General features: G+C 67.5%; 36 protein-coding genes. 18 read left to right on the top strand and 18 right to left on the bottom strand.

Translation table 11 applies throughout. The annotated features are described in order from the left end of the window. The 3 genes from ENSA7_RS36935 to ENSA7_RS36925 all read right to left on the bottom strand — a co-directional run. The coding region (locus tag ENSA7_RS36935; protein ID WP_181234476.1) for a WD40 domain-containing protein at window positions 1–4,993 on the bottom strand (4,993 nt) is incomplete at its 3' end. Between the two features lie 449 nt (window positions 4,994–5,442). Next, on the bottom strand, window positions 5,443–6,312 hold the full coding sequence (locus ENSA7_RS36930) for a hypothetical protein (RefSeq protein ID WP_106094135.1): 870 nt from the start codon (window positions 6,310–6,312) through the stop codon (window positions 5,443–5,445). Beyond that, window positions 6,309–6,641 (bottom strand): hypothetical protein, encoded by a 333-nt coding sequence (locus ENSA7_RS36925; RefSeq protein WP_181234475.1) that lies wholly within the window; start codon window positions 6,639–6,641, stop codon window positions 6,309–6,311. Before ENSA7_RS36925 ends, ENSA7_RS36930 begins: the two co-directional genes overlap by 4 nt. Before the next feature lie 828 nt (window positions 6,642–7,469). On the opposite strand from ENSA7_RS36925, the gene ENSA7_RS36920 reads away from it, so the two are divergent. The 3 genes from ENSA7_RS36920 (at window position 7,470) to ENSA7_RS45935 (ending at window position 8,975) form a co-directional block, all read left to right on the top strand. Further along, entirely contained in the window at window positions 7,470–8,576 is a 1,107-nt protein-coding gene (locus ENSA7_RS36920; RefSeq protein ID WP_146158572.1) for a hypothetical protein, read from the top strand. A gap of 106 nt (window positions 8,577–8,682) precedes the next feature. After that, a complete protein-coding gene (locus tag ENSA7_RS45940; RefSeq protein WP_342352855.1) occupies window positions 8,683–8,850 on the top strand; it encodes a hypothetical protein in 168 nt (55 codons plus the stop codon). Between the two features lie 2 nt (window positions 8,851–8,852). Next, window positions 8,853–8,975, top strand: a complete 123-nt coding sequence (locus ENSA7_RS45935; RefSeq protein WP_280524062.1) for a hypothetical protein — start codon at window positions 8,853–8,855, stop codon at window positions 8,973–8,975. A 7-nt stretch (window positions 8,976–8,982) separates the two neighbouring features. Here ENSA7_RS45935 and ENSA7_RS36910 read toward each other — a convergent pair whose 3' ends face one another. After that, the gene (locus ENSA7_RS36910) at window positions 8,983–9,300 is read right to left on the bottom strand and encodes a hypothetical protein (RefSeq protein WP_106094131.1); all 318 of its coding nucleotides are present in this window, start codon (window positions 9,298–9,300) and stop codon (window positions 8,983–8,985) included. 1,018 nt (window positions 9,301–10,318) lie between these two features. On the opposite strand from ENSA7_RS36910, the gene ENSA7_RS36905 reads away from it, so the two are divergent. Continuing rightward, window positions 10,319–11,158, top strand: a complete 840-nt coding sequence (locus tag ENSA7_RS36905; RefSeq protein ID WP_146158571.1) for a patatin-like phospholipase family protein — start codon at window positions 10,319–10,321, stop codon at window positions 11,156–11,158. A 217-nt stretch (window positions 11,159–11,375) separates the two neighbouring features. Further along, window positions 11,376–13,340 (top strand): hypothetical protein, encoded by a 1,965-nt coding sequence (locus ENSA7_RS36900; RefSeq protein WP_181234474.1) that lies wholly within the window; start codon window positions 11,376–11,378, stop codon window positions 13,338–13,340. A 146-nt stretch (window positions 13,341–13,486) separates the two neighbouring features. Here ENSA7_RS36900 and folB read toward each other — a convergent pair whose 3' ends face one another. From folB to ENSA7_RS36880, 4 genes are all read right to left on the bottom strand, one after another. Continuing rightward, window positions 13,487–14,170, bottom strand: coding sequence for a dihydroneopterin aldolase (folB, locus tag ENSA7_RS36895; protein WP_106094128.1), 684 nt, complete (start codon window positions 14,168–14,170; stop codon window positions 13,487–13,489). A 31-nt stretch (window positions 14,171–14,201) separates the two neighbouring features. Further along, a complete protein-coding gene (locus ENSA7_RS36890; protein ID WP_181234473.1) occupies window positions 14,202–15,743 on the bottom strand; it encodes a leucyl aminopeptidase family protein in 1,542 nt (513 codons plus the stop codon). A 19-nt stretch (window positions 15,744–15,762) separates the two neighbouring features. Continuing rightward, on the bottom strand, window positions 15,763–16,071 hold the full coding sequence (locus ENSA7_RS36885) for a hypothetical protein (RefSeq protein WP_106094126.1): 309 nt from the start codon (window positions 16,069–16,071) through the stop codon (window positions 15,763–15,765). A 92-nt stretch (window positions 16,072–16,163) separates the two neighbouring features. Continuing rightward, window positions 16,164–16,958: a hypothetical protein gene (locus ENSA7_RS36880; protein WP_106094125.1), complete on the bottom strand. Its 795-nt coding sequence runs from the start codon at window positions 16,956–16,958 to the stop codon at window positions 16,164–16,166. A 325-nt stretch (window positions 16,959–17,283) separates the two neighbouring features. On the opposite strand from ENSA7_RS36880, the gene ENSA7_RS36875 reads away from it, so the two are divergent. Continuing rightward, a complete protein-coding gene (locus tag ENSA7_RS36875) occupies window positions 17,284–18,354 on the top strand; it encodes a hypothetical protein (protein WP_106094124.1) in 1,071 nt (356 codons plus the stop codon). 136 nt (window positions 18,355–18,490) lie between these two features. On the opposite strand, the gene ENSA7_RS44600 is transcribed toward ENSA7_RS36875, so the two are convergent. Next, on the bottom strand, window positions 18,491–19,039 hold the full coding sequence (locus ENSA7_RS44600; RefSeq protein WP_181234472.1) for a hypothetical protein: 549 nt from the start codon (window positions 19,037–19,039) through the stop codon (window positions 18,491–18,493). Between ENSA7_RS44600 and ENSA7_RS36870 the strand changes: the two genes are divergently transcribed. Continuing rightward, complete coding sequence (locus tag ENSA7_RS36870) at window positions 19,022–20,146, top strand: NAD(P)/FAD-dependent oxidoreductase (protein WP_181234471.1); 1,125 nt, start codon at window positions 19,022–19,024, stop codon at window positions 20,144–20,146. The two genes, ENSA7_RS44600 and ENSA7_RS36870, sit on opposite strands and share 18 nt — an antisense overlap. A 9-nt stretch (window positions 20,147–20,155) precedes the next feature. Next, window positions 20,156–21,178 (top strand): hypothetical protein, encoded by a 1,023-nt coding sequence (locus ENSA7_RS44595; protein ID WP_181234470.1) that lies wholly within the window; start codon window positions 20,156–20,158, stop codon window positions 21,176–21,178. 1 nt (window position 21,179) lies between these two features. On the opposite strand, the gene ENSA7_RS36860 is transcribed toward ENSA7_RS44595, so the two are convergent. The 6 genes from ENSA7_RS36860 to rpmH all read right to left on the bottom strand — a co-directional run bounded on the left by ENSA7_RS36860 (window position 21,180) and on the right by rpmH (window position 25,986). Beyond that, window positions 21,180–22,514, bottom strand: coding sequence for a tRNA modification GTPase (locus ENSA7_RS36860; protein ID WP_106094122.1), 1,335 nt, complete (start codon window positions 22,512–22,514; stop codon window positions 21,180–21,182). A 6-nt stretch (window positions 22,515–22,520) separates the two neighbouring features. Then, window positions 22,521–23,024 carry a Jag family protein gene (locus ENSA7_RS36855; protein WP_181234469.1) on the bottom strand — a complete coding sequence of 168 codons (504 nt, stop codon included), beginning with the start codon at window positions 23,022–23,024 and terminating at the stop codon, window positions 22,521–22,523. A gap of 165 nt (window positions 23,025–23,189) precedes the next feature. Beyond that, window positions 23,190–24,980 (bottom strand): membrane protein insertase YidC, encoded by a 1,791-nt coding sequence (yidC, locus tag ENSA7_RS36850; protein WP_106094120.1) that lies wholly within the window; start codon window positions 24,978–24,980, stop codon window positions 23,190–23,192. A 12-nt stretch (window positions 24,981–24,992) separates the two neighbouring features. After that, a complete protein-coding gene (gene yidD / locus ENSA7_RS36845) occupies window positions 24,993–25,328 on the bottom strand; it encodes a membrane protein insertion efficiency factor YidD (protein WP_106094136.1) in 336 nt (111 codons plus the stop codon). A gap of 7 nt (window positions 25,329–25,335) precedes the next feature. Then, entirely contained in the window at window positions 25,336–25,770 is a 435-nt protein-coding gene (gene rnpA, locus ENSA7_RS36840; protein ID WP_181234468.1) for a ribonuclease P protein component, read from the bottom strand. 63 nt (window positions 25,771–25,833) lie between these two features. Beyond that, on the bottom strand, window positions 25,834–25,986 hold the full coding sequence (rpmH, locus tag ENSA7_RS36835) for a 50S ribosomal protein L34 (RefSeq protein WP_106094118.1): 153 nt from the start codon (window positions 25,984–25,986) through the stop codon (window positions 25,834–25,836). Window positions 25,987–26,824: 838 nt separating this feature from the next. Between rpmH and dnaA the strand changes: the two genes are divergently transcribed. The 3 genes from dnaA (at window position 26,825) to ENSA7_RS36820 (ending at window position 31,314) form a co-directional block, all read left to right on the top strand. Then, window positions 26,825–28,204 (top strand): chromosomal replication initiator protein DnaA, encoded by a 1,380-nt coding sequence (gene dnaA, locus ENSA7_RS36830; RefSeq protein ID WP_106094117.1) that lies wholly within the window; start codon window positions 26,825–26,827, stop codon window positions 28,202–28,204. 87 nt (window positions 28,205–28,291) lie between these two features. Beyond that, entirely contained in the window at window positions 28,292–29,545 is a 1,254-nt protein-coding gene (locus ENSA7_RS36825; protein ID WP_106094116.1) for a GAK system CofD-like protein, read from the top strand. Window positions 29,546–29,622: 77 nt separating this feature from the next. Continuing rightward, window positions 29,623–31,314 carry an ATP-binding cassette domain-containing protein gene (locus ENSA7_RS36820; protein ID WP_106094115.1) on the top strand — a complete coding sequence of 564 codons (1,692 nt, stop codon included), beginning with the start codon at window positions 29,623–29,625 and terminating at the stop codon, window positions 31,312–31,314. Here ENSA7_RS36820 and ENSA7_RS36815 read toward each other — a convergent pair. From ENSA7_RS36815 to ENSA7_RS36805, 3 genes are all read right to left on the bottom strand, one after another. Then, window positions 31,299–32,696, bottom strand: coding sequence for a class I SAM-dependent RNA methyltransferase (locus ENSA7_RS36815; RefSeq protein ID WP_106094114.1), 1,398 nt, complete (start codon window positions 32,694–32,696; stop codon window positions 31,299–31,301). The genes ENSA7_RS36820 and ENSA7_RS36815 overlap by 16 nt on opposite strands. A 2-nt stretch (window positions 32,697–32,698) precedes the next feature. After that, on the bottom strand, window positions 32,699–34,033 hold the full coding sequence (gene aroA / locus ENSA7_RS36810) for a 3-phosphoshikimate 1-carboxyvinyltransferase (RefSeq protein WP_181234467.1): 1,335 nt from the start codon (window positions 34,031–34,033) through the stop codon (window positions 32,699–32,701). 65 nt (window positions 34,034–34,098) lie between these two features. Next, window positions 34,099–34,935 (bottom strand): OST-HTH/LOTUS domain-containing protein, encoded by an 837-nt coding sequence (locus tag ENSA7_RS36805; RefSeq protein WP_106094112.1) that lies wholly within the window; start codon window positions 34,933–34,935, stop codon window positions 34,099–34,101. A 310-nt stretch (window positions 34,936–35,245) separates the two neighbouring features. On the opposite strand from ENSA7_RS36805, the gene ENSA7_RS36800 reads away from it, so the two are divergent. From ENSA7_RS36800 to ENSA7_RS36770, 7 genes are all read left to right on the top strand, one after another. After that, on the top strand, window positions 35,246–36,346 hold the full coding sequence (locus ENSA7_RS36800) for an STAS-like domain-containing protein (RefSeq protein WP_106094111.1): 1,101 nt from the start codon (window positions 35,246–35,248) through the stop codon (window positions 36,344–36,346). 98 nt (window positions 36,347–36,444) lie between these two features. Further along, window positions 36,445–37,812, top strand: a complete 1,368-nt coding sequence (locus ENSA7_RS36795; protein ID WP_146158569.1) for a DUF4215 domain-containing protein — start codon at window positions 36,445–36,447, stop codon at window positions 37,810–37,812. 392 nt (window positions 37,813–38,204) lie between these two features. Next, on the top strand, window positions 38,205–39,935 hold the full coding sequence (gene boxC, locus ENSA7_RS36790; protein ID WP_106094109.1) for a 2,3-epoxybenzoyl-CoA dihydrolase: 1,731 nt from the start codon (window positions 38,205–38,207) through the stop codon (window positions 39,933–39,935). 24 nt (window positions 39,936–39,959) lie between these two features. Next, window positions 39,960–41,387 (top strand): benzoyl-CoA 2,3-epoxidase subunit BoxB, encoded by a 1,428-nt coding sequence (gene boxB / locus ENSA7_RS36785; protein ID WP_106094108.1) that lies wholly within the window; start codon window positions 39,960–39,962, stop codon window positions 41,385–41,387. A 131-nt stretch (window positions 41,388–41,518) separates the two neighbouring features. Then, window positions 41,519–43,321 (top strand): DUF885 domain-containing protein, encoded by a 1,803-nt coding sequence (locus ENSA7_RS36780; protein WP_106094107.1) that lies wholly within the window; start codon window positions 41,519–41,521, stop codon window positions 43,319–43,321. Between the two features lie 308 nt (window positions 43,322–43,629). Beyond that, window positions 43,630–44,754: a DNA polymerase III subunit beta gene (gene dnaN / locus ENSA7_RS36775; RefSeq protein ID WP_106094106.1), complete on the top strand. Its 1,125-nt coding sequence runs from the start codon at window positions 43,630–43,632 to the stop codon at window positions 44,752–44,754. Window positions 44,755–45,050: 296 nt separating this feature from the next. Next, window positions 45,051–45,717: DNA replication/repair protein RecF (locus ENSA7_RS36770; protein WP_372237582.1), on the top strand; the 667-nt coding region annotated here is incomplete at its 3' end.

Raw genomic sequence — 45,717 nt, 5'->3', positions numbered from 1 at the left:
GGGACCAGGCCACGGAGGTGACCGAGTGCGAGTGCCCGTTGAGGGTGGAGAGGTTGCGGCCGTCGTCGGCGTCCCAGATGCGGATGGTGTCGTCGTGGGAAGCGGAAGCGATGCGGCGGCCATCGGGGGACCAGGCCACGGAGGTGACCCCGCTCGAGTGCCCGTTGAGGGTGGAGAGGTTGCGGCCGTCGTCGGCGTCCCAGATGCGGATGGTGTCGTCGTGAGAAGCGGAAGCGATGCGGCGGCCATCGGGGGACCAGGCCACGGAGGTGACCCCGCTCGAGTGCCCGTTGAGGGTGGAGAGGTTGCGCCCGTCCTCGGCGTCCCAGATGCGGATGGTGTCGTCGTCGGAGGCGGAAGCGATGCGGCGGCCATCGGGGGACCAGGCCACGGAGGTGACCCAGTTCGAGTGCCCGTTGAGGGTGGAGAGGTTGCGGCCGTCGTCGGCATCCCAGATGCGGATGGTGTGGTCGTCGGAAGCGGAAGCGATGCGGCGGCCATCGGGGGACCAGGCCACGGAGGTGACCGGGCGTGAGTGCCCGTTGAGGGTGGAGAGGTTGCGCCCGTCGTCGGCGTCCCAGATATGGATGGTGTGGTCGATGGAAGCGGAAGCGATGCGGCGGCCATCGGGGGACCAGGCCACGGAGGTGACCCAGTCCGAGTGCCCGTTGAGGGTGGAGAGGCTGCGGCCGTCGTCGGCGTCCCAGATATGAATGGTGTGGTCGATGGAAGCGGAAGCGATGCGGCGGCCATCGGGGGACCAGGCCACGGAGGTGACCGAGTTCGAGTGCCCGTTGAGGGTGGAGAGGCTGCGGCCGTCGTCGGCGTCCCAGATGCGGATGGTGTTGTCGTGGGAAGCGGAAGCGATGCGGCGGCCATCGGGGGACCAGGCCACGGAGGTGACCGCGTCCGAGTGCCCGTTGAGGGTGGAGAGGTTGCGGCCGTCGTCGGCGTCCCAGATGCGGATGGTGTTGTCGTGGGAAGCGGAAGCGATGCGGCGGCCATCGGGGGACCAGGCCACGGAGGTGACCGAGTGCGAGTGCCCGTTGAGGGTGGAGAGGTTGCGGCCGTCGTCGGCGTCCCAGATGCGGATGGTGTCGTCGTGGGAAGCGGAAGCGATGCGGCGGCCATCGGGGGACCAGGCCACGGAGGTGACCCAGCTCGAGTGCCCGTTGAGGGTGGAGAGGTTGCGGCCGTCGTCGGCGTCCCAGATGCGGATGGTGTTGTCGTGAGAAGCGGAAGCGATGCGGCGGCCATCGGGGGACCAGGCCACGGAGGTGACCCAGTCCGAGTGCCCCAAGCCGAGCGCCAAGCTCGAACCACGCATGGGCGGCCGCAGGCCGCTCGCGATTGGATCCCGTTCATCGACGATCGTCGGCCCAACCTCTACCCCCTCGATCACCGCTCCCGCCCAATCACACGCCGTCCAGGTCGCCAGCCGCATCTGTACCTTGCGAAAGCTCGCGCCACGGAGCGAGCACGCGTGCCCCTCGACCCCGGAGAGGTCAGCCCGCTCGAAGTCCACGTCATCGAGCTGCGCCCCCCTGAACCGTGAATCCCGCACGATCGCGTCTCGCATCGCCACCCCCCGCAGATCCGCGTCACCAAAATCAACCCCGATCAGGCGCGCGCGTCCAAGCCGAGCGCCATGCAAGCGCACCCCGACCAGCTCTTCTCCATCGAACTTCACGCGCCGCAGATCCGCCCGCTCCGGCACCCAACCCGCGCGCTGCTCGAACTCCCGGGCGACATCACGAAGCAAGCGCAGCGCGTTGCCAGCCGCGCGCACGCTCTCCCCTAGACGAGCCTCGCGCCCCCCGACCAACCACCGCTGCAACGCGGTGATCGCCGGGTCATCCACCACAGTCCCGCGCGCGCGCAGCAGCTCGGCCACGAACGCCGCGACCTCTGGCGTCAGCCGAGCCGTGTCCAGCACCTGCTCGGGGCTGCGCTCGAGCCCGGCGAGCAGGCCCTTGGCCATGAAGAATTCGAGGAACGACTTGTGCGCAAAGCGGAATCGGTCGTCGCCTTCTCGCACCAGGAACGAGCCGCCCTGGATCTCCAAAAACGCTGCTTCTTGCGGCACGTTGGTCGGCAGCGCCTCGTTGAGTCCAGCCGCCACCGACTCGTGCAGCTGCGCATAGCTCAGCGACGGCTCGCCGCTGCGCCACAGCTCGGCGGCGAGCACCTCGGCGAACGCCCGCTTGCTCGCGCGTGAAAACAGCTCCTTGTCGCCGACCTCCGCGTGGTCCAAGAAGCGCTCGAGATAGCGCTCGTAGATGGCGGCCGAGCCGACCCGAGCCCCGGGCGCGAGCTGGTCGATCGTCTGCAACACCATGCTCAGTAGCATCGGCGTCTGCACGAGATCCTCGAGGTCGTAGGTCGAGCGGATCTTCTCGAGTACCCGCTGCTGGTGCTCGACGTCGGTGATGAATTGGCTGACGACCTCCGCGACCTGCTCGGCGCCAAACGGCTGCAGGCGCACGCGCGTGAGCCCCTGTGTGCCCGCCCGCGCGAGCGCTTTGTGCATGTCCTGCTCGGCGACGGCGTTGCTCGAGAAGTAGTGGTCCCGCGAGCCCACCAGCACCTTGCCGCGATCCCCCGCGACCTCGAGCAACTTCGCCATGTGTTGGGGCACGTCGTCGAACACGAGTCGCGTCACCACCTCGTCGAAGCCGTCGAAGCACGCGATCAGCTTGCGCTCGAGCAACAGCAGCGCGAGCGCGGCGCGGTCGGGCTCGGACGCCCCGTCGCGGCCAGCGGCCACGACCAGGGCTCCGATAGGTTCGCTGTGTCCACCCGTCGCCAGGTTGGCGAGGATCGGTCGCGGGCCTGGCTGCTGCCATCGGCGCTGACACCACTGCGCGAGCAAGGTCGACTTGCCAGTCCCAAACGCGCCCACGACCAACGCTGCTTGATCGGAAGCTTGCAGCCACGTGTCGAGCGCCTCGAGGCCGACGGTTTGTGCTTCGCTGTCATCCACGCGCACCAGCACCTGCGCAGACGCCTGATTGAGCGTGCGAAGCTGAAACTCGACGGCGGCGTCGATCACCGAGCGGGCCCCCGTGAAGCGCTCGAGCAGCCCATCGATCGCGGTGTCCTGTTCGCTCGCGTCGATCCAGCGCAGCTCGTCGCAGCACGACTCCGCGACCCGCACGATCTTCGTGGCGTGATCCCGCAGCCAAGCGGCGTCTTCACCCTTGGTGTTGGCCAGCAAGATCCGTCGATCATCCTCGCGGACACACACGAGCACAGCCGCGCCGTCGAGCCCGTGGACGCCGAGCACCGAGGCGTCGAGCCGGCCCTGGGCACGCTGGAGTAGCCACGAGCGGCGGGCAGACGCGAGCTGCCTCAACGACCAATACTCGTGAAACGCGACGCTCCTGCCCTCGTGCACGAGCGCTGCCGGGAGTATCTGAAGCGCCCCTGGCACCGCCCGAAACACCAAGCTCAAGCCTTCGCCCACGAGTTCGTGCTGGTGCAGCGACATCGAGCTGGGCACTCGCTCGCGCACCTGCACCTGCACCTGCGCCGCGCGTTGCTCGACCGTCTCGACCTCGTCACCAGCACGAATCGCCTGGCTCGTCACACCCAGCGCCTCGATCCCAGCCTCGGTCCAGTGCTCGGCCTCGACCTCCAACTTCCCGCCCGCCCGCAGCCGCCGCTCGACCTCCTCCAACCCCTCGCCCCGATGCGCTCGCATCCAGTCGAACACGATGTCCGCACACTCGCGTGCCCAGACCTGCCGCAGCACACCGAGCGGCAGCGCGGCGCCAGGGAGCACGACCTCGCGGGTGAACTGCCGAAATTCCTCGACGACGGTGATGCCGTCGATCTCGGCGAGCAGCCGCCGAATCCTTCGGTGCCGAGCTTGTCCGGCTGGCAGCGACGCGGCCTCGCTCAGATGTGCTCGCGCGGCCACGACCAGATCGGCCGCCTCGTCCGCGTTGATCGTCTCCAAGCGACGCTCGAACTCTCCTACCCACCCGGCGTAGCGATCGCCGATCGGATGATGCCGATACACCAACGACGCGACCGCTATCGGCTTGACTATTCTGTCGCCAGCGTAGCGCGTGGAGTCACCGACCCGGCGATAGCCAAGATCGACGTCGGCCACGATCACCCCCTCATCGCCAGCCTCCAGCAGCCCGACCCGGCGGGGATAGTCACGCAGATCGCTGGCTCGCCCCTCATCCACGAAGATCGAGCTGCCGCCCTGCGACGCGACGTTTGCCCACAGCACCGGCCGACCGTAGCGGCGCGCCTCTTGCCAGGCCTCGGCCGCGAACTCGCCCGCGCTGTGCCAGGGCGTGTAGCTGGGCACCGCGAGGAACCGAACCTCGTCGAGGCCGGGCCCAACCTGCTCGCGGTGCTTGGGCCGCTCGCGGAACAAGAAGTCCAGACAGATCATCACGCCGAGCGGCCCGGGGACCGCAGGACCACCGCCAAGCTCGAACGCGATCGGATCCCAGCGATCCCCACAGACCAAGTTGCCGCGCTCCGGCTCCGTGGCGCTGAGCTTGGGCTGTAGCGCGATCAAGCGGCCGCGATGTAGCACCGGTGCGACGGCCATGCCCGATCGCGGCGACTCGGGCCAGCCGAGCTGGGCGTAGATCCCCGCGCGCCGTTGCGCTCGCTCGACCGCGTGGGTGCCCGCGACCACCACCAGCTCCGGCGCGAGCGCGGCGAGGTCTGGCAGTAGCTCCGCACTCACCGAGTACTCGGGCAACACGACCAACTTCACACCCCACGCCTGGCAGCGCTCGAGCACCGCGCGGAGCTTGAGCAGCAGCATGCGGTTGTGTTCGCGTCGGACCCGAGCACGAAGCTGGGTAAACGGCTCGACCAACTGTTCCGGGACCAGGCCACTCGCCGGGAGCAGGTGACTGAGGGCGTGCAGCTCGAACAGGGGATCTTCGAGAGTCGAGCGTCGATCGACGAGCGCAGCTGGATGGAAGTCGATCTGTACGACCGCGACACGAGTGTGACTCACTGGTCCAGACTACCGAGTTTGCCCAGGTTTGGGGCGCGGAATGACCCGGTGCGTATGAGCGGGCGCCTCTCGTCAGCTCAGCATCCAGTCCTGCCCGACGGACCAGCCAGAAACCGGATCCCCGCCGCGCCATCACCTCCCACGCAGCGCCCGCGCGTATCGAAGCGCGCTCCGTCGAGAACCGCATGCAGCCCGCAACACGCAGGCATGAACCGCTCGACCCACTGACCCTCCCTCGCGCTGACCAGCTGACCAAGCCCGTCGACCAATGCGCGCTGCTGCACAGCGAGAGCAAGAAGATGGCCTGACGCCAGGCGTAGGCGGTGTTATCGATCGTGTGCAGGCGCGCGAAGATGAAGTCGATCTTCTGCCCCTGACGCCTGGCGATCTCAGGTGGTCGCGTGGTCTTGCAAGCGCCGCGGACTTTGCCCGTCGTGCATCGGCCTTCCTCAGGGCGAAAAGCCGCTCGCTGCAGTGCGCAGCGCCGCGAGCAATGTGGCGTTCGTCGTGTCGATTTCGCCGAGATTCGGATCCAGCCGAGTCGACGCATTCACGCTCCCGAGCGCCCAGATCTGGCAGCCGCGCGGCTCTCCGGTACGCGACGAGAACAACGGGATGAACAGACCGGGCCCCTCCGGGCAGCTCGGTGCGTGTTTGGCCGCGGTGGTGTCGCGCGCCAGCATTCGCAGACGACGACTGACCTCGTTGTCGATCTCGCAGCGCCCCGCTTGGGCGCCGCTCCAGACGAGCTCCGCCGTGCGCTCGAGCGGGCGTGGCTGCAGCTCGAAGCGCTCTTGTTCACGACCGCGAGCAACGACGATCAAGGGAGCAGGGACGCCGAGCCCGGCGGCCCGCTTGGCGACGTCGTCGAGCTCGACGAACAGCAACCGCCACTTGTCGGTCCGGCTGATCCAGTGCGCCTCTGCGCCGTCTGTGAAGCGGACCTGAACCTGGACGTGGACGCCCCCGATGCTCTTGCGTTGGTCGTCGAGCGCCGCTTCCAAGTCCCGGGCCCACCGGGGTCCGAGCCGTCCGTGCCAGCTCAGGTCCCCGTGCCCGAGGCGCGAGTCGAGCTGCGGGGCCTCATCTGGATCGCACTCGTCGATGTCGTAGGTGTAGTTCAGCTCGACATCGTCGTCGACGAAGCAAGCTTCGATGTGAGTCCAGGCGAAGAAATCGCAGGCCTCGGGACCGCGCGGCTCCCTGACCTCGAAGCACTGAATCGAGGGTGTAGTCGCCGCCGGTTCTGGACTCGTCGGCTGCGAGGCGTGGCAGGCCCCGAGGATGAGGACCAGCGAGCAATGTAGCGAGTGTCTCACTTACTGGCGAGCCTACCGACCACGAAGCTGCGGAACAAGTGGACCTCAGGCTGCTGCGGGTCGCCTATCAAGAGGTCCTTCAAGGAGAACTCGAACAGGTGACGCGACCCCAGCGGATTGCGCAGCGAGATCCACTCGCTGCCGGGGTTCTCCGCGTCGAGGTAAGCCCCGACTACCGCGTACGAATGGTTGAGGGACACCTTGCGTTCATCGACCACTGGGTCGGCGGCGTCGGCCGGCCTGCCCTCGCGCGATCGGGTCATCAGGATCACCGGCGTCGCCATCTCCCGCGCTGCGCCGCCCTTCGTGCCGGTGATGGGATGGGTCACGGACTCGAGAAACGCACGCAGCTCCGACTGGGTCGCGGGCACGGTCATTATCACCGGCACCGAGCTCCTCGTGCTTCGCCAGCGCCCGGCTCGCCTCCGCCAGGCGTTGCTTGGCCAGGGCGAGGTCGCGCGGATAGACCTCTTCGACTTCGGCGAGGATCGCCAGGGCCTCCACCAAGAGCTCGCGGGCGCGGCTCGGGGCGACGCGGCCGAGGGCGACGCCAGCGAGGCCCGAAAGCACGTCGGGCAGATCCAGACGGGAGCGTTCGCCAGCGTCGATGATCGTCCTCGCCTCAAGATACAGCTCGACGGATGGCCAGCCGCGCGGAGAAGCGTACAGACGAAGGGTGGGTGCGGGTGTGGCTACCCCGTTGAGCGCGTGGACTGCTGCGGGTCCCCGTCATATTATGCTCGCCCATGCCCGCTGACTTCGACCTCCAAACCCTCCGCGGTCCAATGTTCGTCGGACCGCCACGATGGCAACCGACTGAGGAGCTTTCGTCCCCCGCCTTCGTCGGTCCACGAGAATGGTCATTTCGAGAGTTCCTGTTCGTTCTTGACTATCTCGGCCGCCTCAGCTGCACTCAGCCGACATCGCTACGGGACTTCCGTAGTCGGGCCCAGAACTCGGGCAACCACGCTTGGCTACCTGCAAACCGGGACGAGATCTGGGCGTGCTCACGAGTCCACCTCTGCCTGACTATTGTCCACGCATGCTTACATGAAGCACGAATGTTTCATCGCCCCGCAGGGACCGAGCCTGGCTCGAGTCCGCGGCGGATTCCGATCGAGGCCTTTTCCCCCGGCACACAAGAGTATCTTGAGTTCTTGGATGGGAGCGCTGACCGAGACCGCAAGTACCTCTTGCTCGAGTCCGTCCTCAACGCCCTTGTCGACGTCAACACCCATAACGAGGTTGCTCGCATCCTCGAACTCGCGGATACGCTCGAGCCTCGGCTCGCACCCAATGCCGTTTGCATGATCGCCGGCTCGCTCGTCGGAATTGTCGACACGCACCCACGAATTCGAGGCGAGGAGAAGCACAAGATTCTCCGCTTAGTACGCCTCGCGTGTCAAGACCACACAGTCATACAAGGTGTTGTCGCGCCCGTATCCGACCGGGAGAGGCCATGCATCCTGGAGCCTGCTCGGGTCATCTACACCCACGCAGCTCAGACCCTCGCACATCTGCTGTCACTCTCCCCGTCTTCGGACGCGCGCGACCTGAAAGCCTATCATGATGCGAGGGCGATGATGCGGAGGATCTTCGAAAGTCCGACCGATCCCCACTTCCACGACGGCATGGCCATCGCCGACTTCATCCCCGGGCAGTTCGGTCACGGCTGGCCTTTCTCCGTGTCGGACATTCAAGTGTTGCTCGAGCAGATTTTGGCCCACAACGGCAAGATCGAGACCACCCCGGCGACACCGCGCCTCGGAGAAGTTGTCCACTTGCCCCGTGCGATCTTTGGAACACCGCCAATGAGGCTACCGTCGGTTTATGTGCGCGTTCCCGGCGATGACATGGCCCCTGGCGATCTCCGCGGGGTCGAATTAGTTCAATACCACCAACGTTTCCTCGCCAATCCGCTCGATATGTGGGCCAGGGATCCCAAGTATCTAACGACCTCGAAGTACGCACTGTTTGCTCAAGCGCTTCCGACAGGCGAGCAAGCTAGGCATCGGGCCTCCCCGCTCAAAGTCGCGCACGATACGGGGGCGGCTGCCATAGTTGCTACCGCGTTCAACAGTTTGGTGACAGAAGCACTCCCCACTATCGCCGGTCCCCTTGGCCGACTCGGGGTAGCATACGCAGCCAGGCTCATCGGCAAGATGTCCTGGGACTTCTTGTCCGACGGTGACGGTGACGGTGACGGTGACGACGACGACGACTTGGTCGACGGTGCCGATGACGACGATCACGACGCGCCCTAATTTCACCCGCTGCTCGAAGGTATCATGGTCTCCCCTCAGTCGTCGTTGCAACCGTGTTGTTCTGACAGCCGGGCTTGGGCGCCTAAGCGCAGACCAGGCGTCGGGGATGGCCGCGGACATTCTGATTTACAAGAGCTCGATCGTGCCCGTCGGCAAAGATCAGGTCCAACACATCGAGATGACCCAGGATATGGCCGCGTACTTCAACGCGGCCTATCCCCAGAGTGAATCAATCCTGCGCCGGCCCGAGTTTCGCCTGTCGAAGTCGTACTAGAAATGTTCCCCGAGAAGTCGTCGAAAATGTGGAAGAAGCTCTCGTCCGAGACGCAGGCGTCGATCATGAAGCACCTTGGCTCGGAGGGGTACATCCAAGACACGCTCGGTGCCTTCGACGGCTGAGAGCGCGTCAGTTCCAACCCCAAGACGCCAGGTAGAAGATCCCCCCTGCTGCCCCCCACAGCACTGCGACCACGACGAGCGCGACGAACTGCGCATGTCGGCGCCGCGTCGCGGCGAACACACAGGCGGCGAGGGTCGCCAGTCCGCAAAGGACGATGGAGTAGTTCGTCAGGCCGCTGTTCCAGACCCACTTGGAGATGCGATTGCTCGTGTGGATGTTGAGGATCCAGAGCGCGGCCATCCACGCGAGGTTGACCACGATGAAGGCGCTGAGAGCAGAATCCCAACGCGCGTTGTCGTCGTTATTCTCGCTTTTCTGTTCCACCTGACCTCGGTGACGGTTACGCCGTATCGAAGTAGCACAACGAGAGAGCCGGTGGCGACATAGATGTGGTGTAGAAGGGGCGCCTCGAGTGATTGCGTTGAACGCGTCAGGCGCGGTACGGCCTGGACCCGTTCGTACCCCGGCGTCGGCGAGGTCGAGTCCGAGCTGGCCGGGCAGCGCCGGCAGCCGGCGTGATGGAGGCTCCACGCGTGGCCGAGTTCGGCGAGCACCTCCGCGACCCCGTCGGAGATGTTGGCGATCTCCACAAAGCCCCCGCGACCGCGATAGCGCGACCAGGTCAGGACGTGGAAGGCGAACACGCGCGGCAACATCCACGCCCAGGGATGCTTCGACTTGGGCCGGATCTCGAGCTCGTCCGGGCGCGGGTCCCCCTCAAGGGCCCTGCTGGTGTGAGCGCCGACCCAAGTTTGGATGGACGCTCCGCTCCGTTCACCTGCCGTGGGGGCCGTGTGGCACGACAGACGGCGGTTGGGTTTCGTCTCACGCCCACCTCGCTGGCTCACGCCTGAGTCCTGCAACACGAGACCGCGACGGCCGAGCACCACGTCGTGGGGTCGGTCACCGCGACATCTGCGCGGACGTGGCCACGCAAGGGTCATCGGCCCGCGAGCTGTGGTTTTGCAGGGTTTTTGCTCTGCTCGTGGCCGGTCGGGTCATCGTCGATGACCTCGGGGCAGGTGATCCGAGGATCAAAACGGTGACTCGGAGTCCGGTTTGTGCGGGTTTGTGCGGTTTCGGAGTCCGGTTTGTGCGTGGTTTTTATACTGCGAGAGTGACTCGGACTCCTGCATCCGCGAAACGCTCGACTCGTACAAGCTCGGCTGTACACTCGGACGGTGCCGCGAAAGAGCGCAGCTTGGCGACAAGTGTCGATGGGTCACGCTCGGTGATGGTCTCAGGCCGTTCCGCTCGGTCTTGGACGCGTCGACGTCTCATCCGCGCGGCTTCCGGCTTGTCATTGAGCTGCGCGCTCGGCTGCGCGCACCAACGAGCTATCTTGTCCGATTCCCCGCGTGAGACCTGTGTCGCGCTGTCCGTGGGCAAGGCCGATGCGCTCGCTCAGCTCGGCGCTCTACGTGCTCTGCAGGATCATGGCGTCGAGGCCGACTGCGTGGTTGGAGCCGGGATGGGGGCGGTCGTTGGAGCCCTCCATGCAGCTGAGCCCGACCGAGATCCGGTGGAGCACTATCGCGAGTTCGCGGCCGCCCTGGACCGCGAACTCGGCATCTCGGCCCTCGTCGTCATGCTGCTCCTCGACGGATGGCGGATTGACAACGAACCTATCGACTTCGAACACCTGTCTCGACGCCCCGGGGACTACGCACAGACCCAAAACTCCATTGCCTGGTCGCTGACGACCCAGAACGTCGCCGAGGCGCTCGGGCGCCACGCTGATGCTGCGGCGCTCGGCGATCTCGAGCTTCCCTTCGCTACCGCGTATCTCCTGCTGTGGGCCGAACCGCTCGAGCCGCTCGTCATGCGCGAGGGCGACCTGCCGATGGCCATTCGGCGAGCTGTCGTGAGCGCGAGCGCCCGTGAGGTCGTCGACACCGGCGCGGTCGAGCGGAGTGAGGTGCTTGCCCTGGCTCGAATCGTCGCAGTCCCTGTTCGAGCTGCGTGCTCTCAATTTCCCCGGCGCCGGATCGTCGCGTTAAATACCAGCGGCGAGCCGGCAATGAGGGCAGGCGCACCTTGCCCCGTCTTCGAGGTCGAACTCGAGGTCAGCGCCCCTGCTTCGGGTCCGAGCTTGCACGAGTACCTGCTCGGTCGAGGCTCGTCCTTCGAGCAAGCCGTCGAGGCGGGATACGACCAGACTCGCTCGGCGCTGCGTCGCTAGACCATATGGAGTGACCGGCCTACAGCGTGACGCCTGTGGGTCGGTCTCTCCGTATGGTCTAGTGTTGGCTCTCAGATTGGGAACTCACCCAACCGTGGGCCCAGTTGTTGCGATTGGTGTAAGTTGCTAAGTTCTTGCGATGGCCTCTTCGACGTTGATACATAAGACGAAACCGCAGACTTCGACTCCGGGAAGGAAACCCTTTACGTCGGAGTCGATGCGTCCGACATCTACGCCATCGTTCCCCTACGATGCCACCGTCGATATGCTCATCAATGGCACGATGGGCTTTTGCAGCTTCGAGAAGCCGATCGAACTTCAGTCGCCTGAGCACCCCGGCTGGCACCTGGAGGAGGACGCTCGTGAGCATCTGTTTCGAGACGAAACAGCGGATGAGCGGCTGATCGAGGGGCTCGCGGGACGTGGACGAGGCGGGAAGCACGACCGCCGCCTCGCGCGACGAGCCCGCAAGGCCGCGAAGCTGGTCGAGAAGATGTCGAAGCGGGGCAAGACCACGAGGGCACGCGAGATCGCCCGAGAGGTGTTTAGCTTCGGAATCTACCAGAGCCAGTTCGATGCAAAGCGAGCGCAGCGCAAGCTCGGCAAGAGCCTCGCCCAGGAGATCGGTGGTGTCGTCGAACTACTCGAGAAGGCCGAGCTGTCGACCGAGCCCGTCGACTCCACGCTCGAGGCGGGGCGAGACGAGCGCCGGCGTAGGCTGACAGAGCGCCTGAGCGCAGAGCTCATCGCTCAGTCCGGTGCCGTCGGCGAGGCCGTCGACGTCGACGTTGCCCGAGCGGCGGCCGTCGAAGTCATCAACGCCTATATGGACAACGTGCCAGTGGGATCCGCCGAGGCCATGCCTTTGCTGGTCGGAGAAGGAGACCCCAAGTGGGACGTGGCGTTGGTCAGCAACGGGGCGAAAGACCATCACGCCGTGCTCCTCGCGGTTGCGATGCGCACGGAGCGGGAGACCGGGACGAAAGTATCGATGCTCCTGTTTCGCGCGATCCTGGACGGAATGAGCTCGGCGGGGCCAGAGGCGGGAACCTGGAGCGGAGTCGCCGTCGTTGGCCTCTCGTATCTGTCCAAGTCGGACCTCTCACAGCTCGAGACGATGGCGATGGCGCTGGATGGCACGGAAGCATTTCGCATCTGGGGCTTGGTCATCATCAGCGAGGCAAATTCCCTGGCGAAGGTCGAGGGGACCAACCGAGAGGCGGCCATCGACCGTATCTTGCTCGCCGGTACCCAACTCCAACGGGTCGTTGCGGACGCCAACGCGCAAGTGGGCGGACCAGGCCGGGCCGCCGACCGAGAAATCATCAAAGAGGGCTTCGATCTGTTCTTGAGCAACGAACTTGGCACCGAAGGTCCCGTCATGGTCAAAATGGCCGGACGGGATGTTCCGGTCTTCGTGCACCCCGCGGTGGACGAGGACGCCTTCGAGGTGTGGACGTCGATCCTCGACGAAGCAGTTGGATCATTCCCTCAGGGCCTGATCGACCAGTTGATCGGCACCCAGGGCGAAGCGGGCGGGAACCCATTTCGCGGCTTTCGCCTCTACCCCGGCTCGTCGGGGCTCACGCCGGGGAGCCTGGTCGACGGCGGGATCGCTGGCGTCTACTCATTCGAGAAGCACGGCCTCACCATTGGTGTCGATGTCAGCGATTCGCGCGAGAAGGCGCTCGATCTTGCCATTCACGAACTGTGTCATCGTCTGTCCGACATTCTCGTCAATGACTCGGACCGCGGCACCGCGATTCGCGCGTCCGAGGCGATCGATTCGACCTCGGCGCTGCAAGAGCGGCTGGCGACTCGGCACTTCGAAACGGAGAAGAACGCGCGAAGGGACTTTCCCGGGGGCAAGGCGACGATCGAGCAAAAAGATCCGGCGGCCCAGGAAGCCGGCATCGTGTCGTACTACGCGTCGTATGGCGACTTCAGGAACAACGCCGGCGGAATACCTCCAGAGGAATACCTCGCCGAATCCTGCACCAAATATCTGTATGGGGGGCTTGCAGCGGCGACCCTGAGGCGAGTCGATCCCGAGCTCTACTGGGCCATAGGTTACGCTCTGTGGCTTGCGAACACAGGCAAGCTGGAGCGGGCGCGCAAGGTGCTGCTCGACCTCGATCAGCCACCGTCCGAGGCCCAGGTCATCCCTCCGCCTTCGCGTTGACGACCACCGCGTCGGCGGGGCGTAGCAGGTAGAAGACCAGCGAGCAGGTCCGGACTTGCTTGCCGAGGCCGGAGTTGGTCCTCCGACTGTGCTCGAACCACCTTCGGCCACCGAGTTCGAAAACCGGGTCGATCTAGAGCCCACGCTCAGTCCCCGACGACGATCTCGTCCTCGGGCACGAAGGGCGGGCTGTCGCAGCAAAACAAGGTCGCCCGGCGGTCCCCAACATTGACGTAGTGGTGGACTCGCTGCTCACGCCACACGATCGGCTCGAACCCCCGCAGCCGCTCGCCATCTCGCTCGATCGCGCCGTCGACCAGCCACTCGAGCTCGCGCATGATCTGGTGGTAGTGGGCCGGGATCTCCCGCCTGGGGTCGATGTGCAGCAGGTACAGCCCGGCCTCGCGGCTCTGATGCAGGATCTCGACCTCGCCAAATTCATTGCGCTCGCGCATCCGCAGCTGCTCGCGGGCCTCCCGATAGACCTCGACCCCGGCCATCGTCGCGCGACCGGACAGCGCGTTCGGCTTGCGCAGGCGCAGGCGCACGTCTTCGATCATCGGGTGCACACCGATCAACATCGCCGCGACCTCGCTGGCCGCGACCTCGAGCAGCTTGTAGCGGCGAAACTCGAGCAGGGTAGCGATCTCGTCGGCGACGCGCCCGTAGTCACAGGTCGCGGCGATCCTCCCGCTGTAGGCGGCCTCGGCGGTGTCGAGGCCCAGCTCGAGGTCGATCAACAGCGGCTGCGGCCGCCGACGCTCGTGGTCGAACACGCCGACGATGCAGTCCACGCGCAGCTCGGTGATCAAAATTCGGTCGCGGGCCATTCGGGGTTCCCGCGGCGAGTGTGGAGCATTGTCAGGTCTCGGCAAACCTGCACGCGAACTCGACGAGCAAGCGGCACCCAAACCCAGTCGCGCCGACGCCCAGGTGCTCGCGCGGGTACTCGTTGTGCGACTTGCCAGCCAGATCCACGTGGGCCCACGGATAGTCGACGAACGCGCGCAAGAACGCGGCCGCCGAGCTCGGGGAGCCGGCGTGCACGCCGACGTTGCGCAGGTCAGCCTTGTGGTGGCCCAGGTGGCGGTCGTGGATCTCGTGGATCGGCATCGGCCACAGCAGCTCTCCGCTGGCGCGCCCGGCTGCGACCAGGAGCTCGCGGACCCGATCCTCGTTGCAGTACAGCCCGGCGAAGGGCTCGCCGAGCGCCGCGTGGATCGTCGAGGTCATGGTTGCGAGATCCACGACCAGCTCGGGCCGCGGATCCTGGGTCTGCAGCCACGCGAGCACGTCGGCGAGGACCAGGCGGCCCTCGGCGTCGGTGTTCTCGACATACACAGTCGTGCCGTTGCAGGCGGTGAGCACGTCGCCGGGCTTGTAGGCGAGGGCGTCGACGCTGTTCTCGGTCAGCGGGCACAGGGCGATCACGTGGACGGGCAGCGCGAGCGCGTCGATCGCCAGCATCGCGCCGACCACCGCCGTGGCCCCGCACTTGTCGTGGGTCAGCAGGTGCACCCAGGGATCGGTCTTGAGGTTGTAGCCGCCCGTGTCGTGGGTCAGGCCCTTGCCCACGAACACCAGCGGCGCGCCCTCGCTGCCGCGGTGCTCGAGCCGCAAGATGCAGCCGCGCTCGCTCGCGCCCGCGTCGACGGCGGTGAACAGGCCCATGCCAGCGGCGGCGGCCTCGGCCGCGCTGATCGTGCTGAGCTCGAGCTGGTGGTCGCGCTCGTGGATCTGGGCGCGGACGCGCTCGACGATCCCGCTCGCGGTCCCGACGTTGCTGGGCAGATCCCCGAGCTCCCGCGCAAAGTTGGTCGCTTCAATGATCTTCAGGTGCCTGCGAAGTCGCTCGCTCGCAGCCCGACGCGCGGGCTTGGACACGTCGGGCATGCACACGGTCAGCCTGCGCAGGCTGGTCGCTACCGGGCCGTCGCCGCTGCGCTCCCACGCGCGAGGGTCGTGGGCGCGCAGGCACAGGCCCTCGATGATCAGCGCCGGATCAACATCCTCGGGCCAGCTGATCAGCGCCGCGTGGCGGGCCCCGACCTGGTCGCAGGCCCGCTCGATCATCGCGCCAGCGGTGCGCAGCGCCTGGCGCAGACCCAGCGCTTCGCTGGCGTGATCGTAGCTGCCCGCGTGGCCGCCCAGGTACTCGAGCTCGGGATCCCACGCGCGCCGCTGCGGGCCCAGGCAGTACATCAGCACGCGTGGCGTGGCGAGCTCGCGGGTCTCGAGCCAGGTCATGGACTCGGCCCGCCGCGTGATCAGCCGCCCGACGTCACCGCGCAGGTACGCCGCCAACGGCGGCACCGGGAGCCCGCGATCGGGCGCTCGGAACACGACGACGTGGACATCGGCGGAGATGTCCTCGGCTCGCCGCTCGCTGACGCTGATCCGCATGTCGCGGATCATACCTCCACTACTCGAACATCTTTTCGACCTCCCGGGCGCCCGGCAGATCCGAGAGCTCAGCACGATCTCGATCCGCCGGTTCTTGGCCCGGCCCTTTCCGTTCCTCGGCGATCATGATCAGCTGCTCGAGATCGCTGATCCTCGCGCTCAACAGCTCCACGTCGGTCTGCGCGTCCGCGAGGGCGACTCTCAGATCCTCGACCTGCCCGCGGCTGTCGGTCAGCTCGCTGCGCGCCTTTGCGAGGTCGGACTTGACGCCCTCGTAGTCTTGCAGGCTGACGCAGCCCGACATGCCCGCCAGCAGGGTCAACGTCATGAGCCCCGACGCAGGCGCTCTAGACCCAATCAACACAGTCTGTCGCTTCATCACGGCGAGTATGTCACCGGCCTGCGCGGTGACACCCCTGATCAGTCGCCGGGACGCGGTACAAACCCGAGCCCGAGCCCCAGCGGCAGGCCCGCGAGCAGCCAGATCAGCAGATAGCGGGTGCGGACCTTGTCGCGGCCAGCGTGGATCCGTGCAGCTATTTTTTCGGGCGCCTCCACGACCCCGGCCTCGACACCTAGGGGATGTTCGATCGCGCCGTCGAGCTCGGTCAGCAGCGGCTCGACCTGGCTCGTCTCGTAGTTGCGCGCGATCTTCTTGGCCGGGAGGATCATGATCAACAGCGCAACCGCGACAGCCGCGAGCAAATTGGTGACGAGATCACCCGAGAACAGCCCGCGACGCAGCGGCGCCGGGCTGTGACGCGGAGCCAACTTCGGGGGCCGGGGCTGGGCCGCGGCGGACGGCTCGGACGACTCGCTGTTCGCCGCGCTGCGTGGGACCACGCGGTGCGCCTTGGTCGGGAGGTCTTCGTCGCTCAGCTCGAGCGTCAAGCTCGAGGGCGGCTGGGTGGGCATGCGCCGATTCTGTGGCGGGTGGGCGTTGTCGCTGACCGGCTCGAGGTTGGGGCGATCGCCCTCGTCCTCGGCGGGCGCGCTGATCTCGTCGTCGGTATTGTAGTTGGGGCGCGGCCGGGATGCCGAGGAGTCCGCCGCCGGCTTGGGCGGTGGCTCCGCGTCGTCGAACTGATCGAGCTCGACCGACTGAAACTGCTTGCCGTACGCCGCGGCCGCGGCCGCACGTTGTCCGTCGTCCTTGCCGAAGCCCTCCAGCAGGGGAGGTAGGGCCTTGTTCGATCCAGGGCGATCGCCGGACACGTCGCTACGGTACCAGGAGTAACCAGCAGGCCGGGGAAAATCTCGACACCCGAGCACGCCCGGCGGGTGCTGCGAGGGGCCGCGAGCTCCGATTGACACGATGTCAGGGGGTCGCCCGTCAGCGCGCGGGCCAGCGATCTCGGACAGATCCACGCCGCCGACAGCCCACGCTTGGGGTTTTTTTGCGCGGATCGGCGACATACGTATGCTGCCCTCCAAGATGCGCCAAACTGACCCGAGTCCGCCGAAGGCTGCGGCGCGAGCGTCCGCGATCCGGCAGCCCCCGTTCGGGTCCAGGACCGGTGCCAGCGCTCGTTTTGGAGCTGTGTTGGGGCTCGCGGCCCTCGCCTGCCTGGCCATCCCCAGCCGCGCCGCGGCCAGCCCCGGCGCCGATGGGACCCGCAACCTGTCCATGGGCAACGCCACGCGCGGCTCCTCGACCGGAACCGACGCCGCGATCATCAACCCGGCCGGCCTCAGCTACGCGCAGCAATTCGAGATTGAGCCGCTCTACCAGTTCAACCTCCAGGACCAGACCCACGGGCTCGGCGTGTTCGTCAGCGACTCGCTCAACAGCCCCCGGATCGCGCTCGCGCTCGGCTACATCTTCATGAACGGGACCCCGCGGATCCGCTACAACGGTCCGCTGAGCGACCGCGAGCAGCTGAAGCTCGCGCACTTTGGACACGAGGTGTCAGGCGTGCTCAGCGTGACCGCGGTCCAGAACTGGCTGTACATCGGCGTCAAGCCCAAGTGGCAGTACGTGAGCTTGCGGTACCACGACGACGACGGGATCGCCCACGACTACGTCCCCAAGCACAACGCGTTCGGCCTCGACGCCGCCGTCGCGATCAACTTCCTCGACTGGGCCCGGCTGTCCGTCGTTGGCTACAACCTGTTCGGCCCCAACCCGCCCGCGCGCACCGAAGACCCGGTGACCGAGATCGAGGGGATCGCGACCGACGACGATCCCGAGTTCAACGACACCAACCTGCGCCCGGTGTCCGACTACCCCCGCAGCCTCGGTCACGGCCTCGCAATCTTCCCGCTCCACAACCCCAACTTCAGCCTCAACGTCGACGCGACCTACGACTTCACCTCGTACCGCGAGACCCAAGATCAGTGGACCCGGATCACCGTCAACGCCGGCGGTGAGTTCATCGCCGGCCCCGTCCCGATCCGCCTCGGCGGCTGGTGGGACTCCCGCGGCCGCGGCAACGGCGACGACCGTGGCTACGTCAGCGCCGGCCTCGGCTTCATCCGCCCCGCCACCCTCGGCGGTGTCGGCGTGGACTTCGGCGTCGGCTTCGCCCAACAGGTCACCGGCTCAATCCCCCGCGAGCTCGACACGGTCCTGAGCATCAACCTAGGCCTCCGCCTGCGCCCAGATCTGTAAATGACCCCCACATAGACCTTGGCACTTCGCCGACTGCAGCCGCTGGCGCGTCTGGTCGCTTCGCTCCTCGGGCCGCTTGTTCGCGACCGCATGTGTGGCCCCCTGGGAGGGGGCTCATGCGTCTCCGTCGGGCGGCTTAGGACTTCGTCGGTTCTTGGTACCAGGCGAGCGGCTCGATCAGGGCCTCGACGTTGTCGAGGTCGATCTTCACGCCCTTCTCGGAGAAGAACAGATCGTTCGAGGCCAGCGGGCTGCGGCGCTGGGCGATGAACAGGATCGGCTCAGCCAGGCGCGTGTAGCCGAGCTGCACGATCGCGTTGACCAGCCAGCGCCCGCCACCTTCGAAGGTCTTCTCTTCGAGCAACCGATAGAACCCCTCGTGGGGCAGCTTGACCAGGGTGTCGCCCCAGTTGAGCGAGTTGCTCGGGACCTTGATCCCCGGCATTTGAAACTGCCACTGGTTGTTGCGGTTCGAGACTGGCTTGAGCACGGAGGCAGGCGCGAACTCGCCATCGGTTCGGATCAGCACCAGCTGACCCGGCTCGATCTCCGACTCGTGACCAGGGAGGAACTTGGTGGTCTTGTAGATACCGGGCTTGTACTCGAAGGCCATTCCGCGCAGACCGTACCCGACCGGACAAATCCGGTCCACACTCTGAGCCAGCACGTGTCCAGCGGGGTTCATGGCTGTGATCTGGCGATCATCGGGGCCGGCGTGGTCGGCTGCGCGATCGCCTGCGCCGTGACCCAGCAGCCCGGTGTCTCGGGCGGGTCCACGATGTTGCTCGAGGCCGCGACGCGCCCGGGGACCGGGGTCAGCAGCCGCAACAGCGGGGTGGTGCACGCGGGGCTCTACTATGCCCCGGGCTCGCGCAAAGCCCGAACCTGCGTCGCGGGCAACCGGCTGGTGTGGGACTGGGTCGCGGCGCGCGGGGTCGGGCACCGACGAACCGGGAAGCTGCTGGTCGCGCGGGACGCCCGGGAGCAGGCCCAGCTCGACGTGCTCGTCGACAACGCCGGGGCCAGCGGGGTCGCGCTCGAGCGAGTGACCCTCGCGCAGGCTCGCGCGCTCGAGCCCGGGCTGCCGAGCACGGTCCGCGCCGCAGGTTGGTCACCGAGCTCGGGCATCGTCGACGCCCACGAGTTGGTTCGCTCGCTCCACGTCGCGGCCGAGCAGGGCGGGGCGACGGTGGTGTGCTCGGCCCCGGTCACGCGGATCGACGCGCTCGACCGGGGGTTTCGACTGAGCACACCCCGCGGAACCATGGTCGCGTCCCGGGTGATCAACGCCGCGGGGCTCGGTGCCACGCGCGTCGCCGGGCTGGTCGGGCTCACGCGCGCGCTGTACCTGGCGCGCGGCGACTACTTTCGGCTGCGTCGTCACCCGCCCTATCAACGGCTGATCTACCCCGTGACCGTGCCTGGCAGCCCCTCGCTGGGGGTTCACATGACCCTCGAGCTCGACGGTCGCTGCCGCCTGGGTCCCGACCTCGCGTGGGTCGACGACGCCGAAGACTTCTCGCCGACGCGCGGTGAGCTGCAACACGGCGCGTTCTTGGCCGCGGCGCGTGCGTTGCTCGGTCACTGTGAACCGAGTGATCTGGTCTACGACGGCTGCGGGATCCGACCCAAGCTCGTCGGGCCCGGGGCGCCCGCTGGCGACTTCGAGATCATCGAGCACCCGCGCGGGTGCTGGCATCTGCTCGGGATCGAGTCGCCAGGTCTCACCGCCAGCCTCGCTCTCGCCCGAGAGCTGGTCCAACTCCTAGACAACACCAGTCCAGCCGTCTAAACACGACCCATGTCACGTCAGCGGTTGACCTGCGTCCTGACCTCGGCGGTTCTCTCCGCGCTCGTGCTCGCGGGGTGCGACGCCCGTTACCCGCCGATGCCCGACGCCTGGGAGCCCGTGCCTGTGCCAACCCACACGCCCTCGGCGAGCCTGCCCACGGCGACCGACGAGGGGGCGGGCCCGGACGGCAGCCTGCTCGGCGCCTACGCCGAGCGCACGCCCCGGCAAGATGACGACGTCGAGGCCTGGATGCTGCCGTTCCAGGCCAAGGCCATGATCGTCGAGTTGCTGATCGCGGCGGCCAAAGACGATCCCCATCGCATGAACCAGCTGCTGTCCGAGAACGCCCGCTGGGGCGTGCCGGATCGCCGTGAGCTGCGGGCCCGGCCGATCATGCATGACGGCGATCCCCTCGGCCTCGAATTCCTCGACGCGTTCCGCCGCGCGACCTCGCGGTTCGCCGCCAAGTCATCCTTCACGTGCACGCCGCTGCAGCCGGGCTGGCAGATGCTGGCCGCGGCGGGGGCCGAGCCGATGTGGTGCTCGTACACGTCGGCGGACAGCCTCGACATCATTGGGTTTCGGCTGATCGTGGAGCAGGGCCAGGTCGTCACCGACTACATCGGGTTCTTCGAGCAACGCCAGCCCTTCGCGATCCGCGTGCCCGATGCCGGTGATCCCCCCAACATCACGCCCTACGTCAAGCTCCCGGTGTCGCTCACGCTGCCCCAGCTGATGCCCGACGGCAGCAACCCAGTGATCGAGAAGAAGCCCGCGCGTCAGCCCGAGCCAGAGCCAGAGCCCGCGCCGGAGCCAGAGCCAGAGCCAGAGGTCGAGCCAACGCCGGAGCCCGAGCCAGCGGACGCGCCGATCCCCGTGGAGCCCAAGCCCAAGCAGCCGGCCAAGCCGGCCGACGACGCCGCTGAGAAGCCCGCCAAGAAGCCCGCCAAGCCGGCCGACGACGCTGCCGAAAAGCCGGCCAAGAAGCCCGCCAAGCCGGCCGACGCTGAGCCCGGCGACGCCGGCGAGTAGCTCACTTGCCGATACAAAACCGGGAGAAGATCGCGTGCAGCACGTCTTCTCCGACCGGGCCGAGCGCCGCGCGTCCGGTGATCTCACCGAGGCAGCGCTCGGCGACGGCGAGTGACAGGGCCACGAGCTCGAGGCCCGCGGCGGCGCGCAGCAGCGTGTGGGCCTCGGCCAGCGCGTCGGCGGCCTCTCGCGCGCGATCGCGGTGACGCGCGAGGCCGATCCACTGCTCACCGCCGAGCGTGACCGCGTCCGCGATCGCCCGACGCAGCGGCTCGAGCTCGGTCCCGGGCTCGGCGCTGACACCGATCCAGTCTGGCCGGCGACGCCCGAGCTCCTGCTTGTTCTCGACCCGGATCACGCTCGCGCCCGCGGACATGTTGAAGTGGTTGAAGTGCCCGTCGTGATCCGGTCCAAGTCCGACCGGCTGATCCGCACCTTCGACCCACACGATCACGTCGGCTCCGGCGATCTGCTCGCGGCCGAGCTCGACGCCGGCGACCTCGATGTGATCGTCGCTGTCGCGTAGCCCGGCCGTGTCCACCACGCACAGCTCCCGGCCTTCGATCGTCAGCTCGGCCTCCACGTAGTCGCGGGTCGTGCCCGCGGTCGCAGACACCAGCGCCCGACGACGACCGAGCAGCGCGTTGAACAGCGCGCTCTTGCCCGCGTTCGGTGGCCCCGCGATGACGACCCGCGCCCGCTCCCGCGCCCGGCGACCCCGCTCGAAGCCCGCCAGCCACACCCCGACCGCCGCACCCAGGCTCGCCGCCGTGGTCACGAACCGGGCTTCATCGAGTGGATCCACGTCCTCCGGAAAGTCGAGGTTGGCCTCGATCTCGACCCGCAGCAGCTCGACGCGCTCGCGCACCGCTTCGACCTCGCGGCCGAGCTCACCCGCGACCAGGCGCCGGGCCTGATCCAGCGCCGCTTGGGTCTGGGCCCCGATCAGCGCCGCGATCCCTTCGGCCTGGTCCAAGCTCAGCCGACGGTTGGCGAACGCCCGCCGCGTGAACTCCCCGGCCGCGGCCGCGACCGCGCCGGCCTCGAGCACCGCTTCTAGGATCTCGGCGACGTTTCGGGCGCCCGCGTGCACGTGCAGCTCGACGACGTCGTCCCCGGTGAACGAGCGAGGTCCCGGCATCACCCCGACCAACGCCCGCTCGCCGCCCACCGCCAGCCGCCGAACCGCCAACACCCGCGCGCCCGGCAGCTCACCCACGATCACTGACTTGGCGATCGGGCACGCCTGCGGGCCGCTGATGCGGATGATCGCGACGCCGCCATCCGGGGTCCCGGTGGCCACCCCCGCGATCGTCCGCTCCTCGCTCGCTGTCACCGTCGGCTAGTCGCGGAACACGACGACGTGCCGCCGTCGGCCTTCGCCCTCGGACTCGGTGCGCAGCCCGTTGAGCTCGCTCATCGCCATGTGCACGACCCGTCGCTCCATCGCGCTCATTGGCTCGAAGTGGTACGGCCGGCCGCTGTCGATCACCTTCTTTGCGACCCCCTGAGCGAGGTCGCGCAGCGCCTTCTCGCGACGGTTGCGGTAGCCGCCGACGTCCAGGGTGATGCGCATGCGCCCGAGCCCCTCGGCCTGCAGGATCCGCAAGGTCAGGTACTGCAGCGCGTCGAGGGTTGCGCCGTGTCGACCGATCAACAAGCCGCCCTCTTCTTCGCTGGTGTTGAGGTCACAGTGCAGGCCGTCATCCTCGACGTCGATGTCGACCTCGACCTCGACGCCGAGCAGACCGAGCACCGTCTCGAGGAAGGAACGGACGACCGGCACGGCCTCGGTGATGCGTTGCTCGAGGTCGTCTTCCTTGCGGCTGTTAGCTTCTTCGGACACGTCAGGCTCCCCAGGGGTGGGCAACTCTAGTGCGTGATGCCAACCATTGGAAGAGGGGAGCGTTCAGACCGGCCCTTTGTTGGCGAGCGCATGTGTGGCCCCCTGAGCGGGGGCCCGTTCGCCCCCGCAGCCAGCTGGGTGCTCCGCGGGTCGGGGTCGGCGGTCTTACTTCCGCTTGCCGCTGGTGCCCTTGGCTGCGGGCTTGGCCGTGTCGGTCGTGCCGGCTGCGGCGCCTGCGTCGGTGCCCTTCATCCGTAGCTGCACGAAGCTCTGGATCAGTGACAGCACGATGTTGGCGAAGATGTAGATGCCCAGGCCCGAGGGCAAGAACAGCATCATCACCACGAAGATGCCGGGCATCATCCACTGCATCATCTTGGCCTGCTGGGCATCGCCAGCGGTCGGGTTGATGCGGGTCTGGATGAACATCAGGCCGCCCATGGCGATCGGCAGGATGTAGAGCGGATCGGGCTGGGTCAGATCCGGGAGCCACAAGAAGGTCTCGTGGTAGAGGTCGACGACCGCGCCGAGCATCGCGTAGAGCGCGATCCAGACCGGGAACTGCAGGACCATGGGCATGCAGCCCGCGAGCGGGTTGATGCCCGTGCGCTGGAACAGCGCCTGCATCTCCTGCTGCTGCTTGACCTTGTCGTCGCCGTACTTCTCCCGGATCTTCTCCATCTCGGGCTGCAGCTCCTTCATCTTGCGCATGGAGGAGTACTGCTTGATCGTCAGCGGCAGCAGCGTGAGCTTGATGACGATCGTGAGCATGATGATCGCCACGCCCCACACGCCGGTCAGCGAGTAGAACCAGCGAAGCAGCGACAGCATCATGGTGCCCAGGAACTTCGACAGGCCGCCGAACCAGCCCCAGTCGATCGCCTCGGTCAGATCCGTGGCCTCGGGCACCGCAGACAGGCTCTCGCTGACAGGAAAGTCCTGCAGCATCGAGTCGACCTTGGCGCCGACATAGAGGCCGAACTCGTAGCGCTTTTGCTCGCCGGGCCCGAGCTCGACCTCACCGCCGAGGCCGGTGTTGATGATCGCCGTGCCGTCGTCGTCGCTGCTGACGACGCAGCCCGCGAGCTGCTCGCTGGGGACCAGCGCCTGCACGAAGTACTTGCTGTCGAGCGCCCACCAGTCGAGCTTGCCGGTGACGTGCTCGTTCTCGTCTTCGACATCGTCGAAGTCGAAGTCCTTTAGGGGGCCGTTGCGGAAGCTGCATCCGCCGCCCTCGGCCTCGGGGGTGCGGCACAGCGCGCGGTGGATGTCGTAGCGGCTCTGGTCGGCCGACATGCCCATGCGGGTGCCGATCTCGATCCTGTGGACCTGCTGACCGGCGCCGTGGTTCTTGACCACGACCGCGTACTGGGCCTCGTAGCCGTCGAGCAGCGTGAGCGACTCGACGACCTCGATGTCGCCCTGGCGACGCACGAGCTCGACGCTGCGATCACCCGTGATCCGTAGCTGGCCGGGGATCCGCGACCACTTGAAGTCCGTGTCGGCGGCGACAAACCCAAACTCGAGCGTACGAGCGCCGTCGAGCATCAGGAAGTCGATCCCGCGATCTTCGGCCTTGTCGTGAAATTGATCGGCGAGCGGCTCGACGGCGGTGATCAAGCCGCCGGGCTGGTTGTCGACGGTGATCGCCAGCAGGTCGTTGGCGAGCCGATGCTCAGCCAACGGGACGTTCTCGGTCGGGGGCGCAGCCGGGTTGGGCTCCCCGGCGGCCTGCCCGGCCTCGCTGGGATCGATCTTCTCGACCGAGTCCTTCGGGTCCGCGGGCGGCTTGTCGCCGTCGGCCGTGGGCTCGCCGTCCGTCTCGCCGGCCGCGATCGCATCGAGCTCGGCCTGGGTCGGCTTGGGCTTCGGAAACAGATAGCTGTATCCGACGAGGATCAGGATCGAAATGACGACCGCCAGCGCGACCCGTTGGTTCATCTTGAGCTCTTGCAAGACGTATCCCTTCTAACTGGCCTCGGCCTGACTTGGCGCCTTCAGTGGGGCGGTGCTGCCGCCAGCTTCACTGATGCGTGGCGCTGATCGTGGCAAAGGCGGCGGATCATAGCCGCCAGGATGCCAAGGATGGCAACGCGACAGCCTGCGTAGCGTGAGCCAACTGCCACGGATGAGTCCGTGATCACGCAGGCACGCGCATCCGTAGTGTGAGCAGCTCGGGCTGAACCGACAGCTTGGTCCGAGCATGGGTGAGAGCGTGAGCTGGTAGACGCGGATCAACCCGATCGCCAGCAAGCGCGGCGCTCGGGTGATCACGCGCCAAGCGGCGCGCAGTGAGTCACTCATCGACGCGTCACCGCTTGCCTCGGTCCGGGTGACGTGCAGCACCGACCAGCTCGGGGCGCCGCAGCAGCGCCTCGAAGTCGTCGAGCACGGCGGCGAAGGTCGCCCCCGCCGCCTGTTGCTTGGCCACCCAGACGATGTCCAAGCCCGGGGGCAGGCGCGCGCGATGCTGGCGAAACACCTCGCGGACCAGCCGCTTGATCCGGTTGCGGACCACGGCGTTGCCAACCTTGCGCGTCACGGTGATCCCCAAACGGGTCGGCTGCGGGTCGGGCTTTGACGCCGCTGGCTCGGACGCCGTCGGACTCTGCTCGGGAACCGGCAGACGCGGCAGCACGAACACCATGAAGTGGCGAACGTGATGCTTGCGTCCACGACGCTGAACCCGAAGGAACTCGCGCCGCTGCTTGATCCGCAGACGCGCGGGGAAACCAAGCGGGCGCACGGGATCCTTTGCGCGAGCTCTCGTCGGGAGCGGGTGCTCCCGAGCTCGAGCTCGCAGCGCGGCTCACTTGCCGCCAGTGTTCGTGCCGAGCCGCTTGCGGCCCCGACGGCGACGGCCTGCGATGATCTTGCGGCCGTTGCGGGTGGCCATGCGGGCTCGGAAGCCGTGGGTGCGGGCCCGGCTGAGGTTGTGGGGCTGATACGTTCGCTTCGTCATGTCGACACGGGACCTGCCTGCGACCCAACTGGACGACTGGACCCGTTTGGACCAGTCCTGGGGGCGAAGGGGCCGGATCGATAGCAGCGAGCATTGGCACTGTCAAACGGAGGTTCATGTCGAGCTCGTTCGACCGGGGCCGAGCTGCTCGCCCGGGCAAGCATTCATGACCGCGGGCCCGAGCTGACCGGCGAAGCTGACAACAGCGCGTGCCAAAATTGTGGCGTCGGTGGGGGGTGGCTGATCCAAAGACTGATCCAAAGATCGATGGATCGCCTCGAAGCGCGTCAGGAGACCGGACGACGCGACTTGCGAGGGATCCAGGCGATCGGGTGGGTCTCGCAAGTCGGCTTGTCATGCCGGTTTGCGGCACCGAGGCCGCGCAAACTCGCTGCTCTTGCGGCCGGGTCTACGCGACCCCTCGCGCGCTCCCGATTTCCCGAATAATTTCAACGACATCAAATTTCACGGTCTTGTGTCAAGAGGGACACAGCGGTATTCACGCGGGGTTTCCGTTTCGGTGAGGGCCAAAAATAACGTTGAATTTCAACGATTTGCGATCATTTGACGGTCGACCGCTTGCCCTGTCCTGGGGCGGGTGAGTACAAACCCACCCTCGCCGGCGCCGACCGCCCCCCGATCGCCTGAATGGGGGTGCGAAAAGCGCGGAAATTGACACAGCGACCTCGCGCGAAGCGCGGGCGAAGCACCACGACTCTGGAAATCCACAATTTCCACGCGGTTGTGGACGGGGCGCTTCAGCCTCGGAAATTGCTCAATGATTTCAAGCAATTCCAAGTTATCCACAGGCTGCTGAGTAGCTGTGGACAGGAGGATCATGGCGGATATTTGGAGCGAAGCACTGCACGGGCTGGAACCCCGACTGGACCGGCAGACCTTCGACATGTGGCTACGACCGATCCGCCTCGCGAGCGTCGACGGCGACCTCCTGCAGCTTCGCGCCCCCAACCGCTTCCTCAAAGAGTGGTTTGAGACCCACTACCTGGACCTCGCGCTGGACGAGCTCGAGTCGCGGCACGAGCGCAAATTCAAGGTTGCGATCGAGGTGGTCGAGGAGCCGCCGCCGGCGCCCGAGCGTGCGGCACCCGAGCTCGCCCGACCCCACCTCGAGGTCGTCGTGGATCATCCCGCGACCCGCCCGACGGGGAGCCCGCCGCGCCCCGGTGGGCCACCGCGCGGTCTGCATCCGCGCTACCGGTTCGACTCCTTCATCAAGGGCGGCTGCAACGAGCTCGCGGCGTCCGCAGCGATGGCCGCCGCCGACGAGCCCGGCACCCGCTTCAACCCGCTGTTCATCTATGGCGGCGTCGGGCTCGGCAAGACGCACCTGCTGCACGGGGTCGGCTACGAGCTGTATCGCAAGGACCCCAACCTGCGGATCGTGTACCTGAGCGCCGAGCAGTTCATGAACGAGTTCGTGACCGCGGTGCGCAACAACGAGTTTGACCAGTTCCGCGCCCGGTATCGGCGTGACTGCGACTGCCTGCTGATCGACGACATCCAGTTCATCTCCGGCCGGGATCGCACGATGGACGAGTTCTTCCACGTGTTCAACGCGCTGTACGAGGCCGGCAAGCAGATCGTGGTCACCGCTGATCGGGTGCCCGCCGACATGGCCGGCATGGAGGAGCGCCTGACCTCGCGGCTCAACTGGGGCCTGGTCGCCGACGTCCAGCCGCCGGATCTCGAGACCCGGATCGCAATCATCCAGACCAAGGCAGCCCGCGATGACCTCGAGCTCTCGCCCCAGGTCGCGCTGAGCATCGCCGAGCTGGTCCGCTCCAACGTCCGCGAGCTCGAGGGCGCGCTGCTGCGAGTCACCGCGTTTGCCCAGCTGCGCGGGGTCGAGATCGACGCCGAGTTCGTCCGCTCCGTGCTCGGCAAGACCGTCACCGACAAGCCCCCGATCACGATCGAGGCGGTTCAGAAGGCCGTCGCCGCTTACTTTTCGGTCAAGATCAGCGAGCTCAAGGGCAAGCGCCGTCACCGGGGGATCTCGCGCCCCCGCATGATCGCCATGTACCTGTGCCGCCAGCTCACCGGCTCGAGCTTTCCCGAGATCGGCATGCGCTTTGGGGGCAAGGATCACTCGACGGTGATCAACGCCTGCAAGCGGATCGAGGCGCTGGCCCAAGCCGACGAAGATCTGCACGCGGCGGTCGAGTCGCTCCGCGGGCAGCTCGGCTTGCTCTCGTGACTGCCCCGCGGCCGTGAGAGGGCCGGGAAGTGGCGAGGGCGGTGTTGTTGAGGTAACGCTGGCGTGTCACCCGCACGCCGTACGCCCATGCAGGACCCCTCTCGCGCTGATCAGAAGACGCCGCCCTCGATCTCCAAGGGCCGCCGCCAGCAGATCACGCTGACGCAGACGCGCCAGGTGCCCAGCCCGCTCCGCCTGGCCCGCTATCAGCGGGCGCCCGAGATCGGGCCGAAGATCCTGTTCTTCTCGGGTGGATCTGCGCTGCGCAAGACCAGTCGGGTGCTGACCGAGTACACCCACAACTCGGTCCACCTGATCACGCCGTTCGACTCGGGCGGGAGCTCGGCCAAGCTGCGCGACGCGTTCCCGATGATCTCGGTCGGCGACCTGCGCAACCGGCTGATGGCGCTGGCCGACACCCGCCTGCTCGGCCACCCCGAGGTCTACCAGCTGTTCGACACCCGACTGGTCGACCACGACGACCAAGCGCTGCTGCGGGCTCGGCTCGACACGATGGTCAGCGGCCAAGACCCGCTGGTCGCCGCGGTGCCGATGCCGCTGCGCAAGCTGATCCGCAACCACCTCGGGTACTTCCGCGAGCACATGCCGTCGAGCTTCGACCTGCGGGGGGCCAGCGTCGGCAACCTGATCCTCGCGGGTGGCTACCTCAACAACCGCAGTGACATCGACGCGGTGATCTTCCTGTTCTCGAAGCTGGTCGCGGTCCGCGGGATCGTGCGGCCCGTGGTCGACAGCAACCTGCACCTGTGCGCGCAGCTCGAAGACGGCACGCTCGTCGCCGGGCAGCACGAGATCACCAGCCGCCAGACCCCGCTGTCGGCCCCGATCCGCGCGCTGCGCTTGACCGAGGCGATCGACGAGCTCGGGGGGCCCGAAGCCGTGGCCGAGATCGACGATCGCACGACCCAGCTGATCGACGAGGCCGAGCTGATCTGCTTTCCGATCGGCAGCTTCTGGACCTCCGTCATGGCCTGCCTGCTGCCCCGGGGCGTCGGCGCCGCCGTGGCCCGCGCTGGCTGTCCCAAGGTCTACGTGCCCAATTGCGGCGACGACCCCGAGGAGCTGGGGCTCGCCCCCCACGATCAGGTTCGCGTGCTGCTCGAGCAGCTGCGCCGCGACGCGGGCGAGGACACGCCGACCGAGCTGCTGCTCCACTTCGTGCTCGTCGACAGCGAGCGGGGCGAGTACGCGGGCGGCCTCGACGTCGACGCGATCGAGGCTCACGGCGTGGAGGTCATCGACACGCCGCTGATCAACGACGAGACGGCCCCCTTGCTCGAGCCGCGCAGGCTCGTCGAGCTGTTGTTGTCGCTGATCTGAGCCGGGCCTGCCTCGGCGCGACCCAGCGAGTCGCGGTCCAGCGAGCCGCGGCCCCGCCGGGGTAAAACAACGGCGTCATGGTCGCTCCGTCATCCACCGCGCCCCGCGACCCCCGGGTGTTGCTCGAGGCTCGCGGCCTGGAGATCGATCGTCCCGACGGCGCGCCGCTGCTGCGCGACGTCGAGCTCGAGCTGCGCGAGGGTGAGATCGTCGCGTTGCTCGGCGGCAGCGGGGCCGGCAAGTCGACGCTGGTCAGCGCGCTGCACAACCGCGCGGCCCTCGACGCCGCCGGGTTCTCGGTCAGGGCGCAGCTGCTCGAGCGCCACGCCGGGGTCGGCATCGTGCCGCAGCGGGGCGCCCTCTTCGATCACCTGGACGTCGCCGGCAACCTGGCGCTGGCGATGCGCAACGCCGACCCCCCGCGCGAGGTCACGGCCGGGGCGCTGCAAGACTCACTGGCGAGCGTGGATCTGCCCAAGGACTGGGCCGGCGGGGAAGCGCGCGAGGTCGGGCGACTGTCGGGCGGCGAGGCCCAGCGGCTCGCGGTCGCGCGCACGCTCGCGGGTGGGCGGCGGATCTTGTTCCTGGACGAGCCCTCGGTCGGCCTGGATCCGCTGCGCGTCGAGATGCTCGCGGATCTGCTGCGCGCGGAGATCCTCGAGCGCAGGGCGGCCGCGCTGGTGATCACCCACGAGCTCGAGTTCGCGGCTGGGTTCGCGGATCGGTTTTGGTTCATGGATCGCGTCGAACACCGGATCATCGAGCTCGATCCCCTGGCCGAGGTCGGGTTCGGCGAGCGTCCGAGCGCGCGCAAGCAGCTGAGCGAAGCCAAGCGGCCGCGGGCGCTGCGTCGGCAGGTGGCCGCGGGGATCGGGGATCAGATGATCGCTCGGCTCACCGAGGATCAGGATCCGCAAGCGATCGGGACCCCGCGAGGCTTGGTCGCGCGCGTGGCTGCGGGCCTGGGTCGTGCGGCCAAGCGAGTGGCTGCGACCGCGTTCGGCGGGCTCGAGATCGGCCCGCGCGTGGCCGCCAACGCTCTGCGGGCGCTGCTGCGTCCGCGCGACTTCCTCGAGGTGATCGGCCCGGTGCTCAAGCAGGCGCTGTGGCGGCCGGCGGCGTTCTTCTCGATCGTCTCGCTGCTGATCGGGTTCACGCTGCTGTACATCTTGCACCGCTCGATCGGCGGGGGCGAGCTACCGATCCGGCCCGAGCGGGTGTTCTCGCTGATCGGCTCGATGCACGTGATCGCCCTCGCGCCGCCGCTGTCGGGGATCTTGTTCGCCGCGACCTCGGCCAACGGCGTGGTCGCCTGGCTCGGGGGCATGTCGCTGACCCGGCAGACCACCGCGCTCGAGGCCCTGGGGATCAGCAAGGCCCGGTATCTGTGGGTCCCCGCGTGGCTGGGGCTGGCGGGCTCGTACCTGGTCATGGCCGCGCTGTTCACCCTGGGCATGCTGGTCGGGGGCGCGCTGTACCTCGAGCTGCGGGTGCCCGAGCTGGGCGGGGGCTGGGCATTCGCGTGGGAGCTGCTGACCGCAGACATCGTGGATCCGCCGCCCGAGCGCGCGGTGTTTCGCCTGCGCGCGCTGGGGCTGTGTTGCGTGTACGCGCTGGGGATCGCCGGGGACGCGATCGCCAAGGGCTCACGAGAGAAGCGCTCGGCCGAAGACGTGACCGTGGCGATGGTCCGCAGCGTGATGGTTGCGACGCTGTGGATCGTGGCGCTGGAGCTTGGCTCGTTGGTGTTGATCTACGCGGGTGATTGAGGGCGGCGCGACAGCCAGGCGACCAGCTCGAGGTGGGCCGTCTGCGGGAGCGTGTCGTAGCCGCGCAGGGCGACCAGCTCGTAGTCGGGGCGCAGCCGGTCGAGGTCCGCGGCCAAGCTCTGCGGGCTACAGCTCATCAGATGCACGCGGGGCGCAGCGAGCTCGCGCAGGGACGCACACACGGACTCGCCCAGCCCAGCGCGAGGGGGATTGGCGACGACCAACGCGGGCGTTGGACTCGCGGCGTCGAGCCACGCACGCGCGAAGTCCTCGACGGTCTGGGGCTCGATGCCCAAGCGCGCGGCGGACTCGGGGTACGACTCGCAGGGGATCACTCGCTCGAACCGCTCACGCAGCAAGCGGGAGGTCACGCCTGCGCCAGCGTAGAGATCGAACGCCAGCTCAGCGGGTGGCGGGGGTTGGCCGTTGGGCAGCGCGACGAGATCGCGGTAGGCGAGCGCGGCGACCTCTGGGTTGGGCTGCAAGAACCCGAGCGGCCCGAGCTCGAGACCTGCGTCGAGATCCAGCTGCGCGAGCCCGGCGATCGCCTGCGGAGCGCCGCCGCGGATCGCGTTGCCCGAGCTCGACTGCACGCTGCAGGCGACCCCGTCGGCGATCCCGAGCTCGTGCAGACGCGGCCCGAGCTCGCGCGCGGCCCGACTGGACTCGGCCCCGCAGATCAGCGTGAGCAGTAGCTGGGTGCCGTTGGTCTTGGCCCACACGTAGCGCAGATCCCCCCCAGCTTCGCCCCACGGCTCGATGCCAAGCTCGTTGGCCAGCAGCTCGAGCGCGTCGAAGCCGTCGCGGATCCGGGGATGATCGACCAGACAGCCGCGCATGTCGGCGATGTGATCCCCGCGACGCTTGCCGGCCGCGCGGCTGCCCAGCCGCAGCCGGCCGGGCTCGCCTCCGACGACGCGCTTGCTCGACCAGCGATAGTCGAACTCGGCGCCGCCGATGATCCCGCCGATGATCCCGTCAGGACCGTCGAGCTCGAGGCCGTACTCGCGCAGGATCCACGCCCGCTTGGCCTCGCGCTGCGCGTCGAGCTCCAGGCCCATCAACGGGCAGCCGCCGCAGCTCGGCTTGGGTCGACGATCCCCCGGGGCGCGCTGGTGCTGCTCGTGGCGTGAACACGGCGGCTCGCGCCGGCTCGGACTCGCGCGCAGGAGCTCGTGCACGCGGCCGTGCGCGCGCAGGGCATGACGGGCGAGCGCTTCGATGCGGACGCTCGCCCGCTCGCCGGGGAACAGGCCGGGGACCAGCAGCGCCCGCTCGTCAGCGCCCGCCTCGAGCGTCGCCAGGCCCTGGCCACGATCGTCGATCCCGGTCGCGTCGACCTCGATCAGCTCACCGACTTTTGGCATTCCGTTCATGTTCATCGTCACTGCGTCACCGGAAATCCGAGCTGCGCGAGGACCTCGAAGTAGCGCGGGAAGGTCTTGTCGACGCAGCGTGGGTCGTTGATCTGAACCTCGCCGACCATGGCGAACGCCATCGCCATGCGGTGATCCAGGTAGGTGTCAATTGCGACCCCGCGGCGCGGTCCGTTGGCCGGCGGCTCGATGTCCAGGCCGTCTTCATGCTCGACAACTTCGGCGCCAAGCTTGCGCAGCTCGGTCGCGCCCGCGGCCAGGCGATCGCTCTCGTGGTGACGCAGGACCTCGACGCCGCGGATCCGCGTGGGGCCGGCTGCGAACAGCGCGAGCACGGCCGCCGTCAGCGTCATGTCGGGCATGTCGGTGAGATCCAGCTGCTGCCCGCGCAGGGCAGCGCCGCCGCGCACCGTGGTCGAGTCGGGCGTCTGCTCGACGCTCGCGCCGAACCGCTCGAGCACCCGGCAAAACGCGGCGTCGCCCTGCAAGCTGGCGCTGCCGAGCTCGGGGATCGTGACCTCGCCGCCCCAGATCAGCGGCAGCGTGAGCAGGTAGCTCGCCGCCGACGCGTCGGGCTCGACCACGTAGCGCGGGCAGCCCTGCAGCTCGCGCGGCTCGACCACCAGCGTCGTGCCGTCGTTTGACCAGGTTGCGCTGCCGCCGAACGACTCGATCACCGCGAGCGTCATGTCGACGTAGGGCCGGGCCGGGGTGCCCTCGCGCAGCTCGATCGACACGGGACCCAGCGCGCTGCAGCCGGCGATCAACAGGGCTGACACGAACTGTGAGGAGGCTGGCCGCTCGAGGATGATCCGCCCGCCGCTCAGCCCCCGACCGCCCAGCACCCGCACGGGCAGCGCACCCGGGACCCCGCGCCACTCGAACCGCGCGCCCAGCTCGGTCAGCGCCGACAGCAGGGTGTCCATCGGTCGCTCGCGCATCCGCGGGCTGCCGTCGACGATCACCGCGTCCCAGGCAGGCTCGCGCGCGCCAGCCAGCGCCGCCGTCAGGAACCGCGCGACCGTGCCGGCCGTGCCGACGTTCAAGGTTGGCTCGCCCGTTGCGACGCCGACCCGCGGATCCCCGCTGAGCTCGAGCCCGTCGGCGATCTGCGGGCCCGTGCGGTGCACCTTCACGCCCAGCTGGTCCAGGCAGCCGAGCATCAGCACCGTGTCGTCGGCGTCGAGACAGCCGTGGATCCGCGTGGGTCCCCGGGCGATCGCGGCCAGCAGCAGCGCGCGGTTGCTGAGGCTCTTGGAGCCGGGTGGTCGCAGCGTCGCGTGGATCGGTCCGGGCGGTCGGCCGATCTTGGCCACGCTGCGCAGGTCGAGGGTCTCGCTCACGGGCGCAGGATACTCGGCTTGCCTCGGAGTCGAACGCAGGCCCGTGGCGGTCCGTTCCCGGCGCTCTAGCGACGCTTGGCCAGGAGTAGACGCGCTGGTACCGGCCACTGGCCGAGCTCGGCGAGGGTCATCTCGTCGATCGCAGCCTTCAGAAAGGCCCGGAGCTGATGCTCATCCATCTCGAACGTGCGAACCGTGTCCAGCGCCGCTGGGACTACTGCGCCGGCTGCCGTGTTCGAGTGCTTGAACAAGTTGGCGACCGGCACGCCGTGCTCACTCACCCAAGCTCGGAGTTCCCCTTCGACAGCTTGGCGCAGATAACGAAACCAGGCGTGCCGTAGGCCGAGCCGTTGCAGCTCCTGGAGCAGCTGTTTATAGGGCCGCTGCTCGAAGCTCCAGCCGCTTCCGATCGCCAAGAGCGCGGCACGTGTCTCGTCTTCCTTGCCCTCCGCGAACGACTGCAACAGCTCGAGTTGTCGCGCGCCATCAAAGCGTGGCATTTCGAGGTAGCGCTCCCTCTCGTCTGCCACTTTGTGCGCGTCTGTTTCGACGTGAACGCAATCGGCCAGATCCAGCCAGCCCTGACGAGATTGGTCGATGTCCACACACGCGTTCCAGATAGCCTCTGCGATCTCGAAATCCTCATGATGCACGCTGGCTGGCTGTACGACGTCGCCGAAGATGAACCAGCGATCCTCCGATTTTTGACCGAAGCGGAGCACGCCAATATCTTTGGCTGCGCTGAGCAGTTCGGTGAAGCTGGGGTACCCGTAGCTCTCTGCCGTGAAACGAGGCAACTTGCGGCGAATGTGCAAACCGAGCTCCGAGAGGTGGATCTCCTGCTTGCCCAGCTCATCCACAAGCGACCGGAGTGCGGCATGAAAGTCGGAGAGAGATGCCATGGGACCACAGTCCCAGCGCGAGTCGGGACCGAAAATAAAGGCAGAGATTAACCTCTGCCTTTGAGATGATCAGCTGTCGCTGTCTGACATCCTGCGAGTAAAACTCACCGATGCCTCCGCTGAAGGGGTACTCCGCGGTTCCTGCCAGTCTGTCCCATGGTAAGTAGGATGTCAAACCATGCTGACACTCACAGTCGGGCGTACGATGCGCCTCGCGCCCACCGTCGCCGGTCCCCCGGAAGGTTGGCATCTGGATGGGCTTGATCCCAACCCCCGATCGATTTGCGTCCGCTGCGCCGAGCCCCCTCTCATGTTCGCGGAACCCATCGCTGTTGCGATGCTCGGCGCATGGGCCACCTATCAGCGTGAACTCGGTCGCGACATCATCATCGACCGCAGCCTTCAGAGCCCCATCGCCTTCCGGTCCGGCCTGCTCTCCGCCCTCGCGGGTCGAACCAAGGGTGGGTCCACGACCAGCCTGTTCTTCCGGTTGTGCACCGAGCAGGAGACTCAAGACAAGTTGGGCAGCTTTGTGGAAGCGATCTTGAAGACCACACCGGAGGCAGAACGGATCGCTCACTACTGTCTCGCCGATCTTGCTCAAAACGTGTTCGATCATGCCCGTACCGGGGGACAAGGCGCGTTCTGTGCCGTATCCCTCGACAAGCGAACAAGTCGTGTCCGCCTCGCGGTCGCAGATTGCGGTCAAGGCATCCCCGCCACGATCAAGCCCCACTACGAGGGCGACCTCGACGACCTCGACTCGCTGCTGCTCGCGCTAGAGCCCGAACTCTCTGGCAACTCGGCCCGAGACGGAGTTAACCGCGGCGTGGGCTTGTACTTCGTGCGACGACTCGCTCTGGCCGCCTCCGGTGGTTTCTGTGCGATCACGGAGGGACTGTCCGCTCGAGCATCGGCTCGCAACCCGTCCGACTTCACTCCAAAGTTCACCTCGCTGCGTCATCGCTGGCAGGGTACAGCCGTCGCCGTTACCTTCAATGCCATCGGCTCTGAGTACTCCGGTCCAATGCAAGCCATCAAGGATGAGATCGAGGGACGCGGTCCCCGGTACGCCGACATACGATTTTTTAGGAAGTCAGCAAACGCACCCGACTGGCATCGCGTCGAGATCAAGTGCGACAGAGGCAAATTCGCGCTCGACCGCGAGCGAGCCATCGCTATCGCCCAAGATCAAGTTCTCCCGTTGCTCCGCCGAGGCGTCAAGGTCGAACTCGACTTCACCGGTGTCGCCAAAGCAACCCAGGCTTTTTGCCACGCACTCATCGTGCCGCTGGTTCGCGGCGGCGGTGACGACGTGCTCGGGCGTCTGCACTTCGTGGGATGCTCCGCCCGCACCCGCTCCCCGATCTGCTTTGCCGTAAATTATGCCACCGCAGAGGACGACATCTGAGCCATTCGGCACTCGCTGCTGGCCGCGCTCCATCGCGGGTCCCACGCTGTGCATAAACCCCTTGGTTCGCCCGCCCCGACGGGTCGACAATGGCCGCCATGCGCTTCGAGTTGCTCCCCATCGTTAGCCTCTCCACTGCACTTAGCCTGACCACGCTCGCCGCCTGCACCACCGACGCGGGCGACGGGGCGTTCTCGTTCACCACCAACGCGACCACCCCCGGCGACGGCGACGGAGACGCGCAGGAGACCGGCACCTCGACCGGGGATGGGGACGGCGACGGCGACGGCGACGGCGACTGCGGAGACGGCGTCGTCCAGCAGGGCGAAGAGTGCGACCTGGGCCCGCAAAATTCCGAGTCCGGTCAGTGCACGCCGAACTGCTTCATCGCCGCGTGCGGGGACGGCTTCGTGTACGAGGGCTTCGAGGACTGCGACGACGGCAACAGCGTCAACACCGACGCGTGCGTGACCGGCTGCAAGCTGGCCAGCTGCGGGGACGGCTTCGTGCACGAGGGCGTCGAGATGTGTGACGACGGCAACGACGACGACGCGGACGGCTGCAACGCGATGTGCCTGCCGGGCTCGTGCGGCGACGGGATCGTGCAGGCCGGTGAGCAATGCGACGACGGCAACGCGGACATCAGCGACGAGTGCCCCGCGTGCGAGCTCGCGTTTTGTGGCGACGGCTTTACGCAGGCCGGGGTCGAGGCGTGTGACGACGGCAACATGAGCAGCAACGACGCCTGCACCCATCCGTTTTGCGAGCCCAACGTGTGCGGCGACGGGATCATCTACGAGGGCATGGAGGCGTGCGACGACGGCAACGACATCGACGGTGACGCGTGCACGCTCGAGTGCGCGACCGCGGTGTGTGGCGACGGCATCAAGCATGTCGGCGTCGAAGAGTGCGACGACGGCAACGAGGTCGACGACGACACCTGCACCAACAGCTGCGAGTACGGCGTGCTCGCGTGCATGGGCGGCTCCGTGCAGATGTCGATCAGCCCCGGCAACGACATGATCGTCTGCGACGACCCCAACAACCTGACCTGCGAAGAGGACATGGAGACCTTGTGCCCGCCGGGCTGGGGCCTGTGCTCGTACCAGCAGTTCGTCGCCCGCAACGACGGCTGGAACTACCCGGTCGGCAACGGGACCGTGGTCGTCGCCGAGATCTACTGCCGAAACGGCAGCGGCGCCGGCCACTTCACGATCGGCCCCTACGGCAACCCCGGGACCCTCGCCACCGACATCGCGCTCAACTGCGGCTACGGCAGCTCGCGCGAGTCGTGCGTGTCCAACTACGGCTGCAACGAACAGCAGGTCCAGGCGCTGTGCTGCGCACCGACCAACTCGTGCGGCAACGGCATCGTCGACAACATGGAAGAGCAGTGCGACGACGGCAACCAGAACGAGGGCGACGCCTGCCTCAACAACTGCACCAACCGATCCCCAGGATGCTGAGTCGCGCGTGACCCAGGAGCCGGACTCTAGGGAAGGGGCCTGAGCGCTGGTCGGGATGACTCGACCCCCGGCGAGCGCGATTTTCGGTGTGGTCTCACACGAACGCTCCGGGACCGTCGCGCGGACCCACGCTCGTGAGCGAGCTACCGTGCGATTTCTCGATCGGCGACTCACGACCCCGGCGCGGTCGTTGGTGCGGCGCGGCGACCGACACCACACAGACCCGCACGATGCCCACGAGCCGCCGCGCGAACGCGAAAGCACAGCTCGAGCGCGGATCGCTAAACAGGCAAATACCCGTGTGTACTCGCACGAATTCAGCGTTCTATCGTGCGACGCCGCACGCGGGCCTCCAGCCCTGAATCCCCGACTGGCTGCTATTTTCCATCCACATGGGTGACGGTGCAGCGCAGACCGTACAGGTCGAGTTCGAGAAGGACCCTTCCTCCTATAAGCACTGGAGGGTCGAGTACGACGGCGGGATCGCCAAGGTCATCATGGACGTGGACCCCGACGGCGGTCTGGTCCCGGGCTACGAGCTCAAGCTCAACAGCTACGACCTCGGCGTCGACATCGAGCTCGCGGACATCGTCCGGCGCATGCGCTTCGAGCATCCCGAGGTCCGCACGGTGCTGCTCTCGTCGGGCAACGACCGGGCCTTTTGTGCCGGAGCCAACATCACGATGCTCGGTCAGAGCTCGCACGCGTGGAAGGTGAACTTCTGCAAGTTCACCAACGAGACCCGCTGCGAGCTCGAGGACGCGACCCACAACAGCGCGCAGATCTACGTCGCGGCCTGCAACGGCACCACCGCGGGCGGTGGCTACGAGCTCGCGCTGGCCTGTAAAGAGATCTACCTGCAAGACGACGGCAACTCGGCGGTCAGCCTGCCCGAGGTGCCGCTGCTCGGCGTGCTGCCGGGCACGGGCGGGCTCACCCGCCTGGTCGACAAGCGCAAGATCCGACGCGACCTCGCCGACGTGTTCTCGACCACCGCCGAGGGCGTCCGCGGCAGCAAGGCCGTCAAGTGGAACCTGGTCGACGGGGTGTTCCCGCGCTCGAAGTTCGACGCGAAGCTGCAGGCCCGGGCCGCCGAGCTGGCCGCCGAAGCCACCGCGCAGATCAACGCCCAGGACGGCGACACGCCGCGCCAGGGCGTCGCGCTCGGCCGCCTGCAGATCGAGCTGAGCGGCGACGGGACGACCACCAGTCGCCAGTACACCTGCGTGAAGCTCGAGTGCGACACGAACACCCGGATCGCCACCCTGAAGGTCCGCGGCCCGAGCGAGGCCGACCTCGCGCTGGTCCGCGAGGGCCCGGCGGCGATCCACGCCGCGGGCGACTCGGTCTGGGCGCTGCGTGCCTACCGTGAGCTCGACGACGCGCTGCTGCAGCTGCGCGTCAACCACATCGGGATCGGGCTGGTCCTCGTCGAGGTCGAGTGCGACGTCGCGCGCACGATCGCCTACGACCAGGCGCTGCTCGACGCGGGGGACCCCGCCAAGCACCCCGGGTCACAGGCCTGGTTCACCCGCGAGATCGTGTTCTTCATGGCCCGCACGCTGCGGCGCATGGATCTGACCAGCCGCTCGTTCTTTGCGATCGGCGCGGCCGGGACCGGCTGGGGCGGCAACCTGCTCGAGCTCGCGCTGGCCAGCGATCGCTTCTACCTCCTCGATGATCCCGACAGCCCGGTCCAGGTCGGCGCCAGCGAGATCAACTGGGGCCCGCTGGCGATGAGCCACGGTCACCACCGCCTCGCGGTCCGGTTCATCGGTGAGCCAGACCAGCTCGAGGCCCTGCGCGGCATGAACGGTGAGGTCCTCGGGGCCGAGCAAGCCGACGAGGCCGGGCTCGTGACCATGCTGCTCGACGACATCGACTGGGACGACGACACCCGGGTCGCGATCGAAGAGCGCGTGAGCCTGTCTCCCGACGCACTGACGGGCATGGAGGCCAACCTGCGCTTCCCCGGCCCAGAAAATTGTGACTCCAAGATCTTCGCCCGGCTCACCGCCTGGCAAAACTGGATCTTCATTCGGCCCAACGCGACCGGGCCCGAGGGCGCACTCACGCTCTACGGTCGCCCGGAGCGCCCGCGCTTCGACTGGGAACGAGTCTAACCCTCGCGAGAAGGACACCAACTGATGACGGCAAGCACCTCAGTCGACCTCAACGCCAAGATCCCCAACAACGTCGGCCTCGCCGACGACACCAAGCTGCGACGCGCGCTCGAGCAGTGGCTGCCCAACTACCTCGAGTGGTGGAACGACATGGGCCCCTCGGACTTCGCCGACAAGCCGGTCTATCTGCGCACGGCGACCAGCGTCAGCACCGACGGCTGGGCGCACTACGACCACGTCCGCATGCCCGACTACCGCTGGGGCATCTTCTTGAACCCCCGCGAGGCCAGCACCTCGCAGATCCGCTGTGGCGACGACGCCGGCAAGCCGGCCTGGACGGAGGTCCCCGGTGAGTTCCGCAATTCCTTGCGGCGGATCATCGTGACCCAGGCCGACACCGAGCCCGCGTCGGTCGAGCAGCAGCGCCTGCTCGGGCACATGGCGCCCAGCCTCTACGACATGCGCAACCTGTTTCAGGTCAACGTCGAAGAGGGCCGGCACCTGTGGGCGATGGTCTACCTGCTCCACAAGCACTTCGGCCGCGACGGCCGCGACGAGGCCGACGAGCTGCTCAACCGGCGCTCGGGCGACGTCGACAAGCCGCGGATCCTCGGCGCCTTCAACCAGCCCTGCGATCACTGGCTCAGCTTCTTCGCGTTTGCGATGTTCACGGATCGGGACGGCAAGTTTCAGCTGGCCGCGCTGGCCGAGTCGGGCTTCGACCCGCTCGCGCGCACGACCGAGTTCATGCTGACCGAAGAGGCCCACCACCTGTTCGTGGGCCAGACCGGCATGCAGCGGATCATCCAGCGCAGCGCGCAGCTGCAGAAGCTCGACCCCAACGGCGACGTCCGGGCCCAGGGCGGGATCGACTTCGATCTGATCCAGCGGACGATCAACTACTGGTTCACCTACAGCCTCGATCTGTTCGGCGGCGAGGTGTCCAACAACGCCGCTGACTTCTTTGGCTCGGGGCTCAAGGGCCGCTACCGCGAGATGAAGAAGTACGACGATCACAAGGCGATCGGCGGGACCTACCGGCTGCCCCACGTCGAGGGCGGCGTGCTGGTCGACAAGGACATCCCGCTGCGCAACGCCCTCAACGCGCTGCTCCGCGACGAGTACGTGGCCGACTGCGAGAAGGCCCTGCGCAAGTGGAACAAGGCGCTCGAGGCCGAGGGCTGCAGCGTCCGGCTCACGCTGCCGAGCACCCGCTTTCATCGCCACCAGGGCATCTACGCCGGCCACCTGTTCAACCCCGCGGGTGAGCTGATCAGCGAGCAGGAGTTCGAGGCCAACAAGCACCGCTGGCTGCTGGTGCCGGAAGACAACGACTACCTGATCTCGATCATGAAGCCGGTCTACGAGCCCGGGAAGTTCGCCAACTGGATCGCCCCGCCCGCGCGCGGGATCGAGGGCCAGCCGGCCGAGTTCGAGTACGTCAGGCTGTAGCGCGGGCTGTCGCGCGTGAGCCCCCCAGACGGGGGGCCACACATGTCCTCGCGGACCAGCGGCCCCCTCGGCTGCGGCAAGCTCGGCGACTCGATGTTGTCGGGCTTGTGACGTCGGCGTAGGGTCACCGCATGATCCGCAGTGCCCGCATGATCCGCGCGACGCTGGCGCTGTGTCCGGTAGTGCTTGCGGCGTGTGTGACGCGTCCGCGCGTCCAGGACACGCCGCCGCCGCCACCCGAGCCGACGATCACCCCAGAGCCCCCGGTCGAGCTCAGCGTCGACGCGCAGTTCTTCGAGACCGCCAGCCAGCTGCTCGACGACTACTTCGACGCCTACCCGCTGCGCGCGGTCACGCTCGGGCTGCACAAGTACGACGGCCGGGTCCGCGACTGCTCGGCGGACGGTCTCGCGGCCGAGATCAACCGGCTGAAGATCGCGCTGGAGTTGCTGCGCAGCTTCGAGCCGGCGGAGCTGGGTGCGCGCGCCCAGGTCGAGCAGGCCGCGCTGATCTCGACCTTCGATGGCGAGCTGTTCGAGCTCGAGGTCCGCCGCGCGCCGTGGCGCAACCCGATGTTCTACATGGCCGACGTCGAGCTCACGCCCTACATCAGCCGTAGCTACGCGCCCTTGTCCGCGCGCGCCCAGGCGGTCGGCGACGCCGCGCGGGCCGGCGTCACCCACCTCGAGCAGGCCCAGCTCAACCTCGAGGACTACCTGCCGCGCCCGTTCGTCGAGACCGCCCTGATGCAGGTCCGCGGCACGATCAGCTTCGTCGAGGTCGACGTCCCGCTCGCGCTTGGGGGGCTGAGCCAGGCCGACCAGGGCAAGCTCGACGAGGCTTTGGCTGCGCTCGCTTCGGCCCTGCGCGGCTACGAGGCGTTCTTGCTCGAGCGCCAGGGCAGCGCCACCGACGAGTTCGCGCTCGGCGCTGACGGGCTGCTGGAGATGCTCGCGCGCACCCAGGGGATCGAGCTGGATCTCGCAACCCTCACGCGCATGGCCGAGGCCGACCTGGACCGCAACCTCGCGCTCGTCGAGGCGGCGGCCAAGCAGATCGCGCCGCGCAAATCGGTCGCCCAGGTCATGGCGTCGGTGACCGCCGACAAGCCCGCGCCCGACCAGGTCCTGGCCGAGGCTACACAGCAGGCCGCAAGCGCCCGGCAGTTCCTGATCGACCACGAGCTCGTCACGATCCCGAATGCGGGCGCGGGCGCGGGCGCGGGCGCGGACGCGATCGTCGAGGTCGTCGAGACCCCGCCCTTCATGCGCTGGAACAGCGCGTTCCTCGACGCCGCCGGGCCGTTCGAGCAGACCTCGCTGCCCAGCTTCTACTACATCTCACCGCCGGATCCGGCCTGGCCGGCCGAGCAGCAGCGCACCTACATCCCCGGCCGCACCGACCTGCTGTTCATCACCGTCCACGAGGTCTGGCCCGGCCACTTCCTGCACAGCCTGCACGTCGCCCACAACGAGTCGCACATCCTTCAGTCGCTGTGGAACTTCACCACCGGCGAGGGATGGGCCCACTACACCGAGCAGATGATGTTGGAGCAGGGCCTGTCCGACGACCCTCGGGTCCAGCTCGGGCAGCTCCAGAACGCGCTGCTCCGCGACGTCCGGTTCATCGCCGCGCTGGGCCTCCACGCCCAGGGCATGAGCCTCGACACCGCGACCGAGCTGTTCGAGACCAAGGCGTTTCAAGACCCCGTCAACGCCCGTCAGCAGGCGGTGCGGGGCACCTTTGATCCGATGTACCTCGGCTACACCCTGGGCAAGCTGATGATCCTCGACCTCCGCGAGGCCTGGCTGCTCGAGCAGCGCGCCGCCGGAGCCGACGACTCGCTGCGGCGCTTCCACGACGACCTGCTCAGCCACGCAGCGGCCCCGCTCCCCGCGATCCGCAGCTCGATGCTGCGGTCGGGTGCAAAGTGAGTCAGCGCGCAGCGCTGGGTGCTCTCCACAGGCCGGGGAGAATTGTCGGGGGATGGCAGACCGCGCCGACCAACAGGGGACAACCGGGCGTTTCGTCCACTGTGATCCCCGCGAGATATCCAGCGAATTATGCAGTGAAATCAAGTTGTTATCCTGGTTACCCCCAAATCCACAGGACAGATCGAGATCGAGAGTTCTTTTAAAATTTTAACTACCTGATCACCTTGTCCCGCGCGGACAATCGAGTCGTCGCAACGCCCTCCCAACCGACCCGGCGGACTGGTACAACCCTGCGAGCAAGGACCCCGATGGAGTTTGAGATCGACCAAGCCCGCTTCTTGTCGGCGCTCACCCTGGCACAGACTGTCGCCGATCGGCGCAGCACGATGCCGGTGTTGGCCAACGTGCTGCTACGCGCGACCACCAACGACGAGCTCGTGTGCTGCGCGACCGACATGATGATCGCGCTGACCGAGACCGTGTCGTGCAAGGTCAGCGATCCAGGCAGCCTCACGCTCGGGGTTCGCCACTTGCACAACGTCGTGCGCACGCTCCCGTCGGGGGCGATCAAGGTCAAGAGCCTCGACAACTCGTGGGCGCAGCTGCTCGCCAGCCGCTCGGAGTTCAAGCTCATGGGCATGCCGGAGGGCGACTTCCCGGAGCTGCCCGATCCCGCTGGCGTCACGTTCACGGAGATCCCCAGCCACAAGTTCGTGGACCTGATCGACAAGACCCTGTTCTCGGTCTCCACCGACGAAGCCCGGGTCAACCTCAACGGCGCGCTGTTCGAGTCCGACGGCGCCCAGGCCACGATGGTCTCGACCGACGGCCACCGCCTGACCAAGTACAGCGTCCCGCTGCAGGGGCCGGCGCTGGCCAAGCCGATCATCATCCCGCGCAAGGGCATGGACGAGATCCGCAAGGTCCTCAATCGCGTCGAGGGCGACTGCAGGGTCGGCGTCTCGGATCAGTACCTGTTCGTCCAGGCCGAGTCGCTCACGCTCTCGGTCAAGCTCAACAACGTCACCTTCCCGCCGTGGCAGCAGGTCGTCCCCAAGGACTTCCAGCGTCGGGCCGGGATCGGCCGCGAGGAGCTGATGGGCGCGCTGCGTCAGGCGGCGGTCATCGCCCCCGAGAAGACCGCCACGGTCAAGCTGCAGCTCGACAAGGGCAACCTCGAGCTCCACGCCGACAACCCCGAGCTTGGGGCGATCAACCTGGATCTCCCGGTCGACTACGAGGGCAGCTCGCTGACCGCGGGCTTCAACGCGAACTACCTGATCGAGGCGCTCGGGGCCGTCCACACCGAGCGCATCTACCTCGACTTCCAAGGTGAGCTCGACCCATGCGTGCTGCGTCCAGCCCCCGACGAGGGCGAGGCCGCCGCGGAGGCCCCCGACTTCCTCGCGGTAGTCATGCCCATGCGGATTTAGTTATGACCCCCACAGACAGCTCGGGACTTCGCCGGTCGCTTCGCTCCTCGGGGTTGTTTGTTCGCGGGCGCATGTGTGGCCCCCTAGCAGGGGGCTCTTTTCTGCTCGGGCGAGGCGTCTGCCGGCGATGACCTCCACAGGCGTGGTGCACTCTGGGTTCGGTCAATCGTCTGACGCTCGCGGACTTTCGGAATTTCCGGGCTGAGCAGGTTGGTTCGGCGGCTGACCCAGTCGGGCAGGTCGGGCAGGTCGGGCAGGTCGGGCAGGTCGTCGAGTTTGGACCGCGGTTTACGGTCTTGTGGGGTCACAACGGGGCCGGCAAGACCAACATCCTCGAGGCGCTGTACCTGGTCTCGACCCTGCGCTCGTTTCGGACGGCGGACCTCAAGGCGATGTTGCGGCGCGGCTGCGAACACGCGCGCGTCGAGCTCGAGGCGTTCGACGACGAGCTTGGGCTGCCGACGCGGCTCGAAGTGCGGATCGATCGCCAGACTCGCTCGACGCGTCGCAGCGCGCGGGTCGACGGCAAGCTGGTTCGCTCGGCGGTCGACTTTTATGGCCGAATCCAGGCGGTGCTGTTCACCCCCGAGGATCTGGGGATCCTGCGTGGCTCGCCCAGCGCGCGGCGGCAGTTCTTGGACCGGGTCGTGTTCGCCCGCGAGCGCGCCCACATCGGCGATGTCCAAGTCTATGACAAGCTGCTGCGCTCGCGCAATCGGGTGCTCAAGGCTGAACCCGCGGACATGCGAGCGAGCGAGCGAGCGCGCCTGCTCGACACCTACGACCATGGGCTCGCCGACGTCGGCGCCCGGATCTGGACCCGGCGTGTCGAGCTCGTCGAGCAGCTGCGCCGGCCGTTCGCGGCCGCGTTCGCCCAGATCCACGATCGCGAGGCGCTGGCCAGCGGCAGCTTCGAGGCCGGGCTTCGCTACCTGAGTCGGGCCGACCCCGATGCCAGCCCCG

Source organism: Enhygromyxa salina (assembly GCF_002994635.1).
GTDB classification, from domain to species: domain Bacteria; phylum Myxococcota_A; class Polyangia; order Nannocystales; family Nannocystaceae; genus Plesiocystis; species Plesiocystis salina_B.
This window is presented reverse-complemented; position numbering and strand designations above follow the sequence as displayed.

Coding starts and splice junctions, on each gene's coding strand:
- yidD (WP_106094136.1), bottom strand. CDS start 25,328: ATGAGTGACTCACTGCGCGCCGCTTGGCGCGTGATCACCCGAGCGCCG.
- ENSA7_RS45935 (WP_280524062.1), top strand. CDS start 8,853: ATGTTCCCCGAGAAGTCGTCGAAAATGTGGAAGAAGCTCTCGTCCGAG.
- ENSA7_RS36815 (WP_106094114.1), bottom strand. CDS start 32,696: ATGAACATGAACGGAATGCCAAAAGTCGGTGAGCTGATCGAGGTCGAC.
- ENSA7_RS36805 (WP_106094112.1), bottom strand. CDS start 34,935: ATGGCATCTCTCTCCGACTTTCATGCCGCACTCCGGTCGCTTGTGGAT.
- ENSA7_RS36885 (WP_106094126.1), bottom strand. CDS start 16,071: ATGACGTTGACCCTGCTGGCGGGCATGTCGGGCTGCGTCAGCCTGCAA.
- ENSA7_RS36780 (WP_106094107.1), top strand. CDS start 41,519: ATGATCCGCAGTGCCCGCATGATCCGCGCGACGCTGGCGCTGTGTCCG.
- folB (WP_106094128.1), bottom strand. CDS start 14,170: ATGGCCCGCGACCGAATTTTGATCACCGAGCTGCGCGTGGACTGCATC.
- boxC (WP_106094109.1), top strand. CDS start 38,205: ATGGGTGACGGTGCAGCGCAGACCGTACAGGTCGAGTTCGAGAAGGAC.
- rpmH (WP_106094118.1), bottom strand. CDS start 25,986: ATGACGAAGCGAACGTATCAGCCCCACAACCTCAGCCGGGCCCGCACC.
- ENSA7_RS36820 (WP_106094115.1), top strand. CDS start 29,623: ATGGTCGCTCCGTCATCCACCGCGCCCCGCGACCCCCGGGTGTTGCTC.
- ENSA7_RS44600 (WP_181234472.1), bottom strand. CDS start 19,039: ATGAACCCCGCTGGACACGTGCTGGCTCAGAGTGTGGACCGGATTTGT.
- ENSA7_RS44595 (WP_181234470.1), top strand. CDS start 20,156: ATGTCACGTCAGCGGTTGACCTGCGTCCTGACCTCGGCGGTTCTCTCC.
- ENSA7_RS36800 (WP_106094111.1), top strand. CDS start 35,246: ATGTTCGCGGAACCCATCGCTGTTGCGATGCTCGGCGCATGGGCCACC.
- ENSA7_RS36795 (WP_146158569.1), top strand. CDS start 36,445: ATGCGCTTCGAGTTGCTCCCCATCGTTAGCCTCTCCACTGCACTTAGC.
- boxB (WP_106094108.1), top strand. CDS start 39,960: ATGACGGCAAGCACCTCAGTCGACCTCAACGCCAAGATCCCCAACAAC.
- ENSA7_RS36825 (WP_106094116.1), top strand. CDS start 28,292: ATGCAGGACCCCTCTCGCGCTGATCAGAAGACGCCGCCCTCGATCTCC.
- dnaA (WP_106094117.1), top strand. CDS start 26,825: ATGGCGGATATTTGGAGCGAAGCACTGCACGGGCTGGAACCCCGACTG.
- ENSA7_RS36900 (WP_181234474.1), top strand. CDS start 11,376: ATGCGTCCGACATCTACGCCATCGTTCCCCTACGATGCCACCGTCGAT.
- ENSA7_RS36890 (WP_181234473.1), bottom strand. CDS start 15,743: ATGCGGATCAGCGTCAGCGAGCGGCGAGCCGAGGACATCTCCGCCGAT.
- ENSA7_RS45940 (WP_342352855.1), top strand. CDS start 8,683: ATGGCCGCGGACATTCTGATTTACAAGAGCTCGATCGTGCCCGTCGGC.
- dnaN (WP_106094106.1), top strand. CDS start 43,630: ATGGAGTTTGAGATCGACCAAGCCCGCTTCTTGTCGGCGCTCACCCTG.